Below are 41,020 nucleotides of genomic sequence, written 5' to 3' on the forward strand. Positions count from 1 at the left end.
TCTAGTCCAAGCCATGTTTTAAAGTCCACTGTAGCATGCTAAAATCATGCTACAGGAGGGAAAGTCATGACAGAAAAAGAACTCGCTGCAAAGCTTAGAGAGAAATACATCCAAAATCCGCCGGAAGGCATGTCGGCGGAAGAAATCCGTAACATGAGCGATGAAGATATCCTTGATATGGATTACTTCATGCACGAAGATGATGATTTCTATGATGAGGTAGACTGATAACCAGGTTATTCAGCATACCTCCGCTTTGCGTGGCCCGGTCTTGTCCGGGCCTTTTAATTAAAGATTTCGCCGTAAGGCGAAATTTCCTATTAAAGAACAAAGAGTTGCAAAGCAACTCTTTGCGCGCCGATGCGCGCAAGCTTTAGCTTGCATAATACTTCTGCGCATCGGTCGCATCCATAGCGGAACGTTTTTTTTGATAGGAAATTCCTATCAAAAAATGAGCCCTGAACCAAAAATGTTCAGGGCTTAAAATAAACTACTGCTGTATGGGATATGTACTAAATTCGAAAAAACCTCATTAAGTACATCCCCATGGCTCGCACTAAGCTCGTTAATACCTCGCTAAGTGCTCTGCTCAAAAAAACACCCTGAACAAATTAAATTGTTCAGGGTGCTTATAAGCTTTTTATTCAACTGAGCTTTACTTAATGATGTTCTGCTCTCGGCATAAATGCCTCGCCGGAACTAAGTTCGATCGCAGAAATCAAAGATTTCTTATCTCACTTATCACTAAGTGCTCTGCATACTTCTTCCATCCAGACTATACTGTCGGCATCGGAATCACACCGATTCTGCCTTGCGGCTCGTGGGCTATAACCACCGGTAGGGAATCACACCCTGCCCTGAAGCTCTTATTAAATTACTGCTATTGTAAGCAGGTTATAACGTCTTGTCAACAATTAAATATTCAAAAGCTTAGCATACTCAGTAAGAGCGCCTTCTGTCTCGTGTGCAAGAACTCTCTTTGCAAGTACCTTACCAAGCTGAACACCTTCCTGATCGAAGCTGTTGATGTTCCATACAAATCCCTGGAACATAACCTTGTTCTCAAAGTGAGCAAGAAGTGCACCGAGTGACTTAGGATTGAGCTCATCACCGATGATGATACTTGAAGGACGTCCGCCCTTGAAGTTCTTGTTGAGGTTCTCATCTTTTTTGCCACATGCAAATGCAACGATCTGAGCTGCTACGTTAGCGCAAAGTTTCTGCTGGCTTGAGCTTCCCTGGATATCAACATCATTCTGAAGCTGGCTGTTCTTAAAGCCGATGAACTGAAGAGGAATGATGTCTGTTCCCTGGTGAAGGAGCTGGTAGAATGAGTGCTGTCCGTTTGTTCCGGGCTCACCGAAGATGATAGGACCTGTTACATAGTTGATAGGCTCGCCGAAGCGGTTTACGCTCTTTCCGTTTGACTCCATATCGAGCTGCTGAAGATGAGCAGGGAAACGGCTAAGTCCCTGTGAATAAGGAAGAACCGCTGTGCTTGAATATCCAAGTACGTTGCGCTCATAAACTCCGATAAGTGCATCGAGCATTGCAGGGTTTTTCTTAAGGTCTGCATTTGCTGAAAGCTTATCTTCTTCTGCTGCACCGTCAAGGAACTGCGCAAACACGTCAGGTCCGAAAGCAAGTGAAAGCACTGCTCCGCCAACGCCTGATGTTGAAGAGTAACGTCCGCCGATGAAGTCATCCATGAAGAATGCTTCAAGGTAGTTCTCGCTCTTTGCAAGAGGAGATGTCTCTGATGTAACTGCGATCATGTGCTTAGACTGATCAAGTCCTGCCTTCTTAAGCGCATCTGTAACGAATGATTCGTTTGTTAGTGTCTCAAGTGTTGTTCCTGACTTTGAAACCAGGATAAATATTGAATGAGCAACATCAATGCTGTTAAGTACGGCAGATGCATCATCAGGATCTACGTTACTGATGAATTTTGCTTCCATCTTGAAGTTACCTGTTCTGTGTGCCCAGTTCTCAAGTGCAAGATACATAGCACGAGGACCGAGATCACTTCCGCCGATACCGATCTGTACAACAGTTGTGAATTTCTCGCCCTTTGCGTTCGTGATCTCACCTGAGTGAACTTTATTTGCAAAATCTGCGATTCTCTTCTGTTCTTTTACATAAAATTCTCTTTTATCAACTCCGTCAGCTTCTACCTTGTTTCCAAGCTGTCCCCTTGTAAGCTGGTGGAGAACCATTCTCTTTTCCCCGGTGTTGATAACTTCACCGTTATAAAGCGCCTCAAACTTCTCGATAAGCTGTGTCTCTTTTGCAAGAGCATCAAGAGCATTGATAATCTCATCATCAACTTCCTTGGCTGCGTAGTTGTATGAAAGACCGGCCGCCATAGGCACTGAATACTCTTTTACTCTCTTTGCCCCGTTCTCTCCTGACATAGCTTCAACTAAATTTACGTGTTTGATACCTTCAAGATCGTTATAGGATTTAATTGTATCAAGATTGTTCCAACTAACCATTATAAAATCCTCCTGTTTGGCGCGTGAAATTGGGTTTCGCCATTCGTCTAAAGTTTATCAAAGATATTTTTCCTAATCAAGCGCTTACGAAAAAAAATGACTTGGATCATGAGCGATTTTCTCATAAATCCAAGTCATTTATATGTTTTAATCTATAAGCTGTCAGAAAAAAGCTGATTAAATCTGCAATTTCTTAGAGCTCTGCGATTATCTCCATTACGATAGCTGCGCAGTCTTTTGCTGCCTTAGCTTCGAATGTGGGATAATCAACTTCTGCGCCTCCGTCAGCCTTATCTGAAATTGCCCTGATGATAAGAAAAGGAGTGTTGTTAAGGTAGCTTGCCTGTGCGATTGCTGCACCTTCCATCTCTGTGCAAAGTCCGCCGTGTTCTTTTATTATGGCGTCCTTAACTTCGGCGCTACTGATAAACTGGTCTCCGCTGCAAACTCTTCCTTCGAAAACTCCGATATCGGGAGCTGCCTTCTTGATTGATGCCTTTGCCTTTTCTCTGAGCTCTTTGTCTGCTTCGAATGTAGCTGCGCCGATCTGGGGAATCTCGCCCTTCTTGTATCCGAATACTGTGACATCAACATCGTGATAGCAAGCATCTGTTGAAAGAACTATATCTCCGATATTTATATCTGCGTTAAGCGATCCTGCGATTCCTGTGTTGATCACGTGTGTTACGTTAAACAGGTCGATAAGGATCTGTACGCAGATTCCTGCGTTTACTTTACCGATTCCGCTTCTTACTACAACTACTTCAGTGTTTCCGATTGTTCCTTCGTAAAACTCCATGGAAGCTTTTTTTACGGTATTTTTCACTGTCATGTTGCTCTTTAAGGTTGCAACTTCAACCTCCATGGCACCAATAATTCCAATTTTCATATATTTTTTCTCTTTCTGTCTTAATTATTCGGGATAAACAAGGTGCTTATCCGTGATGTTATAAAGTGTGTTATCAAGATATCTCTTTGCAAGGAAGTTTGCCATTCCAAGGTTCATATCAAGATAATTTCCGCAATCTCTTGCGCTTGCTCCGGGAACTTCTCCCTTGAAATCGCGCATAAACTCGAACATTCTTGTGACAAGAGGAACGATATCTTTTGAATCAAGGTCTCCTGCAAGAACTACGTAAAAACCTGTTCTGCAACCCATAGGTCCAAAGTAAATTGTTCTGTCCTTGTACTCTTCGTCGTTTCTTAAAAATGTTGCTCCAAGATGCTCCATTGTATGAACTTCCGCTGTGTTCATAACAGGCTCTTTATTGGGTGCTGTCATTCTAAGATCGAATGTTGTTATTGTCTCCTGTCCAACTTTATCTTTTCTCGAAACATAGATTCCCGGTTCAAGATCAAGGTGGTTGACTGTAAAACTAGCTATTTTTTCCATTACTGTTCTCCTCACTCCCACTGTGGTTCTGAAAATATCTCGTATGACAATGCGAGATACTTCTCTATTTTATCATAGTCGCGATTTGCTATCGCGGTGTACAACGTATCTACCAAGAAAAGCTGTGCAAATCTTGAGCTTGTTATTCCGCTCTTTTTATCAATCTCAGGTGAGGTCGCAAAAAGAACATAGTCACATCTGGTCGTAAGCGCGTTATTGCCAAGCTTTGTTATGGCAATGGTCGTTGCTCCCGCATCCTTTGCGGCTGTGAAAAGCTGCATGATCTGCTTGTTTCTGGCATTATCGCTAAAAAATATAGCAACGTCCGCAGGTCCTATCTGCGAAACGGTCATCAGGCTAAGATGCTGATCCTGATTAAATACAACATTATAATGAATTCTGAGTAATTTGCAATAAAGATCGTATGCGGCAAGTCCTGCCGTACCTACGCCAAATATCTGTATCTGCTTGGCATTTATTATCTTATCTACTGCATCATTAAATGTTCCTGCGTCAAAAAGTCTGTACTGCCTGAACGCTTGTAGCGCAGATGTTATCTGCAATCGATTGAAGCGATGTATACTCATTGACATCCTTAAATGAAATCTTCGGTCCTTTATCAGCTACTGTAAGAGAAGAATTTGCTTCCGTATAGTAAGCATTCTTAAGGTCTTTAAGACCGTCATAACCAATAGCCTGTGCAAAGCGCGTCCATGCCGCCTGCGTAGTTCCGGACAAACGTGCAAGATCTTTTATAGGATATTGAAAAAGATCATCCTTCCTCTCGAGAATATAATCCGCAACTTTCTTCTCCGATGAAGGAAGTGCGTTATAACAACTCTTTATTCTCTCGCTGACAATATTCATACAGAATGCCTCCATTAATAATTGCACCTTTTAAGTATAACGTAATTAAGGATATATTGAAATAAATTTTCACAAACTCATTCAAAATTTTCTCTCTCCAAAAACTCGGAAAGTTGCTCTATAGGAATGGGTTTGGAGTACTTATAACCCTGAAGGTATCTTGCATACATCTCTTTACATCTGTTCTGGTCATTATCATCCTCTACACCTTCGTAGAGAACATCATATTTCATGTCATTAAACATGTGCGCCATGTGTGTTACCATGGTCTTTGACTTATTATCGGATCCGCTTGCAATTACAAGCGAACGGTCAAATTTGATTATGTCAAAAGGAAGCTCCATGATTCTTTCCATATTGGAGTAGCCGGTTCCAAAATCATCAAGATAGAAGGTTATTCCGCTATCCCTAAGTTCAAAGAGTTTTTCTTTTAGAGCCATGAAGTCTTTTTCATTCTGACTCTCTGTAATCTCAATTGCCACCTTATCAAACGGGATTCCCGCGTCACGTACTATCTTGGTTATGTTCTCACAAAAATCTTTTTCCTTAAAATCAAGTATAGAGAAATTGACTGATATTCTCTTGATGAAATATCCATCATCAAGCTGTCTTCTTATCTCGTTACAGGTCTTTGAAAAGATGATAAGACTGAGAATATGGATATAATGGTGTTTCTCTGCAATGGGAATGAATCTGTCCGGAAATACCATTCCAATTTTCTCAAGCCTCAGTCTCATAAGAGCTTCTGCGGTATCAAACTTTCCTGTTTCTATGTTATATACAGGCTGGCAATACACAAGTACGCGAGGATCTCTTAAATCTTTTCTACTGTTGATATCAGCAAGCTGTTCAACTATGTATTTGTGGCTCTTATATCTTTCAACATCCTCATCATTGACATAATGAATTTCATTTTGAAGCATCCTGTTTTCTACATAATCTATCATCTGTATGTAGTCATCAGCCTTATCAAGCTCATCCATGGTACGAATGATCACCATCTTGTAATCCTTCTTATAGATTGCGTATTGTTCATTAAATGTGCTGATGATATTGTCTATTCCCTTAGAATAATCCGAGTTTATGGCAAGCCGAACAGAGAGCGCTATTTTTCCTTCTGCAACCTGAAATAGTTTGGCTCCTTTAAACATATATGTGCTTACTTCTCTGATCGTATCTCTCATTTCTTTAGGAAACTTATATCCCTTATGGTCTCCTTCAGTAATATGTAGGAAAATAATAAGAAGATCATCCTTTTTCTTTAATGCATTCTCAATGTTTTCAATAAGTGAATCTGCATGAAGCGAGCCCGTCTCAAGATTGTACGCGTTGGAATGCATAAGATACATTATTGCTATTGCAGGGAAAATCAGTGTTGATATAGTAAATGATTTTTGATCGTGTTTCTGCTGAATGCAAGTGATCACAAAAGACATGAAGATAGAAGCATATAGGGCTATTACTACAGGCCTATACATATGCTTACCAAAACGTATCAATATGCAAAGTATAAGAAATGCGAAAAGAAGATAACCGCATGCCGGGATATATTGTCCGGGCTGAATATTCTCATAATCGATGATACTAAATCCAAACCCAAACATCATTCCAAGCAGATCTACAGATGCAAAGACAGTAAAAACCGCGATTGAAATAAAGTCAATCATCCGCCCCGTTGATTCAGGGAGTTTCATTTGATTCTTTATATATATAAGATAAAGTGCAAGCGCTAAAAGAACAGAAAAATGAGTAATGTATTTTTCAATGTAGAGTAAAAATACAGGATAATCTCCAAGTTTACCCATATTCTGGCGAAATACAAGATTTGAAATTGCCGCAATGAGCGTACACAGCAATATCACCTTAAACATCTTAAATTCAGAACTCTGCCTGATATAAGTAACACGAATAAGAATTGCCATAACGATGATTACCGCCATGACAATAATATCGCCTACCGGACTGTATCCATTAACATAAGATGTAATATCGATCATTTTCGCACCTCAAACTCGAAAATACTCTACCATATAATGATAACCCTTATGATGTAAATACAAATAAAGTCCCTATTAAGATTTGATAAAAAATTTCAGCTATTGAATTTTTAATTCATTGTCTATAAGACCGACTATAGTGTCAGTCGCACTGTGAAGATTACTGTTCCTCATGTTTTCTATATATTTCTCACGGTTCTCGTAAAGATCTTCTATTGATTCAACAAGTATATCTTCATCGAGGTCGTCATTGTCAATAACAATTGAGAATCCCTGCTGTTCAAATGACCTTGCGTTTAGCATCTGGTCACCTCTGCTTGATTTGGTTGAAAGAGGTATCAGTATATTTGGCTTTTTGAGCGCAAGAAGCTCGCAGATTGAGTTTGCACCTGCTCTTGATACAACAATATCCGCCATTGCAAAAATATCTTTAAGCTCATTTTTTACGTATTCAAACTGCTTGTATCCGGGAAGAGTGAGCTTTAGATTATCCATCTTCTCTTTTCCGCAGATATGAACAATATTGAAGTTCGGTAATAATCTTGGAAGAGCATATCTGACTGTTTCGTTTACGGATTGTGCCCCCAAACTTCCGCCGATTACCATAAGTACCGGCTTATCATCTTCAAAGCCGCATAATTTCTTACCTTCAGCGGCATCACCCATTCCAAGCTCGTCTCTTATGGGCGTTCCTGTGAGCACTGCCTTCTCCGCGGGGAGAAGCCTCATTGTCTCAGGGAAGTTACAGCAAATCTTGTTGGCACCTGCAATGCTGAGTTTGTTGGCAAGTCCGGGTGTCATATCGGATTCATGCACGATATATGGTATCTTAAGCGCGCCTGCAGCTCTTACTACCGGCACACTTACAAAGCCTCCCTTAGAAAAAACTATGTCAGGCTGTATCTTTTTTAATATTTTCTTTGCTTCTGCAAATCCCTTTAATACTCTGAAGGGATCCGTAAAGTTCTTCGGATCGAAATATCGTCTGAGCTTTCCTGTTGCTATTCCGAAATACGGTACGTTGTAGTCCTCTATCAGTTTCTTTTCTATTCCGCTATATGAACCAATGTAATAGATATCATATCCGGCTTTTCTTAATGCGGGGATCAGCGCGATGTTAGGTGTAACATGTCCTGCGCTTCCGCCTCCTGTAAGTACGATTTTTTTTGTAACAGAATCACTCACGATTATTCCTTCTTCCGTAAAAAAATTCTTAACACTGTGCAGATAGTATACCATTTTTTTTGCAAATAAACTATATATTATTCTGTCATATCATATACAAAACGGTCTTCTGCTTCATATTCCGGCATTATTTTTTTAACTATCTTTTCAGATAATGCCTTTACTTCATCAAGTTTTTCCTTGTAATTGCTCTCAGTAAGCTCGTTCTGCCCATCAATGATCTTATCGAGCATGAACTTATTTATGTCAGGAGAAAAATGTATCGAATCCATGTAGTTATCAAGGTTTGTCACTATTTCTTCTTCGCCCTGGAAACAGAAAACTTTCGCATTGTCATATTTTAAAAGTTCCTCTGTCATCATCTTCTCGCTTTGGATAAATGCGTCTCTTTCGCCTGTCCTAACGGCTCCGTCCCACCAAAGCATTGAATATGCTGGATAGAAGAAAACGAACTTTGTATCAGGGTGCTCTCTTACTTGCTTTGTAAGTAGTTCAATATTTTTCAACACTTTATCTTTATGCACATCTTTATCAAGCATTGGAACTACATTCTTTTGCCGGAAGTAGATCGAAAGAGTCTGATCGGCTCCAAAAGTTTTCCACTTCGCCCAGTTATAGGAAAGTCCCTCGTCGTAGTCTCCCATAAATGAGTTTGCGACCTGATACGGTATCTTTTCGAACAACACGTCCTTATTAAACAGATAATTCACATCATTTATAGGGTTCTTATCATAGAGATACATCGGACACCCCGCTGCTTCAAAGGTTGTCTCTGCATCTGCGACAAGCGACGACGGATCTATGTTATAAAAGACATAGTCAAGGTCATGATTCTCATATGCAATATCCAATAAATAACAAAGATCTGCCGTTGCGCCGTATGACCTTATTGCCTTTATCGACTTAACACCGTAGGCATCATCATACCAGCCATTGTTGTTGTTTTCCATTACGGAAGATCCCACCAAAAGCGCGTTGTAATCAAAATTCCTAAGTGTTCCCACGCACTGGTATTCCTTGTCATTTAGAACCGCCTTAAGACCGCACCAGGGCTTGTGGTAATGATAGAACGGGTCAAAAAATACAACAACACCCGCGATAAACACGACCACTGCAAGTACTGCCACAAGGAATCTTTTTATAAACTTTTTTGAACTGTTTTCTTTTTCCATATTCTTCTAAAATTAAAACTGAAAATAAATAAACGTACTTACTGCCGACAATGATATAAAGGACCACAGGAAAAGAACCGTGATACCTATAAGTGTCTTTTTATCAAATGTTGTCGTTTCTATAATTTCTTCAGTGTTCTTTCTTGTGATGATGAATCCGCTTACTGCAAGATATACCAACATAGTGATCATATAAATTACATTTTCATCTATTCCGCCAAGTTGAGACAGGAACTGTCTGAAAACGTAGTTTTCCGCGATATCAAGGTTTGCGGCGGTTCTTGTAAGGAATCCCGGATAAGTAAAGAAGAACAGTCTTTTAAACATTGCCAGTGCTTTTTCCACAGATTCCGATCTGAAGAATATAAGTGAAGCCACAAAAGCTATAAAAGTCATTGTTCTTCCAAGTGCCTTGGGAATTACGAGTAACGGTTCTTTTCTAAAAAGGAATTTTCCTTCTTTCTCGGTACTTACTATTCCAAGATCATCCCATACTACGAGAAGTCCCTGCATGAGTCCCCAGCAAACGTATGTCCAGCCTGCTCCATGCCAGAGTCCGCTCAAAATAAAGACTATGAGGACATTTACTATCGTGCGGTATCTTCCTTTTCTGCTACCACCAAGAGGTATGTAGACATATTTGATAAAAAAGCGCGACAAAGTCATATGCCATCTCTGCCACAGCTCTTTTGCGGACGCTGCCTTATAAGGTGAATTGAAGTTTGTAGGAAGCCTGTATCCAAGCATCAGACTGATGCCGTTTGCCATGTCGCAATATCCGGAAAAGTCGAAGTAGATCTGGAAAGTATAGGCAAGCATAACTGCCGTAACAGTCAGAGTATCAAGATAATATGTCTGCTCAAAGCCGTAGTTTACTACTCTTGAGAGAACATCCGCCAGAATTACTTTCTTTGAAAGACCTATTACAAAAGACATAAGTCCACCTGCGAATTTCACGGAATCGTAGGTCCTAAGTGAATTATCCCTGAACTGGTCGATCATCTCCTTATGGAATGCGATAGGTCCCTGTATAAGCTTCGGGAAATAGACAGTGTAGAGCGCATATTCGATGAAATTGTAGTGTGGTGCTTCACCGTTTGCCCTGTCAACAATATAAGAAATCTGCCCAAAGGTAAAAAAGCTGATTCCTATGGGCATGATTATCTTATCAACTGTCAGTCCCGTTTTTAAAACTGCGTTGAGATTGTCGGCGAAAAAGCCAAGATATTTAAAGTAGAATAGGAGTCCTAAATTAAATAGCACTCCTATTACCTTTATGAGCTTTTTGTAGAAAATTGTATTTCCGGTATTTCTTGAATCTATCTTGCTTACAAGCGCACTTAGTGCATAGTTAACGCCAATACTTACAAAAAGAATGATCAGGAAATCCACACCGAAAGTGTAGTAAAAATACAATGACATGATGATAAGTAATACGTCTGCCACCGTATATTTCTGTAATTTATTAAGTGTATGCCAACCGATCATCAGTATCGGAAGAAATACCAATATAAACGTAAATGAATTAAAACCCATTAATACTCTCCGTTTTCTTACATCATAGAGAGTATACCATATTGTGAAAGAAATTTTTATAATTTCTGATCAAACTTTAAGTCTTATAACGTTCCAGCTTCTTGCGGGAAGTGTTGTCTTAAGCACTCCATTCTCGTTTGTTGCTGCATTTGTGTTATCTGAAGGCTTTACTTCATCAGGATTGTTTTCTGTATTTCCTGCCTTAACATCTTTATGAGTAAGTACGCTGTGTTCAACAACTTTGTAGTCCGCAAACTGTCTTAAGTCGCAGGTAAGGTCAAAGTCATCCTCAAGGTCCTTGTTTACGGCAAATATAGTAAGTGCGCCGTTTTCCTCATCACTTACTACTACAGAATCAACATAGGGAGCATCTCCGTGCTTTGACTCATAAGCAGGCACCTTAACAATTGTATTAAGAACCTCGCCTCTTCCGTATCTGCTTGCCTGCATGAATGGATAGAAGATTGTGTGCTTAAACACGCCGTTATCGGTTGTTGTTATAGGGCTGAGAACGTTTACAAGCTGTGCAAGGCAAGCAATCTTTACTCTGTCTGCGTGTCTTAACAATGTGATCATCATTGAACCTACAAGAAGAGCATCTTCAAGGTTGTAATCTTCTTCAAGCTGATGTGGATGCTCAGTCCACTTCTCAAGCTCTGCATCTTTTTTCTTTGAGTGATACCATACGTTCCATTCATCAAATGAAAGATTTATTGTCTTATCGGATCTCTTTGTAGCCTTTACGCAGTCACAGATGCTGACGACGCTCTCAATGAACTTATCCATAGATACGCTGCTTGCAAGGAAGTTGGGAGTATTGTCCTCTTCATTGTCATAATATGTGTGAAGTGAGATGTAATCTACATTGTCATAACTGTTTTCAAGAACGACTCTCTCCCACTCACCGAATTTAGGCATTCCGATTCCTGAAGATCCGCATACTACGCACTCAATCTCAGGATCGATCATCTTCATAAGATGTCCCGCACGTCCTGCCTTAAGTCCGTACTCTTCAGGTGTCATATGTCCAATCTGCCAAGGTCCATCCATCTCATTTCCAAGGCACCAGAGCTTTATCTTGTATGGATCCTTAACTCCGTGCTTGATTCTGAGGTCACTGTAATATGTGCCTTTCTCAATGTTGCAGTATTCAACAACATTCTTGGCATCTTCGATTCCTCTTGTTCCGAGGTTTATCGCATACATGGGCTCTGAACCCACTTTTTTACACCAGTTCATGAACTCATCAAGTCCGAATCTGTTGCTCTCGATTACTCCCCATGCAGGCTCAAGTCTCGCAGGTCTCTCATCTACAGGTCCTACGCTGTCTTCCCATCTAAACGCTGAGACAAAATTTCCCCCGGGATATCTTACTACAGGTACATCGATCTCTTTTACCAGCTCAATAACGTCTTTTCTAAATCCGTTCTCATCAGCAAATTGGCTGTCCGGCTGATAGATTCCTTCATAGACCGCTCTTCCGAGATGCTCGATAAAAGAGCCGTAGATTCTTTTGTCCACCTTTCCTACGGTAAAACTTTTATCTATGCACAATGTTACTTTGTTTTCTTTTTTCATTTTACATTCTCCTAAAATAGTTTATATTTATATAAATATAATATTCCATTCTTTGCAAAAAGAAAACCAAAAAATGCTTCTATCCGTAAAAAAAATGATAATATATATTGGAGAGGCTTAAATGATGATGCCCTTAAAACTTTACACACGAGGTATTCTTTAAATGAGCAAAAAAAATTCAGTTCTTAAATTCGGCATTTTCTCTGCATTTCTTGGTGGTGCTTATGCTCTCACCAATTATATCTATAAGCTTACATCCGTACCTGTTCAGCATACCGACGAAAGTCCCGATTATGATAAAGCTGTTACAGCCGGAAGAATGTTCGTAAGAAATCATAAAGATAAACAGGACATGTACATAGACAGTATCGACCGTCTTAAGCTCCACGCTACCTACATTCCTGCAAGCAGTAACTCGCACAGATACGTTATTCTTGTTCACGGAATCAAGGACAACCATGAGTATAACGGAATCTACGCGCAGTACTATCTTTCACTTGATGTAAATTGTCTTCTTCCCGACCTTCGCGGATTTGGAAAGAGTGAAGGAAAGTATGTCGGATATGGCCTTGATGACAGGCTTGATATAATGGAATGGATTTATTGGATTATAAAAAGAGATCCACAGGCATCGATCCTTCTTCATGGAATGTCTATGGGTGCGGCAACGGTCCTTATGACAACAGGTGAACACCTTCCGGAAAATGTAAAAGCCGCTATCTCAGACAGTTCTTATTCAAATTTAAGAAAGCAGTTTGCAAAAACATATAAGACTATGAAAGGCTCCTTCATTCCGGCTCCTATCATAGTCGCACTAGCAAGATTTATAATATATCTTCGCTCGGGATTTGATATTAACGATGTAAGACCGATTGATGCGGTTTCTAAATCAAAGACTCCCACACTTTTCATACATGGTGATGAAGATGCGGTGATAGATCCCCAGATGTGCTCTCGTCTTTACGAAGCTGCAAAATGTGACAAGATGTATTGCATAATCCTTGGATCGGGGCACATTCAGGGAGTAGTTACAGATCCCGCAAATTATTGGGGTAAGATAAGATCTTTCCTGTCAAAGACAGACTTCTAAAGAAATACTGATAAGCTCAGATTATTCCTATAGAACGAAGTACAAAAAGCCAGAATGTGAGGGAAAAAGAGCATCCTAAAGTAGTCATCATGATTATGCTGCTGCTCAAAACTCCCTCATGTCCCATGCTTTTGGCCATGATATAGCAACTTACTGTTGTTGCAGATCCAAGCATTATGAGTATCGCAACAATCTGTTCGCCTATAAATCCCATACTTACCGCTATCGGTAAAAAGATTCCGACAAGAACAAATAGTTTTATAAACGTAGCAATAAGCGCAGGTTTGATTTCCTTAAGCGCTTTTTTTATTTCAAAAGAAGCTCCCATCGACATAAGTCCCAGCGGAGTTGCAAGTCGTGCGATATTTTCTGTAAATGTCGAAAGTATTGCAGGCTTTGGTATTCTGAACAACGACCACAAAAGACCTATTATTATTCCAATGATGATCGGATTCTTGGCTATTCCGATCGCAGTCTTTTTTATCATTTCATTCTTGTTGTCACTTTCGCCTTCATTTTCTGCAGTGAACATCAGAATTATAACTGCGCAGATGTTGTAAAGTGGGACACTTCCGAGTATCATAAGCGGTCCCATTCCTGTACTTGCATCGCCATAGATATTGTGAATAAAAGCAAGACCGAGTAGAGCAGCACTGCTTCTGTACGCTCCCTGGATAAACTCTCCTCTTTTTCCCTTCTCTTTTACACAAAGAAAAGAAAAACCGAATATTACTACGATGCTTATTATTGTTGCCATAAAGCAGAAAAGCACAAACTTTCCGTTCCATGTTCCCTTAAAATCCTGATCTGCAAGGTCAACAAAAAGCAGCATGGGAAGCGAAATCTTAAAAACAAATTTGTTCATCCACGAAGCTGCTTTATCGTCTATAAACCCTATTCTATTCATCAGATAACCAAAGATCATTAAAAGAAAAACAGGAAGCGTTGCATTTAAACTAAAGATTAAATTATTCATGATTCATTACTCTTATTTTAGTATAAGTCCGACGGGACAATGATCCGATCCAAGAGCGTTACTGTAAATCTTGGCATCCTCTATGGAAGGCATGAGCGACTTTGATACAACGAAGTAGTCAATACGCCACCCTGCATTCTTCTCTCTTGCATGGAATCTGTATGACCACCATGAATATGCTCCCTCAAGGTCGGGATAAAAATATCTGAAAGTATCCACAAGATCTGCTGCAAGAACGTTATCGAACTTTGCTCTTTCTTCATCCGTAAAGCCCGCATGTCCTCTGTTTGTCTTAGGATTCTTAAGGTCGATTTCCTTGTGAGCTACGTTTAAGTCGCCGCAATAAATTACAGGCTTTGTCTCTTCAAGCTTTTTAATATACTTAAGAAAATCGTCTTCCCAAACCTGTCTGTATTCAAGTCTTGAAAGATCCTCTTTCGCATTAGGAACATAGACAGTTACTAGGTAGTAGTCGTTATACTCAGCTGTAATGACTCTTCCTTCGTGGTCATGCTCTTCAATTCCAAGTCCGTAAGTTACAGAAATCGGCTTTTCTTTTGTAAAAATAGCTGTTCCCGAATAACCCTTTTTCTCCGCATAGTTCCAGTATTCTTCATATCCGGGAAGATCCATTTTGATCTGTCCTTCCTGAAGTTTGGTCTCCTGAAGGCAGATTACATCAGGTTTTTCGTTATCCATAAATTCCTGAAAGCAGCCTTTTGAAACACATGCTCTCAGTCCGTTGACATTCCATGATACAAGCTTTAATCCCATGTTAGAAATTTCCTTTTACTCTCTGCAGACTTTCGTCTGTTTCTTTTAACATCTCTCTAAGAGAAAGATTGTCTTCATAACTGAATTCGCAGACCGAATACTGAAGGTAATTGATATATCTCTTCGATCTTTCAAGAAGCGCTGCGTTTTGAGATGACATTTCCTCGCGGAAATTCTCCGCCATTCCTTCTTCTGAAGATACCGAAATAGCTGCAAATTCATCACCACGAATTCTTCCGTGTATGCAATCTTTAAACACAATATCCAGTATCTCTGCAACTTCTCTTACTGCCTGATCACCTTCGTTGTGTCCGTATACATCATTTATTTTCTTAAGAGAATCCATTCTTATATACGCAACAACCGCATATTTTCCTGCTTCAAAATTCTCTTTGAGATAATCGTAAGCTTTCGCAAAAAATCCTCTTCTGTTAAGTCCGCCCGTCAGATAATCCTGTCCTCCGATATGATCGAGAACAGAGTCGTCCCTTGCAAGTTCTTCCTGAACTTCCAGAAGTTCTTTTTGTGTCTTATCAATCTCTGTCTCCAGGTATGAAACTCTGGAACTTACCGTAACTATTCCAACAAGGCTGTCAAAATAATTATTTATAAGTATCCTTGGATTAAACTCTGTTACCATAAGTCCAAGCTGATACTGGCCGACAAAGATATTTCCGGCAACAAGAACTTTGGGCGTACCGTTATCAAAGACCTCTAATATCTTATCTGTATCTATTTCAGTGCTGTTACCGGTTACTATTTCGGTTCCGTCTACAATCGCACTCTTCATTCTAATTTTTTCGGGGAATTCCCACGGATGTTTGAAAGTATTTCTTATCTTTTTGTCATACAGGAACAGGCCGCAGTTTTTCACACCATGCTCTGCATTTATCTGTCCCATTGATTTATAAAGACCTTCTACCTCGAATTTTCGGTTAAAAAGTCTTGTTCCTATTTCTGAAATTACAGAAAGAGCCTCTGCTTCTAACTCTTCTATGAATGAGAAAACACAGGAAGGCTCTTCATTTGAAAGCTTTCCTGTCTCTGCATATGACACTGCATCACAAATGGCCTGATATCCCTGCTGTTCAAGATATCCGTGATCGGACATTATTTTTTTAGAAGCAACATATCCTTCCTGCTCGGTAAGAGTCAGAAAAGGAATTTCAAAAAAGGTCTTTAAAAGAGCCTCTTTCTTTAAGATGGCAACATTCTTGCCGATTCGCTCAATATCAATTACTACCGCGTCAAATCCAAGCTTTGTTGCATATTTAAAAAGAGCTGTGTTCTGAAATCTGTAAGGATGTTTTTCATCAACATCGTCATTATTTACAAGGTATTTACCCGGCATGATGACAAGGGTTATCCCCTTGTCAACTGCCGCTTTATTAGCACCTATACAGATTTTCTTGACTTCATTGTCCTCTAGTTCAGAGATTACAAGTCCGATTTTCATACTTCCCCCATCACTCGAAATACATTAAGCCTTTTCGTCTATCTCGCCGTCGTTTACTTCATCGATATTATCGAGTTCTTTATCTCCGTCAGAGATTTTTTCTCTAACTTTGGCAATTTTTGCTACAGTAACTCCCTTGTCAAGATTGATCATCTTAACTCCGGATGTTACTCTTCCGTGGACAGTTATCTCATCCATACGAAGCTGAATAATGATTCCGGCATTTGTGATCATCATGATCTCATTGTCTTCATTTACTGCCTTAACACCGATAACAGCTCCTGTCTTCTCGGTTATCTTGTAGCACTTTACACCTTTTCCGCCTCTGAACTGGTTATTGAACTCACTGAGAACTGTTCTCTTTCCATATCCTTTTTCAGAAACTATGAGAAGTGAATCACCTTGAGTATTAAGCTGCATTCCGACAATCTCATCTGTATCGTCGAGTGTCATACCTCTTACACCCATTGATGATCTTCCGGTTGCTCTTACGTCTTCCTCATCAAAGTGGATACACATTCCGTTCTTTGTTACAAGGAATACTTCAGCACCCTTCTGAACACTCTTAACTTCAATAAGTTCATCATCATCTCTAAGATTGATAGCTGCAAGTCCTGTCTTTCTGACATTTATGAAGTCAGTGATAGGAGTTTTCTTTACAGTACCTTTCTTAGTTACCATAAAGAGGCTCTTATCCTCATCTTCAAAGCCCTTAACAGGAATCATAGCTGTAATCTTTTCTCCCGGAGCAAGCTGAAGGAGGTTGACGATTGCCATACCCCTTGAAGTTCTTGATGCCTCAGGAATCTGATAAACCTTAAGTCTGTAAACTCTACCTGTGTTGGTAAAGAACATTACATAATTGTGGGTGGTCGTCATAAGGATATCTTCCACAAAGTCATTATCGATTGTGGTAATTCCCTTGATTCCCTTTCCTCCACGGTTCTGAGCCTTAAAGTTATCAATTGACATTCTCTTTATATATCCGAGATTTGTCATTGCAATTACTGTATTTACATTAGGGATCAGATCTTCCATGTCTATATCTGAATCGTCATGTCCGATCTGTGATCTTCTTTCATCACCGTATTTATCGGAAATCTCTGTTATCTCTTTCTTGATAACTCCGAGAAGTATCTTTCTGTCTGCAAGAATAGCTTTTAATTCCTCGATTTTCTTAAGGAGTTCAGCGTGTTCCTGTTCAAGCTTGTCTCTCTCCAAACCTGTGAGAGTACGAAGTCTCATATCAACAATTGCCTGAGCCTGAACATCTGTAAGACCAAAGCGGGCCATGAGTTGTTCCTTAGCAAGAGCAACTGTCTCGCTGCCTCTTATGATTTTGATTACTTCATCGATATTATCAAGGGCAATAAGTAATCCCTGTAAGATATGATCACGCTCTTCAGCTTTGTTAAGATCATACTTTGTTCTTCTTGTTACTACATCTTCCTGATGAGCGATGTAATGCTTAAGCATCTCTGTGATGCTCATAACCTTAGGCTGGTTATTTACGAGCGCAAGCATGATGATTCCGAATGAATCCTGCATCTGTGTATGCTTATAAAGCTTATTGAGCATGATGTTAGGGTTAACATCGTTTCTAAGCTCAATTACAACACGCATACCTTCTCTGTCAGACTCATCTCGAAGTGCTGTTATTCCGTCGAGCTTTTTAAGCTTAACAAGCTCAGCGATCTTTGAGATCATGTTTGCTTTATTTACAAGGTAAGGAAGCTCTGTAACAACAATTCTGTTCTTGCCGTTCTGCATAGGCTCGATATCTGTTACGGCTCTTACTATTACTTTTCCTCTACCTGTTCTGTAAGCTTCTTCCGCTCCTCTTGTTCCAAGGATTATTCCACCTGTAGGGAAGTCGGGAGCTTTTACTATCGAAAGAATTTCCTCGATATCTGTTTCTCTGTCTTCAAGCACGCGGTTATCGATCATCTTAACAACCGCTGCGATTATCTCTCTTAAGTTGTGAGGAGGAATGTTTGTTGCCATTCCTACCGCGATACCTGTTGTTCCGTTTACCAGAAGGTTAGGATATCTACTGGGGAGAACTGCAGGTTCTTTTTCTGTATCATCGAAGTTCGGAGTAAAGTCTACGGTATCTTTTCCGATATCCGCAGTCATCTCCATTGCGATCTTTGTAAGACGTGCCTCTGTGTATCGCATAGCAGCAGCGCCGTCACCGTCGACAGATCCAAAGTTTCCGTGACCGTCGACAAGACAACATCTCATTGACCAGGGCTGTGCCATATTTACGAGGGCTCCATAAATAGAGCTGTCACCGTGAGGATGGTATTTACCCATTGTATCACCGACGATACGCGCACATTTACGGTGCGGCTTGTCGGGACCGTTGTTAAGTTCGATCATAGAGTACAGAATTCTTCTCTGTACAGGCTTAAGACCATCTCTTACGTCAGGAAGCGCACGTGATGCGATTACGCTCATGGCATAATCGATGTAGTCTGCTTCCATTGTCTTCTGAAGATCTACTTCCTTTATTCTGTCAGTAGTGACTTTATCAAAAACATCATCTGACAGTTCGTTGTTGTTATTGTTATTATTATCAGCCATTTCTTTTCCTTTTTACGTTCTTTAAATATCCAGGTTCTTTACAAACTTCGCGTTCTTTTCAATAAATTCTCTTCTGGGTTCAACTTTATCACCCATAAGTGTTGTGAAAGTAACGTCTATATCAGATTCGGATTCCTCATCCATATTTACTCTAAGAAGAACTCTTCTCTCAGGATCCATTGTTGTCTCCCAAAGCTGCTCTGGATCCATCTCTCCAAGACCCTTGTAACGCTGAATCTTGTTGTTCTGGTCTCTTCCGACATCAGCCAAGATTTTGTTCAGTTCTTCATCACTGTATGCATACCAGACTTTTTTGTTCTTCTCAAGCTTATAAAGAGGCGGCTGTGCAAGATATACATGTCCTTCTTTGATAAGTTCGGGCATAAATCTGTAAAGGAATGTGAGCATAAGTGTTGCGATATGCGCACCGTCTACATCGGCATCGGTCATAATAATGATCTTGTCATAACGGAGTTTGCTGATGTCGAAATCATCATGTATACCTGTTCCGAATGCTGTGATCATCGACTTGATCTCTGCATTTCCGTATATTCTGTCAACTCTTGCTTTTTCTACGTTGAGAATCTTTCCTCTGAGAGGAAGGATAGCCTGTGTTGCTCTGCTTCTAGCAGTCTTAGCAGATCCGCCGGCGGAATCTCCCTCAACTATGAATATCTCACAGTTCTTGGGATCTTTGTCTGAACAATCGGCAAGCTTTCCGGGAAGTCCCAATCCGTCAATAGGAGATTTACGTCTTGTAAGATCTCTTGCTTTTCTTGCAGCATCTCTTGCTCTCTGGGCAAGAATAGCTTTTTCAAGAATCTGCTTTGCAACACTTGGATTCTGTTCAAGGAAATATGTAAGCTGCTCTCCTACGATTCCGGCAACAGCTCCTCTTGCTTCCGAGTTACCAAGTTTCTGCTTTGTCTGTCCCTCAAACTGAGGATCTTCAATTTTAACACTTATGATAGCTGTAAGACCTTCTCTGATATCTTCACCTGTAAGATTATCATCGTTGTCCTTAAGCATCTTATTTGACCTTGCATAGTCATTAAAGGTCTTTGTAAGTGCTGCCTTAAATCCTTCGAGATGTGTACCACCTTCAGGAGTATTGATATTATTTACGAATGTGTAAATACTCTCTGTGTATGAATCGTTATGCTGAAGAGAAACTTCAACCTGTACGTTGTTCTTATTTCCCTCAAAATACATAATGTCTTCATAAAGAGCTGTCTTACTCTTATTGAGATATTCAACAAATTCTTTGATACCACCCTCATAGTGGAAGGTCTGAACTACAGGCTCTTCGCCTTCTTCAGTTCTAAGATCTGTAAGAGAAATTTTTAGTCCCTTTGTAAGGAATGCCATTTCTCTGAGTCTCTGCTTCAAAACGTTGTAATCATATATTGTTGTCTCTTTGAAAATAAGAGCGTCGGGCTTAAAGTATACTCTTGTTCCGGAAACGCCTTCGGGAGCATCGCCAACAACCTTAAGAGGATAACAAACTTTTCCTCTCTCGTATCTCTGCTCATATACTTTTCCGTCTCTTGTAACCTGAACTTCAAGCCATTCAGAAAGCGCATTAACGACAGAAGCACCAACTCCGTGAAGTCCTCCTGATACCTTATATCCTCCACCGCCGAACTTTCCGCCTGCGTGAAGTATTGTAAATACAACCTCAACGCCGGTAAGACCTGACTTGTGGTTTACATCAACAGGGATTCCTCTACCATTATCTTTTACAATAATAGTATTGTCTTCGTTAATTGTTACTTCGATATGATCACAAAATCCAGCAAGTGCTTCGTCTACAGAATTGTCCACAATCTCGTATACAAGGTGGTGCAATCCTCTGCTTGCTGTAGTTCCGATATACATACCGGGCCTTTTTCTGACCGCTTCAAGTCCTTCCAAAATCTGAATTTGGTCAGCGCCATACTGTACTTCTTCGTTACTCATGCTCTACTCCGTTCCTTAGTTTTCACTACTTACTGTTCCTTCGGTTACTTTGAACAGCTTATCTATTTCAAATCTGTTATTAACAAACTCATCAAGACCGGTACAGGTTATTATTGTCTGTATATCTCCTATGGTGTTCAAAAGGTAATTTTGTCTGTTGCTGTCAAGTTCTGACAAAACATCATCAAGAAGCAGTACCGGGTTTTCTTTTTTTGCTCTCTTAACTATCTCTATTTCTGACAGTTTAAGTGATAAGGATGCGGTTCTTTGCTGGCCTTGTGAGCCGAATTTCCTGATATCTATCGCATCATCCGCATTCATTTTTTTAATCATAAAAGAAAAATCATCTTTATGAGGTCCTACTGTTGTCTGCTTGGCATAGGTATCTTTTTTCCTTGCCTGCTTCAACTTACTTTCAAATTCCTCAAGTTTTACATTCGGTTCATAAAAAACAGACAGTGTCTCTTTTTCTCCCGTTAGTTTCTCGTGGATAGGTCTTATTATTTCATTAAGATCTTTGATGAATTTTTCTCTTGTCTTTATTATGACGGATCCGTATTCGAATAATTGCTTATCCTGAACATCCAGTAATACGCTATTTTCAGGATGTTCAAAAAGATCCTTTAGAATCTTATTTCTTTCGACTACCAGTTTGTTGTACTTGGAAAGACTGTTAAGATATATCTGATCCAACTGACACAGCTCCATATCCATGAATCTGCGCCTTTCCGAAGGACCATTTTTAATTATACTCAGATCTTCCGGTGAGAAAAAAACAACATTCAACCGACCTATCAGATCAGATGCCCTCTTTATCTTCTGCCCGTCAATAGCGATTCCTTTGGACTTATTCTTCCTAAGATGCATATCAACGCGGTATTCAGCATTATCTTTTTCCAAGATAGTTCTGATATGTGCTTCTTCTTTACCGAATCTGATTATTTCCTTGTCCTTACTGCCTTTGTGTGACTTTGTTGTTGCAGAAACAAAGATTGCCTCCAAAATATTGGTCTTGCCCTGCGCATTGTCACCGTACAGTATGTTAGTTCCTCTGCTGAAGTTTATCTTTATATTCTCATAATTTCTGAAGTCAGCTAATTCCAATGATTTTATTATCATTTTTCTATTTTTACCTGTACGCCGTCATATTCAAAACTGTCTCCGTCATATAGCTTACGACCGCGTCTTACCTCAACTTCGCCGTTTACTTTTACAAGACCGGCTTGTATATCCATTTTGGCATCAACACCTGAGCCCTCGAGACCGGCTTTTTTCAAAGCCTGTCCGAGTTTTATGAATTCATCTTGTTCTCTTAATTTTACTATTTCCATCTTAAATCAGGTCCTTTGGTAAGTATTAATCAACTGTTGTGAAGTTAACAGGTAATACCAGATATGTGTAAGTTGAATCCTTATCCCTAATAAAGCAAGGTGCTTTAGGATTAACAAGATAAATATCAACTACTTCATCCTCAATTGCGCGAAGTGCATCGATAAGGAACTTGGGATTAAATCCAATCATAAGATCTTTTCCCTGCTTATCAATATCGATCACTTCATCCATACTTCCTATGGTTGACTTAATCTTTAACTCCATGTTTGTATCGGTAATAGATATGATTACAGGCTTCTTATCGCCCTCTTTTACAAGAAGCGTAGCTCTGTCTATACAATCAAGCAGCTCTTTTCTATTAATGCTCATCTTTGTTTCATAGTCACTTGAAAGCATCTGATCAATACTGAAGTACTCGCCTTCAATAAGTCTTGAAACAACAACTGTATTATCAAACTCAAAGAGAACATGTTTGTCAGTAAAATAGATATTTACCATCTTCTCAGTGCTGTCACCGAGAATCTTACTGATCTCACCGAGTGCTTTACCGGGAACAATAACTTTCTTGTATGAATACTCTTCAGAAAGCTTTACTTTTCTGATAGAAATTCTGTGACCGTCAAGAGAAACGAGCTTCAAAGTATCTCTGTCAACTTCAAAGAGTTCTCCTGCCATCATTTTATTTGCATCATTTTCAGAAATGGAAAAGATTGTCTGTTGAATTACATTTCTAAGAGTAAACTGAGAAACCGATACTCCGTCTACTTTCTCAATTGAAGGAAGATATGTGAAATCATCACCTTTTCTTCCAATAAGGTTGAACTTTGCCTTTTCACAACTGATTACTACTTTGTTTGAGCTGTCTGATTCAATAGTTACTGCATTATCAGGGAGCTTTCTTACAATATCTACGAAGATCTTTGCATCGATTGCTATGTATCCTCTTTCTTCAATGTTACCTTCAACTATTGTTTGAATACCAAGCTCCATATCATTGGCGATGAATTTAATAACTCCTTCTGTTGCATCTACCAATATACATTCAAGAATAGACATTGTTGTCTTAGAAGGAACTGCTTTCGATACAATCTGCAATCCACTAATAAGATTCGACTTTGAGCAAACGACTTTCATTTAACCACATACTCCCTTCAGAACTTAAAAAGTATAAAATATATATAAAAATATAGTAAAAGAATTAATAATAGCTGTTGAAAAGTGTAAAACCTATTCCATTATACTATCTATGCGGCTTTTTTACAAATTTTTAGGTGTTGAAAACAAAAAATTAGGTGTTGAAAAGATAAAAGTTATAAACAGGCCTAATTTTGACAAATGAGGGTGAAAAAAATTATCCACCCTCAATCAACATCAAATAACATATAAATAACATCCTAATAACAGGTTTTCTACATAGATATCCACAGAAAGTTATCCACAATTTATAATGTAGGATTTAGTTTCTTCATTATTATATCCATGTTTTTGTTGAGATCATCATCAACTGCGGTAAGCTTTTTAATCTTGTTGATTCCGCTTATAACAGTTGTGTGATCTTTCTTTCCGAGAAGTTTTCCTATTTCTTCAAGAGAAGCTTCGGTGTTTTCTCTGCAAAGATACATTATTATCTGGCGTGGAAGAACAATTTCTGCCTGTCTCTTCTTAGAGAGTATGTCATCTTTCTTTACGCCGTACTGTTCGCAGACGGTATCAATGATAAGCTGAGGTGTGATGACCTTTGACTTATCGGGATAGATGATATCTTTAAGAGCTTCCATGGCATTTTCAAGAGTTACATCTACATTATTAAGTCTTGAATAAGCAATGATCTTGTTGTATGCACCTTCAAGTTCTCTGATGTTTGACTTGATGTTGGTAGCAATGTAGTTGATTACCTCATCATCAATGTTCTTGCCGTAGTTCTCAGAGTTCTTACGCAGGATAGCCATTCTTGTCTCGTAGTCAGGAGACTGGATATCGGCGATAAGTCCCATTTCGAAACGGGATCTGAATCTCTCTTCAAGAGTTTCCATTTCCTTAGGAGGCTTATCGGATGAAAGAATAATCTGTTTTCCGGCCTGATGAAGCTCGTTGAATGTGTGGAAAAACTCTTCCTGAGTTGATTCCTTTCCTATAATAAACTGTACGTCATCGACCATGAGAACATCGACTGTTCTATACTTATCACGAAGTTTTGACATGCTTTCTGTCTTACCGCTTCGGATAGATTCGATAACTTCGTTTGTGAACTGCTCTGATGTTACATAAAGAACCTTCGCTTTGCGATTATGTTCCATAACAAAGTGACCAATGGAGTGCATAAGGTGAGTCTTACCAAGTCCCGGTCCACCGTAGAGGAAGAGAGGGTTGTAAGATATTCCCGGAGATTCTGCAACAGCAAGTGATGCGGAGTGCGCAAACTTGTTGTTACTACCTACGACGAATGTATCAAATCTGTATTTTGGATTGAGATTTGATTGTTCGTAGTTATTGTTAGATATATAGCTGTTTTCAGAAGCATCTTCTGAATTATTTTCATGTGTTTCTTCATTATTAATAGTGTCTTTCTTTAAAATGAATGAAACGTCTACCATAATCTCCAGAAACTCCGAAATGGTAACTTTAATAAAGTCCATGTAATGGTTGATTATGTACTGAAGAGCCATTGAATTGTCGGAAGGAATCAAAATAGTTACAGTATTATCCGAAACACTGTAAACACTTAAAGGATCAATCCATGTTTTATAGGATATTTCTGTAATCCCAAACTCATTTTTAATAGTGCGTTTGATTTCTTCCCAATTGTTTTTTAATTTATCTGTGATTTCTTTTGTTGAATACATGAAAAAACTCCCCAATTACGCAATTTATAGACTTGTAGACTTTTACTATTTTATCTTAAAAAACTTTAAATATCAAACAAGGGTATTATGTGGATAACTACCGGAAAAAAATTTTCAAACATAATTATATTTTTACACTGTGGATAAATGGTCGTTTTTCCACTTTAAGCTATCTACCGTTATAAATGGCGTGGTTACTGGATTTCCGATTAATAACCACAAAATTATGCTCCGGTTTATCCACAAAATTTAAGAAATATGTGGATAAAATAACGTGGTATATATTAATCAACATGTTATCCACAAAATCAACATTTTGCTGTGGATAAGTTTTGTCAACACAATATATAGGCAAATTATTTTTTTGATATTTTTTTCAAAGATTTGCCCTATTTTTCTGCGTTTTTATGGCTTGACTGCCTTGATTTTATTTATTATAATTATAAAGATTTTTTCCACACTGATATAATCCGTAATTATTTAATGTAATTGCGTTGTATAATTAGTAAAGAAGGAGGTGTTTACGATATGAAGATGACATTCCAGCCTCATAAGCTCCAGAGAGCCAGAGTTCACGGCTTCAGAGCAAGAATGGCTACTAAGGGCGGCAGAAAAGTACTTGCAGCCAGAAGAGCAAAGGGAAGAAAGAGATTATCTGCTTGATAGTAAAGGTCACAACGTTGTGACCTTTTTTCATCTTTCTGAATTAAAAAGGACAATGACATGCTTTTTTCAGATTCAATGAAAAAGACAAATGATTTCCGCAATGTTTATAAGAACGGCAAAAGTTATGCCGATAAGTACCTGGTTGTTTATGTGTGGAAAAATAACGGTTCAACTAATAAACTTGGGATTTCATGTAGTAAAAAAATTGGGAACAGTGTTGTAAGGCACAGATTTGCAAGACTTGTTCGAGAAGTTTACCGGCTACACGAAGATGTATTCAATAGTGGTTTGGATATAGTAGTCGTTGCCAGAGCCTGTGCAAGAGATGCGAGCTATCATAATATAGAAGATTCTCTTTTAAGCTTGGCAGGGAAGGCCCGCATAAAGAAAAATGGCGGTGAAAAATGAAAAAGATACTTATCTTTTTAATTAAGTTTTACAGAAAGTACATTTCTCCTTTAAAGAGAACAAAATGTCCGTATATTCCGACATGTTCGGAGTACGGGCTCGAAGCTATAGAAAAACATGGGGCATTGAAGGGAAGTCTGCTCGCAATCTGGAGAATACTTAGGTGTAATCCTTTTTCCAGTGGCGGATATGATCCCGTTCCGTAATGTACAGGAGGTTTATTTTGACACCAGTTCTTTTAACCCCTTATCAGGGACGTATTGTAGGACCTATTGCTAAGTTACTTGGATATGTAATGACAGCCATATTCAATATACTTAATAAAATTGGTATTCCTAATTTTGGTCTTTCAATCATATTATTCACTATAGTTATCAATCTTGCTCTTCTTCCTTTTACTTACAAACAGCAGAAGTTTTCTAAACTTCAGTCAAAGATGAGTCCTGAACTTAAGGCTATTCAGCAGAAGTATAAGGGTAAAAAAGATAACGACTCTATGCTTGCAATGCAGCAGGAGACTAAGGAAGTTTACGCTAAATACGGTGTTTCACAGACAGGTAGCTGCTTACCGCTTATTGTACAGATGCCTATCTTATTTGCACTTTATCGTGTTATCTATTCAATTCCCGCATATGTAGGAACTGTTAAAGAAGCGTTTTATCCTCTTGTTGAGCAGATCAGAAGTACAAATGGTGGTGTTGATTTCATCAGAAACAACGTTTCAAGTGCGAAGATGTTTGCCAGCCAGTTTAATAACCAGCTTTTTACATCAGGTGATACAACTTATGTGGAAAACACACTTATTGATGTTTTGAACAGAGCATCATCTTCTGACTGGGATTTGATAACAAATAACTTTAAGGATATCAGTGGTTCTGTTTTAGATACACATAATCTTTTAAACAGATATAACAATTTCCTTGGAATGAATATTGCTGATACACCTATGTACATGATAAAGAGTGCATTTGTGGATAAGAACTTCGTTTTACTTATCGGAGCTATTCTTATTCCTTTCCTTGCATTCTTTACTCAGTGGGTAAGCACAAAGCTTATGCCTCAGCAGGTTCCTGCAGACGGTAAGATTGATCCCGATGATCCGGCAGCACAGATGCAGCAGTCAATGAAGACCATGAACATTATGATGCCTATGATGTCTGCAATCTTTTGCTTTAACTTTAATGCCGGCATGGGTATTTATTGGATTATCGGTGCAGTTATAAGATCTGTACAGCAAGTTCTTATTAATAAGCACATTGACAGAACTGATATCGATGCTCAGATTGAGAAGAACATTGAAAAGTATAAACAGAAGCAGGAGAAGATGAGAACTACTCCTCAGATGAACAGATATGCAAACATGTCTACAAGAAACATCATGAACAGCAGTTCAAATTCTGTTTCTATGGAAGAGAGAGAAAATCAGCTTAAGAAGGTAAGAGATAGTTTCTCCGGAAAAGAGATTAAAAAGGATTCTCTTCTTGCAAAAGCAAATATGGTAAAAGATTTCAACGAAAAGAATAATAAATAAGAGAAGATTTATGGTTACTGTCTATTTGGGAGGGAAAAATGGAGTATAGAGAGTTTACAGCAAAAAATGTTGATGATGCTATTACAGAAGCTTGCGAAACTTTTTGCGTTACCAGTGATAAACTTGATTATGAAGTAGTTTCAAACGGATCATCAGGTTTTTTGGGGATAAATGCTAAGCCTGCAATCATCAAGGCTAGAGTTAAAGAAGAGAAGAGTGAAGAAATCAAGATTGATGATATCAAATTAGATACAAAGGTTTCACCCAAGCAGGAAGTAAAAAGCAAAAAAGAAAAAGTAAAAGAGACTGTAAAAGAAGTTGAAAAGACAGTCAGCTCTGATATAAATGCTGATGAGGTTTGTGAAAAAGCCAATAAGTTTTTAAAAGAAGTTTTCGATGCAATGAAAATGGAAGTTGTTGTTAAGACTACTTTCAATCAGGTTGATAAGATTCTTGAGATTGAACTTAGCGGAGATGAGATGGGAGTTCTCATAGGTAAGAGAGGACAGACACTTGATTCTGTTCAGTACCTTGTTTCTCTTGTTGTTAACAGAGATTATTCCGAGTACATCCATGTTAAGGTTGATACAGAAAATTACAGAGAGAGAAGAAAAGCTACTCTCGAAAATCTTGCAAAGAACATTTCTTATAAGGTTAGAAAGTCCAGACATTCAGTAGCTTTAGAGCCTATGAATCCTTATGAGAGAAGAATTATTCATTCAGCTCTTCAGGGAGACAGGTTTGTTACTACTCACAGCGAAGGTGAAGAACCATTCAGAAGAGTAGTTGTTACATTAAAGAAATAATAAACATTTACCCCTCGAAGTTGTATACTTTGAGGGGTATTATTATATGTAGAGAAAATTTTATTAAAATAGAAGCGAGACAAAATATGTCAGGTGTTTTTAATAATTTTAATGACGATACTATCTGCGCTGTTGCAACCGCAATGTCTGATTCCGGAATCGGAGTTATAAGAGTGAGCGGAAGAGAAGCGGTTTCAATCTGTGATAAGATTTATCGTTCTGCAAAAATGAAACAGACTTTAAAAAAGCATGATCCGAATACGATCAAGTTCGGATATATTTGTGATGGTGACAAGATCATTGATGAAGTTATGATCTCATTTATGAAAGCACCTCATAGTTTTACAAGAGAAGACGTTATTGAGATTAATACTCATGGCGGAATTCTCATCATGAATCAGATTATTGAGTTACTTCTAAGAAGTGGTTGCCGTCTTGCTGATCCTGGTGAGTTCACAAAGAGAGCATTTCTTAATGGAAGAATCGATCTTACTAAAGCGGAAGCTATCATGGATATCATAAGTGCTCAGAACAATTTTGCTTTGGACAGTTCCAGAAATCAGCTTCGCGGAAGTATCTATGATAAAGTTAAGAGTTTGAGAGAACAGATAATTTATGAGATGGCTTTCATTGAGTCGGCCCTTGATGATCCGGAAAACTATGATCTGACCGGATACCCTGAAAAACTTAAAGCCAAAGTTTCATCTTTGACTTCGGAGATTGAGAAACTTCTTAGTACCGCAGATGAAGGTAAGATCAGAAAAGATGGAATAAAGACTGTTATTGTTGGAAAGCCTAACGCAGGAAAATCATCTCTTTTGAATACTCTTATCGGAGATGAAAGAGCTATCGTTACCGACATCGCGGGAACAACACGTGATATTATTGAAGAGACCGTGAGACTTGGTGATATCGTTTTGCATCTTATTGACACAGCCGGAATCAGAGACACCGATGACATCATAGAGAAGATGGGTGTGGATAAAGCAAAGAGTAAGATTGAAGAAGCAGATCTGGTTTTGTATATTCTTGATTCGACTCGTGACATTGATGATGAAGACAAAGAAATCATCAGTTTGTGTGAAGGAAAGAAGACGATTGTTCTTCTTAATAAGAACGATCTTTCTGATGACATAAAAATCAATGAAGATAATGTGTTTAAGTTTTTCACAAATGTGGATAACGTACCCGTTATAAAAACTTCGATGTTGAAAGGTAACGGAATCGACGAACTTAAAGATGCACTTTCAAAACTTTTCTTTCATGGTGACATTTTACCGAAGCAGGAAATTTATATCACAAACTTAAGACACAAAGAACTTCTTCAGAAAGTTTATGAAAGTCTGAAACTTGTTGATGACAGTATTTCAAAAAATCTTTCGGAAGATTTTTATACAGTCGATCTATCAAATGCTTATGCTTATCTTGGCGAGATCATCGGAGAAGAAGTCGGCGATGATCTGGTGGAAGAAATCTTTTCAAAATTTTGTATGGGAAAATAATTTATGAATGTTTTTACTGAAAAATATGATGTTGTAATAATTGGAGCAGGACATGCCGGATGTGAGGCGGCACTTGCTTGTAGCAGACTTGGTCTTGAAACTATAATTTTTACAATGAGTGCGGACAACATCGCATTCATGCCGTGCAACCCTCACATTGGCGGATCTTCCAAGGGACATCTTGTCAGAGAGATAGATGCTCTTGGTGGAGAGATGGGAAAAAATATAGATAAGACTTTTTTGCAGTCAAAGATGCTTAACACTTCTAAAGGACCTGCGGTACATTCACTCAGATGTCAGGCTGACAAAATGGAATATTCCAAGAAGATGAAAGAGGTACTTGAAAAGCAGGAACATCTTACAATAAAGCAAGCTGAGGTTTCAGAGATTCTTTACGCTGATCCTTCTGATAAATTAAAGACTGAAGGTTACAAACATATCATCACCGGAGTAAAGATTTTTTCAGGAATAACTTATGAAGCTAAAGCTGTTATCTTATGTACGGGAACTTATCTTAAGAGTCGTTGTCTTACAGGTGAAGCGATTACTTACAGTGGACCGAACGGACTTCAGCCTTCCAACCTTTTGTCACAATCACTCATCGATGCGGGAATCGAACTCAGGAGATTTAAGACCGGAACCCCTGCAAGAATGGATGGAAATACAATCGACTATTCCAAGATGACAGAGCAGTTTGGAGATGATCCGGTAATTCCTTTTTCATTTGATACAGATCCTTCTGATGTTCAGAGACAGCAGGTATCATGTTGGCTTACATACACTAATGAAAAAACGCATGAAATAATACGTAATAATATCGACAGATCCCCAATTTATGCGGGAATCATTGAAGGTGTGGGTCCGAGATATTGCCCGTCAATTGAAGATAAAGTTGTAAAGTTTCCCGACCATGAAAGGCACCAGGTGTTTGTTGAACCTGAAGGAACATTTACCAATGAGATGTATATAGACGGAATGTCTTCATCACTTCCTGAAGATGTTCAGATTGCCATGTACAGAACAGTGCCCGGACTTGAGAATTGTCGCATTGTAAAAAATGCTTATGCAATTGAGTACGATTGTCTTTGCCCCGGACAGCTTCATCCCACTCTTGAGATCAAGGATATCCGAGGACTCTTTTCAGCAGGACAGTTCAACGGAAGTAGTGGATATGAAGAAGCTGCTGCTCAGGGATTGTACGCCGGAATTAATGCTGTGATGCAGATTGAGAACAGACCTTATCTTTCTATAGACAGATCCGAAGGATATATTGGAGTTCTTGTTGATGATCTTGTTACAAAAGAAAATCTTGAACCGTATAGAATGATGACTTCAAGAGCAGAGTACAGATTACTTCTTAGACAGGACAATGCAGATATAAGACTTAGAGGAAAAGGTCATGAAGTAGGTCTTATAGATGATGAAAGATATAATAAGTTACTCAATAAGATTGAACTTACTACAAAAGAAGTTGAGAGATTGAAGAGTATTAATATCGGTGCAAATTCTAAGATTCAGGATTTCCTGACAAGATGTGGAAGTACACCTTTAAAGACGGCAGTCTCTCTTGCAGAACTATTATGTCGTCCTGAGATGACTTACGATATGATCGCGGAGATTGATCCTGACAGACCTGACCTTCCTAAGGATGTCATTGAACAGGTTGAGATTACCATCAGGTACGAAGGGTATATCAACAGACAGGAAAGACAGGTTGAACAGTTCAAGAAACTTGAAAGAAAACTTATCCCCGCGGATATTGATTACAATGATGTCAGCAGCTTAAGACTTGAAGCAAGACAGAAACTTGAAAAATTTAGACCTGTAAATATCGGACAGGCTTCACGTATCGGTGGAGTTAATCCGGCTGATGTTTCTGTACTGATCATTTATCTTGACTCACTTAACAGAGGAAAACAGAATGAGGAATAAATACAATAAAATGATTGATGACTTCCGTTCATACGGAATAGAACTCACCGACAGACAACTGGAACAATTTGATCAATACTTCGAAATTCTTGTTCGGGTAAATGAGGTTATGAATCTTACTGCCATAACAGATTTTGATGATGTATGTAAGCTTCACTTTGTTGATAGTATTTCATGTACTCCTTTTGTTGATTTCAAAGATAAAGAGTATTCGCTTATCGACATCGGAACAGGAGCAGGGTTCCCGGGAATTCCACTTAAGATTGTTTATCCTAATCTTCATGTTACGTTACTCGATTCACTCAATAAGAGAATCAACTTTCTAAATGAAGTAATAGATACTCTTGGTCTTAATGAATCCGGAAGTATTGAAACACTTCATGGAAGAGCGGAGGATTTCTCATCGAGTAAGAATGGAACACTCAGAGAAAAATTTGATTTTGCTGTTTCAAGAGCAGTAGCTAATATGTCTACTCTTACAGAATATTGTATTCCCTATGTAAAGGTCGGAGGAGAGTTCATTGCTTTCAAAGGTGATAAAGGATCTGAAGAAGTAGAAGCAGCGAAGGGAGCAATTCATCTTCTTGGTGGGAAGCTTAAGGAATGTAAGGAGTTCTTTTTACCTGGAACAGATATAACTCGCACGATATGTGTGGTTAATAAGAAAGAACATACCTCAAAACAGTATCCACGTAAGGCCGGAACGCCTGCCAAAAATCCTCTTTGAGTTAGTAAATAATGTTTCACGTGAAACATTATTTACTGTAAAAAATGAACACAACTGATTGTTTCACGTGAAACATTAGAATACAAAATATAGTGATAATCCGTGAAACATAAAATTGGTCATGAAACATCAAAAAATACACATATTTATATGTAGTAAACGAAGCGCAATCTGGAAAATAATATCATATTTTCTAAAGATTGTGCTTTTTTTATGTTCTATAATTTTAATAATGTGGTAAAATCAGATTAGTGTTTCACGATGATGGGAGGCGTAATGGGAAGAATAATCGCAATTGCAAATCAAAAAGGCGGAGTCGGAAAGACTACCACATCAATCAATCTAGCATCTGCTTTGGCAGAGAAAGGAAAGAAGGTACTTGTTATTGATACAGATCCTCAGGGAAATACAACAAGTGGATTTGGTATTGATAAGAATGAAATCGATAACACCATCTATGAGTTAATGATCGGTGAGTGCAGCATTGATGAAGTAATAACCAGAAATGTTGTAAAGGGAATCGATGGAGTTGATATCATTCCTTCGAATGTAAATCTTGCTGCAGTAGAAATTGAGTTGATAGATTCTGACAACAAAGAATATATTTTAAGAGAGGCAATAAGTGGTATAAGGGATGACTATGATTTCATAATTATAGATTGCCCGCCATCACTTAGTATGCTGACAGTCAATGCAATGACTACAGCTAATACAGTTCTTGTACCTATTCAGTGTGAGTACTATGCACTTGAAGGTCTCAGCCAATTGGTACATACAGTTAATCTTGTAAAAGACAGACTTAATCCGGAACTTGATATGGAAGGTGTTGTCTTTACGATGTTTGATTCTCGTACCAATCTTTCACTCCAGGTTGTAGAAAACGTAAAGGAACATATACAGGAGAATGTGTATAAGACAATAATCCCAAGAAACATTCGTCTTGCAGAAGCGCCCAGTTACGGTCTACCTATAAACGTTTATGAACCAAAGTCCGCAGGAGCCGAAGCATATCGACTTCTTGCAAATGAGGTTATCGACAGAAAATTTGATTAAAGCGGAGGGGCATAAGATATGGCAGTTAAGAATGTGAAAAGAGGATTAGGAAAAGGACTTGATTCAATCATACCTGCAAAGGCATCTTTCACAACAAAAGAAGTTTCATTCTCTGAAGAACAGAGCATCAGCGAAGGACAGGTTGTTCATGTAAACATTACTCAGGTTGAACCGAACAGAAATCAGCCAAGAAAATCTTTTGATGAAGATAGCCTTTTGGAATTAGCTGAATCAATCAAACAGTATGGAATCATCAATCCACTTATCGTAACAGATAAGAACGATCACTATGAAATCGTCGGTGGTGAGAGAAGATGGAGAGCAGCTAAGAAAGCCGGAATAAAAGAAGTACCGGTTATAGTAAAAGATCTTAGCGAACATGAAATTGCAGAGATTTCTCTTATTGATAACATCCAGAGAGAAGACATAAATCCTATTGAAGAAGCTCTTGCATATAAAAAGCTTATCGATGAATTTGGATACACTCAGGATATTGTCGCAGAGAAAGTATCAAAGAGCAGAGTGACAATTACCAATTCACTTCGACTTTTGAAGCTTTGTGAAAAAGTAAGACAGATGGTTATCGACGGACTTATTACAACAGGTCATGCCAGAGCACTTATATCTGTTGAAAGTGAAGAAGAGCAGACGATGCTCGCTCAGAAAGTTTTTGATGAGAAGTTAAGCGTTAGAGAAACTGAGAAACTTGTAAAGAATCTTGGCAAAGCACCCAAGCCAAAGAAGGTAGTAGAAACCAACTCAAGTCTGGATGCAATCTATGCAAATCTATCTGAAAGATGTAAGCAGGCAATCGGAACAAAAGTTGATATTACTTCCAAAGGCAGTGGCGCAGGAAAAATTGAGATTGAGTTTTATAACAGCGACGATCTTGAGAAAATAATAAACAGACTATGCACAGAATAATCGGAGACAGAATAAAATGGAAAGTAACATATTAAATCTTTTGGGTCTTGGAAACATAGATCCTGCAATTTTTATCTTGGCACTTTTAGCATTAGTATTAATTCTTCTACTTATTGTTATCATACAAGGATGCAAGATAAGTAAAGTATCAAAGAAGTTTAATAAGTTCATGACAGGAAAAGATGCGAAATCACTTGAAGATGAAATCGTAGATCTTTTTCACGAAAACAAAATGATAAGAGCAGAGAACGATAAAAACCGTAAGGACATTCAGGACATCAACAAAAGAATGCAGAGAACCTTCCAGAAAATCGGACTTGAGAAATATGATGCATTTAGTCAGATGGGTGGACAGCTCAGCTTCGCACTTTGTATGCTCGATGAAAATGACAACGGATTCCTTATGAATTCAGTTCACAGCACAGACGGACTTAACTATTCATATTCGAAAGTTATCAACGCCGGAATAGCAGATGTTGAACTCAGTGATGAGGAAAAGAAGGCATTGGATAGTGCACGCGAAAGTGTAAGAAGATAAGAATAAAATATATAAACATACATGGAGGAGATCAAAATGATCGACATAAAATTTTTACGTGAAAACCCTGATGTGGTAAGAGAGAACATCAAGAACAAATTTCAGGATGAGAAACTTCCTCTAGTAGATGAGATTATAAAACTCGACGAAGCAAGAAGAACAAACCAGCAAGAAGCGGATGAGATCCGTGCACATAAGAATAAGATTTCTAAAGAAATCGGTGCAATGATGGCACAGGGTAAAAAAGAAGAAGCAATGGCCCTCAAGGATGAAGTTGCAAAAGAAGCAAAGCGTCTTGAAGAACTCGAAGAGAATCAGAAGAAACTTGATGAAGAAGTTACAAATAAGATGATGATCATTCCTCAGATCATCGACAAATCTGTTCCTATCGGAAAAGATGATTCTGAGAATGTTGAGATTGAGAAGTTTGGTGAACCCGTTGTTCCCGATTTTGAAATTCCTTATCATACAGATATTATGGAAAGCTTCTGCGGAATCGATCTTGATGCTGCAAGAAGAGTAGCAGGTAACGGATTCTATTATCTGCTCGGGGATATTGCAAGACTTCACTCTGCAGTAATTTCATACGCAAGAGATTTCATGATCGACAGAGGATTTACATATTGTGTTCCTCCTTTCATGATCCATGGAAATGTAGTTGCAGGTGTAATGAGTTTCCCTGAAATGGAAGCTATGATGTACAAGATTGAGGGAGAAGATCTTTACCTTATCGGAACAAGTGAACATTCAATGATCGGTAAGTTCATAGATCAGATTATTCCCGAGGAAGAATTACCTTTACCTCTTACAAGTTATTCACCTTGCTTCAGAAAGGAAAAAGGTGCACACGGAATTGAAGAGAGAGGCGTATACAGAATTCACCAGTTCGAGAAACAGGAGATGGTTGTAATCTGTAAGCCCGAAGAATCAAAAGAATGGTATGACAAACTTTGGAAGAATACAGTAGATCTTTTCAGATCAATGGACATTCCTGTACGTACACTTGAGTGTTGCTCAGGAGATCTTGCAGATCTTAAGTGTAAGTCATGTGACGTAGAGGCATGGTCACCCAGACAGAAGAAGTACTTTGAAGTTGGAAGTTGTTCTAACCTTGGAGATGCTCAGGCAAGAAGACTTAAGATAAGAATTAAGGGTAAGGATGGAAACTACCTTGCACATACACTTAACAATACAGTAGTTGCTCCTCCGAGAATGCTTATTGCTTTCCTTGAGAATAACCTTCAGGCAGACGGAAGCGTAAAGATTCCTGAAGTTCTTCGTCCTTACATGGGAGGAAAAGAAGTACTTATTCCTAAGAAGAAATAATAACAGCAGTAGAAAGGTGAAAAGATTCCTTGCATAAATTTCTAAGAGCAGTCGGTTTTTCTAAAATAAAAGACAGGAATGAGTTGACCGGATTAATTACCGATTCTATTCAGAAATCTTCAAGAAGAGGATATGTGTCCATAGAGGATAATGTTATTCTTGCAGAGTTCATGCATGACTATGCAAATGAAAAAATAGGACTCGCGGTATGTGGGGAATTTGATGAACAAGATAAGTTCATATATGAGTATTACTATCCGTACATAGTCCCTTCGCAGATCAGTACGGAAGAAGATATAACAATTGAACGCCATGCAGCCCAGTATTCATATGCAGGAATCTGTAATGAAAACAGGGTTGGCGTTTCACTTATCTTTTACCTTCAGAATATAATTCCTTACATCAAGTATGAGAATGAGGATCACTTTCCTGTCAGAGGAACGACACTTAGTTTGTCTGCGCTGTCAATAAAGGGTCAGATAATGATGCCGATTGCAAAGACAGAACAACAAATACAAGTGGCCAAAAAGAAAACCAGTTATAGGAACAAACTTATAGATAATGCAAGACGAGGTGATGAAGCAGCAATTGAATCACTGACTCTTGACGACATGGACATATACACAACGCTTTCGAGAAAAATCAGAAAGCAGGATGTGTATAGTCTGGTAGATACATATTTTATGCCATACGGAGTTGAGTGTGATCACTACTCCGTTTTGGGAGAGATAGTCAAAGTTGATAAGACGGAGAACTATCTGACAAAAGAAGTTATACACATAATGAGGATTAATTGTAACGGACTTGAGTTCGATTTGTGTATAAACGATGCCGACTTGCTTGGCGAACCGGCAGTCGGAAGAAGATTTAAAGGTAACATTTGGATGCAGGGATATATCAATTTTCCCGGAACAAATTAATAGAGAAGGAGAAAATGGATATGGCTACACCTCATAACAGTGCCGAAAAAGGCGACATCGCAAAGACCGTGCTTATGCCCGGCGATCCACTCAGAGCAAAATTCATTGCAGAGAATTTCCTCACAGACGTTAAGTGCTTTAATGAAGTAAGAGGAATGCTTGGATTTACAGGTAAGTATCAGGGAAAAGAAGTGTCTGTAATGGGACATGGAATGGGAATTCCTTCAATCGGAATCTACACTTATGAACTTTTTAACTTTTATGATGTGGATAACATCATTAGAGTTGGAAGTGCCGGTGGATTAAAAGAGGATGTTAATGTAATGGACATCGTCTTCGCAATGGGTGCTCACACAGATTCCAACTACGGATTCCAGTTTGGACTTCCCGGAACATTCTGTCCGACAGCAAGTTATGACTTGTTAGAGAAAGCAGTAAACATAGCGAGAGAGAAGAAGGTAAAATTCCATGTAGGTAACGTACTTTCTTCAGATGCATTTTATAAGAAGTGCAACGAGAGCGAACTCTACAAGAACATGGGAGCACTCGCAGTCGAAATGGAGACAGTAGCACTTTACATGAATGCAGCAGAAGCTAAGAAGAATGCACTTACAATCCTTACAATATCAGACCATCTCTTCAAGGCAGGAGAACTTACTGCAAAAGAAAGAGAGACAGGATTTACTGATATGATGGAGATTGCACTTAAGACAGCAATCCAGCTTTGAGAGTGAATCAGATTATTGAATATTTGAAATAAAAATATTTATAAGTATTGCAAAACACAATTTTCAGGGAAGCGCTTTGTTATGCGTTTCCCTTGAATTGTGCCTCAGATTGTGCTAATATACAAAGGTCATGTTTGCGTAGCTCAGTTGGATAGAGCGTCCGCCTCCTAAGCGGAAGGTCGTGCGTTCGAATCGCATCGCGAACATTAAGAGAAGCTTTTAATCGGGCTTCTCTTTTTTTGCATATACAAGAAAATAGAAAAATAATATTCAGATAATGTAAGTGAGAGCAAAGGAGGCGTTATGGAAATCTGGGATGCATATGATGAAAACTTTAATAAGGTTGATGGAGTAACATTGATTCGAGATGAAGAAATACCTGACGGATATTATCATCTTGTAAGTGAGATAATCGTAATACATACTGATGGAACTTATCTTATGATGCAAAGAGATTTTAGGAAGCATCTTGGTGGAAAGTGGGAATTAACAGCAGGAGGATCAGCTCTTCAAGGAGAAGATTCGCTGGCATGTGCAATAAGAGAACTTAAAGAGGAGACAGGAGTAGTTACAAATAAATTAACAAGAATAGGGCGTGTACAACATTGTGGATATAAAACTTTTTATGAAGTATATATGTGTATAACTAATATTCAAAAGGATGAGATTATATTACAAGAAGGAGAGACTTCTTCATACAAATGGGTTAGTTTAGATGAACTTTCAAAAATGCCAATTGAAGAATTTGCATCGATTCGCTTTCATCAGTTTATTATGTAAAGAGAAATAAAAGGGTATAATGGGTATAACAAGTTAGAGAGGATAACTGAATTGTAATATGAAAAGAGATTATTCATTCGATAACATGAAAGTACTACTAATAACTTTGGTAGTATTTGGGCATGCACTTGAGGAGTTTGGGACAACAGGAAAGTTGGGACTTATAAGGGCGGTGATCTATTCATTCCACATGCCGCTCTTTATTTTTATATCCGGATATTTTTCGAAGTCAGATGCAAAGCCGGAGAAATTATTGAAGACAACGATTATTCCGTTCATTATATTTAACACAATCTGGATGTTTACTCAGGGAACTGCGATCAACAAAATAAATTTCTTTAAACCTATATATGTATTTTGGTATTTGCTGAGTCTTTTTTTCTGGAGAGTTACCGTAAAATATTTTGACAGGGTAAAAGGAATAGTAATACTGGCATTCATTGTGGGAATATATTGCGGATGCATAGGAGAAGCGGAGAGGTTTTTTTCAATATCCAGAACCGTATCGTTTTTCCCGTATTTCATACTCGGTTACAAATTCAAAAAAGAGAGTATAGATAAGATCAGAAAAGTTCCTAAGATATACAGTCTGGTAATTTTGATTGTTGCTTTCGCAGTTACCGTATACTTAAATATCAGAGGCATAATGCCTGTGAAGATGTATGAACTTATCCAGTCGTATAGCGCAACAAAACTTGATAACATTCACGGAATGATATTGAGGGGAACAATCTACATTATAGCCGTAGTCATCATATTCGCATTAGTAAACCTCATGCCAGATAAAGAATTTCCGATTACAATATACGGACAGCGAACGCTTTGCATCTATGTCCTTTCAAGTTTTGTGATCATCCCAACTCACAGGTTCATGACAAAAGCAGGAATAAGCATAGAAGAGATGCCTATTCAGATCATAGTTGCACTTGGCATTTCAGTACTGACATTTATGATCACAGGAAGCAAGTATGTGAACAAAGTGTATAACACACTCATGGATAAAATATGTTATTATCTCATAGAAGCTATATAACACAATAACTAAGGCAGGAGAAAAGGCTTGATGAAAAATAATATTGAATGGATCTTTTTTGATGTGGGTTCTACTTTGGTAAATGAAGAAAAGGTTTATTGTCACAGGTTACAGGATATCGCGGACGTTGCCGGTGAGCCGTTTGAAAAAATATATAACATGGCAATAGACTTATACAAAAATAATAAGAAGGGCGATCTGGAATTAACACGGAAATATAAAGTCTCAGGTTCAAAGTGGTATTTAGAAGAAGAGGAATTATTCGAGGATACAGAAGAAACCTTAAAGGCATTGAGCCTAAAATATAAGATAGGTATTATAGCAAATCAATCGTTAGGAACAGCAGAAAGACTTGAAAAATTCGGTATAAAAAAATATATAGATCTAATAATAGCATCAGCAGAAGAAGGTGTGGAAAAACCTGATAAAAGAATCTTTAACATTGCATTGTCTAAAGCTTCTTGCAATCCGGAAAATGCGGTAATGATCGGTGATCGAATTGATAATGACATAGTTCCTGCAAAAGAATTGGGAATGAAAACGATATGGATAAAACAAGGATTTGGTAAATATTGGAATATAACCGGAGAAAATGAAATTCCGGATGAAGAGATAAATAGTCTGTCAGAATTAAAGGAAAGATTTTTATAAAAAATAAGCATAAGATTTTGCTGAAACATGGGCAAAATCTTATGCTTTTTTATATCAATTGCTTCCCTATGATATAAAACGCTCCGCTATGGATGCGACCGATGCGCAGATGAATTATGCAAGCTAAAGCTTGCGCGCATCGGCGCGCAAAGAGTTGCAAAGCAACTCTTTGTTCTTTAATAGGAAATTTCGCCTTACGGCGAAATCTTTAATTAAAAGGCCCGGACAAGACCGGGCCACGCAAAGCGGAGGTATG

At 38.4% G+C, this 41,020-nt stretch carries 38 protein-coding genes, 1 tRNA gene and 1 riboswitch; of the genes, 20 read left to right on the forward strand and 19 right to left on the reverse strand.

Annotated elements, in window-relative coordinates; genetic code table 11:
• Window positions 1-66 precede the first annotated feature (66 nt).
• Window positions 67-228: a hypothetical protein gene (locus G628_RS18925; protein WP_196803740.1), complete on the forward strand. Its 162-nt coding sequence runs from the start codon at window positions 67-69 to the stop codon at window positions 226-228.
• 526 nt (window positions 229-754) lie between these two features.
• Window positions 755-869: riboswitch (FMN riboswitch) on the reverse strand.
• Window positions 870-914: 45 nt separating this feature from the next.
• Here G628_RS18925 and G628_RS0109215 read toward each other — a convergent pair.
• From G628_RS0109215 to G628_RS0109260, 10 genes are all read right to left on the reverse strand, one after another.
• Window positions 915-2,495, reverse strand: a complete 1,581-nt coding sequence (locus G628_RS0109215; RefSeq protein ID WP_027208989.1) for a glucose-6-phosphate isomerase — start codon at window positions 2,493-2,495, stop codon at window positions 915-917.
• A 193-nt stretch (window positions 2,496-2,688) separates the two neighbouring features.
• A complete protein-coding gene (locus tag G628_RS0109220; protein WP_026656279.1) occupies window positions 2,689-3,384 on the reverse strand; it encodes a 5'-methylthioadenosine/adenosylhomocysteine nucleosidase in 696 nt (231 codons plus the stop codon).
• A 24-nt stretch (window positions 3,385-3,408) separates the two neighbouring features.
• On the reverse strand, window positions 3,409-3,888 hold the full coding sequence (locus tag G628_RS0109225) for an S-ribosylhomocysteine lyase (RefSeq protein WP_026656280.1): 480 nt from the start codon (window positions 3,886-3,888) through the stop codon (window positions 3,409-3,411).
• A gap of 11 nt (window positions 3,889-3,899) precedes the next feature.
• Window positions 3,900-4,475 carry a MurR/RpiR family transcriptional regulator gene (locus G628_RS0109230; protein WP_196803741.1) on the reverse strand — a complete coding sequence of 192 codons (576 nt, stop codon included), beginning with the start codon at window positions 4,473-4,475 and terminating at the stop codon, window positions 3,900-3,902.
• Window positions 4,402-4,755: a MurR/RpiR family transcriptional regulator gene (locus tag G628_RS0109235; protein ID WP_027208991.1), complete on the reverse strand. Its 354-nt coding sequence runs from the start codon at window positions 4,753-4,755 to the stop codon at window positions 4,402-4,404. The genes G628_RS0109230 and G628_RS0109235 overlap by 74 nt, the downstream gene beginning before the upstream one ends.
• A 77-nt stretch (window positions 4,756-4,832) precedes the next feature.
• Window positions 4,833-6,752 (reverse strand): EAL domain-containing protein, encoded by a 1,920-nt coding sequence (locus tag G628_RS0109240; protein WP_027208992.1) that lies wholly within the window; start codon window positions 6,750-6,752, stop codon window positions 4,833-4,835.
• Between the two features lie 99 nt (window positions 6,753-6,851).
• Window positions 6,852-7,991, reverse strand: a complete 1,140-nt coding sequence (locus G628_RS0109245) for an undecaprenyldiphospho-muramoylpentapeptide beta-N-acetylglucosaminyltransferase (protein ID WP_081670648.1) — start codon at window positions 7,989-7,991, stop codon at window positions 6,852-6,854.
• A gap of 23 nt (window positions 7,992-8,014) precedes the next feature.
• Entirely contained in the window at window positions 8,015-9,109 is a 1,095-nt protein-coding gene (locus G628_RS0109250; protein ID WP_027208993.1) for a hypothetical protein, read from the reverse strand.
• A gap of 12 nt (window positions 9,110-9,121) precedes the next feature.
• On the reverse strand, window positions 9,122-10,645 hold the full coding sequence (locus tag G628_RS0109255) for an MBOAT family O-acyltransferase (RefSeq protein WP_027208994.1): 1,524 nt from the start codon (window positions 10,643-10,645) through the stop codon (window positions 9,122-9,124).
• A gap of 69 nt (window positions 10,646-10,714) precedes the next feature.
• Entirely contained in the window at window positions 10,715-12,223 is a 1,509-nt protein-coding gene (locus G628_RS0109260) for an alpha-N-arabinofuranosidase (protein WP_026656287.1), read from the reverse strand.
• A gap of 163 nt (window positions 12,224-12,386) precedes the next feature.
• On the opposite strand from G628_RS0109260, the gene G628_RS16975 reads away from it, so the two are divergent.
• Window positions 12,387-13,313 (forward strand): alpha/beta hydrolase, encoded by a 927-nt coding sequence (locus G628_RS16975; protein ID WP_051199128.1) that lies wholly within the window; start codon window positions 12,387-12,389, stop codon window positions 13,311-13,313.
• A gap of 16 nt (window positions 13,314-13,329) precedes the next feature.
• On the opposite strand, the gene G628_RS0109270 is transcribed toward G628_RS16975, so the two are convergent.
• The 9 genes from G628_RS0109270 to dnaA form a co-directional block, all read right to left on the reverse strand.
• On the reverse strand, window positions 13,330-14,289 hold the full coding sequence (locus tag G628_RS0109270; protein ID WP_026656288.1) for an AEC family transporter: 960 nt from the start codon (window positions 14,287-14,289) through the stop codon (window positions 13,330-13,332).
• 12 nt (window positions 14,290-14,301) lie between these two features.
• A complete protein-coding gene (locus G628_RS0109275; RefSeq protein WP_034462119.1) occupies window positions 14,302-15,063 on the reverse strand; it encodes an exodeoxyribonuclease III in 762 nt (253 codons plus the stop codon).
• Window position 15,064: 1 nt separating this feature from the next.
• A complete protein-coding gene (locus G628_RS0109280; RefSeq protein ID WP_027208995.1) occupies window positions 15,065-16,519 on the reverse strand; it encodes a GGDEF domain-containing protein in 1,455 nt (484 codons plus the stop codon).
• 24 nt (window positions 16,520-16,543) lie between these two features.
• Complete coding sequence (gyrA, locus tag G628_RS16980) at window positions 16,544-19,105, reverse strand: DNA gyrase subunit A (protein ID WP_026667313.1); 2,562 nt, start codon at window positions 19,103-19,105, stop codon at window positions 16,544-16,546.
• 21 nt (window positions 19,106-19,126) lie between these two features.
• Window positions 19,127-21,064 (reverse strand): DNA topoisomerase (ATP-hydrolyzing) subunit B, encoded by a 1,938-nt coding sequence (gyrB, locus tag G628_RS0109290; RefSeq protein ID WP_026656293.1) that lies wholly within the window; start codon window positions 21,062-21,064, stop codon window positions 19,127-19,129.
• A gap of 15 nt (window positions 21,065-21,079) precedes the next feature.
• Entirely contained in the window at window positions 21,080-22,183 is a 1,104-nt protein-coding gene (gene recF, locus G628_RS0109295) for a DNA replication/repair protein RecF (protein ID WP_026656294.1), read from the reverse strand.
• Window positions 22,180-22,395: an RNA-binding S4 domain-containing protein gene (locus G628_RS0109300; RefSeq protein WP_026656295.1), complete on the reverse strand. Its 216-nt coding sequence runs from the start codon at window positions 22,393-22,395 to the stop codon at window positions 22,180-22,182. Before G628_RS0109300 ends, recF begins: the two co-directional genes overlap by 4 nt.
• Before the next feature lie 25 nt (window positions 22,396-22,420).
• On the reverse strand, window positions 22,421-23,530 hold the full coding sequence (gene dnaN / locus G628_RS0109305; RefSeq protein ID WP_026656296.1) for a DNA polymerase III subunit beta: 1,110 nt from the start codon (window positions 23,528-23,530) through the stop codon (window positions 22,421-22,423).
• Between the two features lie 308 nt (window positions 23,531-23,838).
• Window positions 23,839-25,239, reverse strand: a complete 1,401-nt coding sequence (dnaA, locus tag G628_RS0109310; RefSeq protein ID WP_026656298.1) for a chromosomal replication initiator protein DnaA — start codon at window positions 25,237-25,239, stop codon at window positions 23,839-23,841.
• Window positions 25,240-25,767: 528 nt separating this feature from the next.
• On the opposite strand from dnaA, the gene rpmH reads away from it, so the two are divergent.
• From rpmH to G628_RS0109400, 18 genes are all read left to right on the forward strand, one after another.
• Window positions 25,768-25,902 (forward strand): 50S ribosomal protein L34, encoded by a 135-nt coding sequence (rpmH, locus tag G628_RS0109315; RefSeq protein ID WP_013282343.1) that lies wholly within the window; start codon window positions 25,768-25,770, stop codon window positions 25,900-25,902.
• Between the two features lie 60 nt (window positions 25,903-25,962).
• On the forward strand, window positions 25,963-26,313 hold the full coding sequence (gene rnpA / locus G628_RS0109320) for a ribonuclease P protein component (protein WP_026656299.1): 351 nt from the start codon (window positions 25,963-25,965) through the stop codon (window positions 26,311-26,313).
• Window positions 26,310-26,519, forward strand: a complete 210-nt coding sequence (yidD, locus tag G628_RS0109325) for a membrane protein insertion efficiency factor YidD (RefSeq protein ID WP_026656300.1) — start codon at window positions 26,310-26,312, stop codon at window positions 26,517-26,519. Before rnpA ends, yidD begins: the two co-directional genes overlap by 4 nt.
• Window positions 26,520-26,536: 17 nt before the next feature.
• Window positions 26,537-27,844: a YidC/Oxa1 family membrane protein insertase gene (locus G628_RS0109330; protein ID WP_026656301.1), complete on the forward strand. Its 1,308-nt coding sequence runs from the start codon at window positions 26,537-26,539 to the stop codon at window positions 27,842-27,844.
• A gap of 38 nt (window positions 27,845-27,882) precedes the next feature.
• Complete coding sequence (jag, locus tag G628_RS0109335) at window positions 27,883-28,650, forward strand: RNA-binding cell elongation regulator Jag/EloR (protein ID WP_026667311.1); 768 nt, start codon at window positions 27,883-27,885, stop codon at window positions 28,648-28,650.
• Between the two features lie 86 nt (window positions 28,651-28,736).
• Entirely contained in the window at window positions 28,737-30,152 is a 1,416-nt protein-coding gene (gene mnmE, locus G628_RS0109340; RefSeq protein ID WP_026656303.1) for a tRNA uridine-5-carboxymethylaminomethyl(34) synthesis GTPase MnmE, read from the forward strand.
• A gap of 3 nt (window positions 30,153-30,155) precedes the next feature.
• Entirely contained in the window at window positions 30,156-32,084 is a 1,929-nt protein-coding gene (mnmG, locus tag G628_RS0109345) for a tRNA uridine-5-carboxymethylaminomethyl(34) synthesis enzyme MnmG (RefSeq protein ID WP_027208996.1), read from the forward strand.
• Window positions 32,074-32,811, forward strand: a complete 738-nt coding sequence (gene rsmG / locus G628_RS0109350) for a 16S rRNA (guanine(527)-N(7))-methyltransferase RsmG (protein ID WP_027208997.1) — start codon at window positions 32,074-32,076, stop codon at window positions 32,809-32,811. Before mnmG ends, rsmG begins: the two co-directional genes overlap by 11 nt.
• Window positions 32,812-33,087: 276 nt before the next feature.
• Window positions 33,088-33,864: a ParA family protein gene (locus tag G628_RS0109355; protein WP_026656307.1), complete on the forward strand. Its 777-nt coding sequence runs from the start codon at window positions 33,088-33,090 to the stop codon at window positions 33,862-33,864.
• A gap of 18 nt (window positions 33,865-33,882) precedes the next feature.
• Window positions 33,883-34,788, forward strand: coding sequence for a ParB/RepB/Spo0J family partition protein (locus G628_RS0109360; protein ID WP_026667307.1), 906 nt, complete (start codon window positions 33,883-33,885; stop codon window positions 34,786-34,788).
• Window positions 34,789-34,804: 16 nt separating this feature from the next.
• A complete protein-coding gene (locus G628_RS0109365; RefSeq protein WP_026656309.1) occupies window positions 34,805-35,326 on the forward strand; it encodes a DUF4446 family protein in 522 nt (173 codons plus the stop codon).
• A gap of 36 nt (window positions 35,327-35,362) precedes the next feature.
• Window positions 35,363-36,652, forward strand: coding sequence for a serine--tRNA ligase (gene serS / locus G628_RS0109370; protein ID WP_027208998.1), 1,290 nt, complete (start codon window positions 35,363-35,365; stop codon window positions 36,650-36,652).
• Window positions 36,653-36,681: 29 nt separating this feature from the next.
• The gene (locus tag G628_RS0109375; RefSeq protein WP_027208999.1) at window positions 36,682-37,572 is read left to right on the forward strand and encodes a DUF3881 family protein; all 891 of its coding nucleotides are present in this window, start codon (window positions 36,682-36,684) and stop codon (window positions 37,570-37,572) included.
• Between the two features lie 20 nt (window positions 37,573-37,592).
• Window positions 37,593-38,300 (forward strand): purine-nucleoside phosphorylase, encoded by a 708-nt coding sequence (deoD, locus tag G628_RS0109380; protein WP_026656311.1) that lies wholly within the window; start codon window positions 37,593-37,595, stop codon window positions 38,298-38,300.
• Between the two features lie 132 nt (window positions 38,301-38,432).
• Window positions 38,433-38,506 (forward strand) — tRNA-Arg (locus tag G628_RS0109385).
• A gap of 97 nt (window positions 38,507-38,603) precedes the next feature.
• The gene (locus tag G628_RS0109390; RefSeq protein WP_027209000.1) at window positions 38,604-39,080 is read left to right on the forward strand and encodes an NUDIX hydrolase; all 477 of its coding nucleotides are present in this window, start codon (window positions 38,604-38,606) and stop codon (window positions 39,078-39,080) included.
• A 58-nt stretch (window positions 39,081-39,138) separates the two neighbouring features.
• Complete coding sequence (locus tag G628_RS0109395) at window positions 39,139-40,113, forward strand: acyltransferase family protein (RefSeq protein WP_026667303.1); 975 nt, start codon at window positions 39,139-39,141, stop codon at window positions 40,111-40,113.
• 30 nt (window positions 40,114-40,143) lie between these two features.
• Window positions 40,144-40,764 (forward strand): HAD family hydrolase, encoded by a 621-nt coding sequence (locus tag G628_RS0109400; protein ID WP_034468646.1) that lies wholly within the window; start codon window positions 40,144-40,146, stop codon window positions 40,762-40,764.
• Window positions 40,765-41,020: the final 256 nt, after the last annotated feature.

Origin of the sequence: Butyrivibrio hungatei NK4A153, from assembly GCF_000424465.1 — a bacterium.
GTDB lineage: Bacteria > Bacillota > Clostridia > Lachnospirales > Lachnospiraceae > Butyrivibrio > Butyrivibrio hungatei_A.

Coding starts and splice junctions, on each gene's coding strand:
- gyrA (WP_026667313.1), bottom strand. CDS start 19,105: ATGGCTGATAATAATAACAATAACAACAACGAACTGTCAGATGATGTT.
- G628_RS0109355 (WP_026656307.1), top strand. CDS start 33,088: ATGGGAAGAATAATCGCAATTGCAAATCAAAAAGGCGGAGTCGGAAAG.
- G628_RS0109245 (WP_081670648.1), bottom strand. CDS start 7,991: ATGGTATACTATCTGCACAGTGTTAAGAATTTTTTTACGGAAGAAGGA.
- rsmG (WP_027208997.1), top strand. CDS start 32,074: ATGAGGAATAAATACAATAAAATGATTGATGACTTCCGTTCATACGGA.
- G628_RS18925 (WP_196803740.1), top strand. CDS start 67: ATGACAGAAAAAGAACTCGCTGCAAAGCTTAGAGAGAAATACATCCAA.
- rnpA (WP_026656299.1), top strand. CDS start 25,963: ATGCTTTTTTCAGATTCAATGAAAAAGACAAATGATTTCCGCAATGTT.
- yidD (WP_026656300.1), top strand. CDS start 26,310: ATGAAAAAGATACTTATCTTTTTAATTAAGTTTTACAGAAAGTACATT.
- deoD (WP_026656311.1), top strand. CDS start 37,593: ATGGCTACACCTCATAACAGTGCCGAAAAAGGCGACATCGCAAAGACC.
- G628_RS0109300 (WP_026656295.1), bottom strand. CDS start 22,395: ATGGAAATAGTAAAATTAAGAGAACAAGATGAATTCATAAAACTCGGA.
- G628_RS0109250 (WP_027208993.1), bottom strand. CDS start 9,109: ATGGAAAAAGAAAACAGTTCAAAAAAGTTTATAAAAAGATTCCTTGTG.
- G628_RS0109360 (WP_026667307.1), top strand. CDS start 33,883: ATGGCAGTTAAGAATGTGAAAAGAGGATTAGGAAAAGGACTTGATTCA.
- G628_RS0109275 (WP_034462119.1), bottom strand. CDS start 15,063: ATGGGATTAAAGCTTGTATCATGGAATGTCAACGGACTGAGAGCATGT.
- dnaN (WP_026656296.1), bottom strand. CDS start 23,530: ATGAAAGTCGTTTGCTCAAAGTCGAATCTTATTAGTGGATTGCAGATT.
- G628_RS0109225 (WP_026656280.1), bottom strand. CDS start 3,888: ATGGAAAAAATAGCTAGTTTTACAGTCAACCACCTTGATCTTGAACCG.
- mnmE (WP_026656303.1), top strand. CDS start 28,737: ATGTCAGGTGTTTTTAATAATTTTAATGACGATACTATCTGCGCTGTT.
- recF (WP_026656294.1), bottom strand. CDS start 22,183: ATGATAATAAAATCATTGGAATTAGCTGACTTCAGAAATTATGAGAAT.
- dnaA (WP_026656298.1), bottom strand. CDS start 25,239: ATGTATTCAACAAAAGAAATCACAGATAAATTAAAAAACAATTGGGAA.
- rpmH (WP_013282343.1), top strand. CDS start 25,768: ATGAAGATGACATTCCAGCCTCATAAGCTCCAGAGAGCCAGAGTTCAC.
- G628_RS0109220 (WP_026656279.1), bottom strand. CDS start 3,384: ATGAAAATTGGAATTATTGGTGCCATGGAGGTTGAAGTTGCAACCTTA.
- G628_RS0109240 (WP_027208992.1), bottom strand. CDS start 6,752: ATGATCGATATTACATCTTATGTTAATGGATACAGTCCGGTAGGCGAT.
- G628_RS0109270 (WP_026656288.1), bottom strand. CDS start 14,289: ATGAATAATTTAATCTTTAGTTTAAATGCAACGCTTCCTGTTTTTCTT.
- G628_RS0109395 (WP_026667303.1), top strand. CDS start 39,139: ATGAAAAGAGATTATTCATTCGATAACATGAAAGTACTACTAATAACT.
- G628_RS0109260 (WP_026656287.1), bottom strand. CDS start 12,223: ATGAAAAAAGAAAACAAAGTAACATTGTGCATAGATAAAAGTTTTACC.
- G628_RS0109255 (WP_027208994.1), bottom strand. CDS start 10,645: ATGGGTTTTAATTCATTTACGTTTATATTGGTATTTCTTCCGATACTG.
- G628_RS16975 (WP_051199128.1), top strand. CDS start 12,387: ATGAGCAAAAAAAATTCAGTTCTTAAATTCGGCATTTTCTCTGCATTT.
- mnmG (WP_027208996.1), top strand. CDS start 30,156: ATGAATGTTTTTACTGAAAAATATGATGTTGTAATAATTGGAGCAGGA.
- G628_RS0109230 (WP_196803741.1), bottom strand. CDS start 4,475: ATGAGTATACATCGCTTCAATCGATTGCAGATAACATCTGCGCTACAA.
- gyrB (WP_026656293.1), bottom strand. CDS start 21,064: ATGAGTAACGAAGAAGTACAGTATGGCGCTGACCAAATTCAGATTTTG.
- G628_RS0109390 (WP_027209000.1), top strand. CDS start 38,604: ATGGAAATCTGGGATGCATATGATGAAAACTTTAATAAGGTTGATGGA.
- serS (WP_027208998.1), top strand. CDS start 35,363: ATGATCGACATAAAATTTTTACGTGAAAACCCTGATGTGGTAAGAGAG.
- jag (WP_026667311.1), top strand. CDS start 27,883: ATGGAGTATAGAGAGTTTACAGCAAAAAATGTTGATGATGCTATTACA.
- G628_RS0109400 (WP_034468646.1), top strand. CDS start 40,144: ATGAAAAATAATATTGAATGGATCTTTTTTGATGTGGGTTCTACTTTG.
- G628_RS0109235 (WP_027208991.1), bottom strand. CDS start 4,755: ATGAATATTGTCAGCGAGAGAATAAAGAGTTGTTATAACGCACTTCCT.
- G628_RS0109280 (WP_027208995.1), bottom strand. CDS start 16,519: ATGAAAATCGGACTTGTAATCTCTGAACTAGAGGACAATGAAGTCAAG.
- G628_RS0109365 (WP_026656309.1), top strand. CDS start 34,805: ATGGAAAGTAACATATTAAATCTTTTGGGTCTTGGAAACATAGATCCT.
- G628_RS0109215 (WP_027208989.1), bottom strand. CDS start 2,495: ATGGTTAGTTGGAACAATCTTGATACAATTAAATCCTATAACGATCTT.